Annotated in this window: 48 protein-coding genes, 1 rRNA gene, 2 pseudogenes and 1 riboswitch (1 of these 52 running past the window's edge); of the genes and pseudogenes, 19 read left to right on the forward strand and 32 right to left on the reverse strand. The window is 57.8% G+C overall.

Annotation, left to right across the window (positions count from 1 at the left end; all coding sequences use genetic code 11):
- From ACK5JN_RS14935 to btuB, 3 genes are all read right to left on the reverse strand, one after another.
- Positions 1 to 237 (reverse strand): 16S ribosomal RNA (locus ACK5JN_RS14935); the annotation flags it as partial.
- Positions 238 to 605: 368 nt separating this feature from the next.
- Positions 606 to 1,463: a glutamate racemase gene (gene murI / locus ACK5JN_RS14940; RefSeq protein ID WP_416870898.1), complete on the reverse strand. Its 858-nt coding sequence runs from the start codon at positions 1,461 to 1,463 to the stop codon at positions 606 to 608.
- A complete protein-coding gene (btuB, locus tag ACK5JN_RS14945; protein ID WP_416870899.1) occupies positions 1,408 to 3,264 on the reverse strand; it encodes a TonB-dependent vitamin B12 receptor BtuB in 1,857 nt (618 codons plus the stop codon). The genes murI and btuB overlap by 56 nt, the downstream gene beginning before the upstream one ends.
- Positions 3,265 to 3,329: 65 nt before the next feature.
- Positions 3,330 to 3,517, reverse strand: a riboswitch (cobalamin riboswitch).
- A gap of 114 nt (positions 3,518 to 3,631) precedes the next feature.
- Here btuB and trmA point away from each other — a divergent pair.
- Complete coding sequence (trmA, locus tag ACK5JN_RS14950; RefSeq protein WP_416870900.1) at positions 3,632 to 4,732, forward strand: tRNA (uridine(54)-C5)-methyltransferase TrmA; 1,101 nt, start codon at positions 3,632 to 3,634, stop codon at positions 4,730 to 4,732.
- A gap of 93 nt (positions 4,733 to 4,825) precedes the next feature.
- On the opposite strand, the gene ACK5JN_RS14955 is transcribed toward trmA, so the two are convergent.
- Together ACK5JN_RS14955 and fabR are read right to left on the reverse strand one after the other, a co-directional pair.
- The gene (locus ACK5JN_RS14955; RefSeq protein WP_163448616.1) at positions 4,826 to 5,179 is read right to left on the reverse strand and encodes a YijD family membrane protein; all 354 of its coding nucleotides are present in this window, start codon (positions 5,177 to 5,179) and stop codon (positions 4,826 to 4,828) included.
- Positions 5,180 to 5,194: 15 nt separating this feature from the next.
- Positions 5,195 to 5,830, reverse strand: coding sequence for an HTH-type transcriptional repressor FabR (gene fabR / locus ACK5JN_RS14960; protein ID WP_064540299.1), 636 nt, complete (start codon positions 5,828 to 5,830; stop codon positions 5,195 to 5,197).
- Between the two features lie 197 nt (positions 5,831 to 6,027).
- Here fabR and sthA point away from each other — a divergent pair, with 197 nt between their 5' ends.
- Entirely contained in the window at positions 6,028 to 7,428 is a 1,401-nt protein-coding gene (gene sthA / locus ACK5JN_RS14965; protein WP_416870901.1) for a Si-specific NAD(P)(+) transhydrogenase, read from the forward strand.
- On the opposite strand, the gene oxyR is transcribed toward sthA, so the two are convergent.
- The 4 genes from oxyR to argC form a co-directional block, all read right to left on the reverse strand.
- Positions 7,411 to 8,328, reverse strand: coding sequence for a DNA-binding transcriptional regulator OxyR (oxyR, locus tag ACK5JN_RS14970; RefSeq protein WP_416870902.1), 918 nt, complete (start codon positions 8,326 to 8,328; stop codon positions 7,411 to 7,413). The two genes, sthA and oxyR, sit on opposite strands and share 18 nt — an antisense overlap.
- A 338-nt stretch (positions 8,329 to 8,666) precedes the next feature.
- Positions 8,667 to 10,043, reverse strand: coding sequence for an argininosuccinate lyase (gene argH / locus ACK5JN_RS14975; protein WP_416870903.1), 1,377 nt, complete (start codon positions 10,041 to 10,043; stop codon positions 8,667 to 8,669).
- 196 nt (positions 10,044 to 10,239) lie between these two features.
- Positions 10,240 to 11,016: an acetylglutamate kinase gene (gene argB / locus ACK5JN_RS14980; protein WP_416870904.1), complete on the reverse strand. Its 777-nt coding sequence runs from the start codon at positions 11,014 to 11,016 to the stop codon at positions 10,240 to 10,242.
- A gap of 9 nt (positions 11,017 to 11,025) precedes the next feature.
- Entirely contained in the window at positions 11,026 to 12,030 is a 1,005-nt protein-coding gene (argC, locus tag ACK5JN_RS14985; protein ID WP_416870905.1) for an N-acetyl-gamma-glutamyl-phosphate reductase, read from the reverse strand.
- 153 nt (positions 12,031 to 12,183) lie between these two features.
- On the opposite strand from argC, the gene argE reads away from it, so the two are divergent.
- From argE to ACK5JN_RS15000, 3 genes are all read left to right on the forward strand, one after another.
- Complete coding sequence (argE, locus tag ACK5JN_RS14990; protein WP_416870906.1) at positions 12,184 to 13,335, forward strand: acetylornithine deacetylase; 1,152 nt, start codon at positions 12,184 to 12,186, stop codon at positions 13,333 to 13,335.
- A gap of 301 nt (positions 13,336 to 13,636) precedes the next feature.
- Positions 13,637 to 16,288, forward strand: a complete 2,652-nt coding sequence (gene ppc / locus ACK5JN_RS14995) for a phosphoenolpyruvate carboxylase (protein WP_416870907.1) — start codon at positions 13,637 to 13,639, stop codon at positions 16,286 to 16,288.
- Between the two features lie 100 nt (positions 16,289 to 16,388).
- Entirely contained in the window at positions 16,389 to 17,237 is an 849-nt protein-coding gene (locus ACK5JN_RS15000) for a helix-turn-helix transcriptional regulator (RefSeq protein WP_416870908.1), read from the forward strand.
- Here the strand turns inward: ACK5JN_RS15000 and ACK5JN_RS15005 are convergent.
- From ACK5JN_RS15005 to ACK5JN_RS15015, 3 genes are all read right to left on the reverse strand, one after another.
- Positions 17,224 to 17,580, reverse strand: coding sequence for a PTS fructose-like transporter subunit IIB (locus ACK5JN_RS15005; RefSeq protein ID WP_416870909.1), 357 nt, complete (start codon positions 17,578 to 17,580; stop codon positions 17,224 to 17,226). The two genes, ACK5JN_RS15000 and ACK5JN_RS15005, sit on opposite strands and share 14 nt — an antisense overlap.
- A 91-nt stretch (positions 17,581 to 17,671) precedes the next feature.
- Positions 17,672 to 17,992: a PTS fructose-like transporter subunit IIB gene (locus ACK5JN_RS15010; RefSeq protein WP_163448625.1), complete on the reverse strand. Its 321-nt coding sequence runs from the start codon at positions 17,990 to 17,992 to the stop codon at positions 17,672 to 17,674.
- A 17-nt stretch (positions 17,993 to 18,009) separates the two neighbouring features.
- On the reverse strand, positions 18,010 to 19,089 hold the full coding sequence (locus ACK5JN_RS15015; protein ID WP_416870910.1) for a PTS fructose transporter subunit EIIC: 1,080 nt from the start codon (positions 19,087 to 19,089) through the stop codon (positions 18,010 to 18,012).
- A gap of 312 nt (positions 19,090 to 19,401) precedes the next feature.
- On the opposite strand from ACK5JN_RS15015, the gene ptsP reads away from it, so the two are divergent.
- Both ptsP and fsa read left to right on the forward strand, forming a co-directional pair.
- Positions 19,402 to 21,903: a phosphoenolpyruvate--protein phosphotransferase gene (gene ptsP, locus ACK5JN_RS15020; RefSeq protein WP_416870911.1), complete on the forward strand. Its 2,502-nt coding sequence runs from the start codon at positions 19,402 to 19,404 to the stop codon at positions 21,901 to 21,903.
- Between the two features lie 11 nt (positions 21,904 to 21,914).
- Positions 21,915 to 22,577 carry a fructose-6-phosphate aldolase gene (gene fsa, locus ACK5JN_RS15025; protein ID WP_416870912.1) on the forward strand — a complete coding sequence of 221 codons (663 nt, stop codon included), beginning with the start codon at positions 21,915 to 21,917 and terminating at the stop codon, positions 22,575 to 22,577.
- Positions 22,578 to 22,643: 66 nt separating this feature from the next.
- Here the strand turns inward: fsa and ACK5JN_RS15030 are convergent.
- Positions 22,644 to 23,454, reverse strand: a pseudogene (locus ACK5JN_RS15030) (RNA-guided endonuclease TnpB family protein).
- 131 nt (positions 23,455 to 23,585) lie between these two features.
- Here ACK5JN_RS15030 and gldA point away from each other — a divergent pair.
- Complete coding sequence (gene gldA / locus ACK5JN_RS15035) at positions 23,586 to 24,689, forward strand: bifunctional L-1,2-propanediol dehydrogenase/glycerol dehydrogenase (RefSeq protein WP_416870913.1); 1,104 nt, start codon at positions 23,586 to 23,588, stop codon at positions 24,687 to 24,689.
- Positions 24,690 to 24,885: 196 nt separating this feature from the next.
- Here gldA and katG read toward each other — a convergent pair whose 3' ends face one another.
- From katG to ACK5JN_RS15055, 4 genes are all read right to left on the reverse strand, one after another.
- On the reverse strand, positions 24,886 to 27,060 hold the full coding sequence (gene katG / locus ACK5JN_RS15040) for a catalase/peroxidase HPI (protein ID WP_416870914.1): 2,175 nt from the start codon (positions 27,058 to 27,060) through the stop codon (positions 24,886 to 24,888).
- A gap of 225 nt (positions 27,061 to 27,285) precedes the next feature.
- A complete protein-coding gene (locus tag ACK5JN_RS15045; RefSeq protein ID WP_416870915.1) occupies positions 27,286 to 28,191 on the reverse strand; it encodes a DMT family transporter in 906 nt (301 codons plus the stop codon).
- Positions 28,192 to 28,278: 87 nt separating this feature from the next.
- Complete coding sequence (metF, locus tag ACK5JN_RS15050; RefSeq protein ID WP_416870916.1) at positions 28,279 to 29,166, reverse strand: methylenetetrahydrofolate reductase; 888 nt, start codon at positions 29,164 to 29,166, stop codon at positions 28,279 to 28,281.
- 193 nt (positions 29,167 to 29,359) lie between these two features.
- Positions 29,360 to 30,916: a bifunctional metallophosphatase/5'-nucleotidase gene (locus ACK5JN_RS15055; RefSeq protein WP_416870917.1), complete on the reverse strand. Its 1,557-nt coding sequence runs from the start codon at positions 30,914 to 30,916 to the stop codon at positions 29,360 to 29,362.
- Positions 30,917 to 31,049: 133 nt separating this feature from the next.
- Between ACK5JN_RS15055 and ACK5JN_RS15060 the strand changes: the two are divergent.
- Positions 31,050 to 31,372: pseudogene (locus ACK5JN_RS15060) on the forward strand (cytoplasmic protein); the annotation flags it as partial.
- 162 nt (positions 31,373 to 31,534) lie between these two features.
- Here ACK5JN_RS15060 and ACK5JN_RS15065 read toward each other — a convergent pair.
- A complete protein-coding gene (locus ACK5JN_RS15065; protein WP_416870918.1) occupies positions 31,535 to 32,428 on the reverse strand; it encodes a LysR family transcriptional regulator in 894 nt (297 codons plus the stop codon).
- An 87-nt stretch (positions 32,429 to 32,515) separates the two neighbouring features.
- Here ACK5JN_RS15065 and ACK5JN_RS15070 point away from each other — a divergent pair, with 87 nt between their 5' ends.
- On the forward strand, positions 32,516 to 32,896 hold the full coding sequence (locus ACK5JN_RS15070) for a carboxymuconolactone decarboxylase family protein (protein ID WP_416870919.1): 381 nt from the start codon (positions 32,516 to 32,518) through the stop codon (positions 32,894 to 32,896).
- Here the strand turns inward: ACK5JN_RS15070 and ACK5JN_RS15075 are convergent, their stop codons facing one another.
- Positions 32,897 to 35,329 (reverse strand): bifunctional aspartate kinase/homoserine dehydrogenase II, encoded by a 2,433-nt coding sequence (locus tag ACK5JN_RS15075; protein WP_416870920.1) that lies wholly within the window; start codon positions 35,327 to 35,329, stop codon positions 32,897 to 32,899.
- 2 nt (positions 35,330 to 35,331) lie between these two features.
- Positions 35,332 to 36,492 carry a cystathionine gamma-synthase gene (gene metB / locus ACK5JN_RS15080; protein ID WP_416870921.1) on the reverse strand — a complete coding sequence of 387 codons (1,161 nt, stop codon included), beginning with the start codon at positions 36,490 to 36,492 and terminating at the stop codon, positions 35,332 to 35,334.
- A gap of 259 nt (positions 36,493 to 36,751) precedes the next feature.
- Here metB and metJ point away from each other — a divergent pair, with 259 nt between their 5' ends.
- Positions 36,752 to 37,069: a met regulon transcriptional regulator MetJ gene (metJ, locus tag ACK5JN_RS15085; protein WP_012907792.1), complete on the forward strand. Its 318-nt coding sequence runs from the start codon at positions 36,752 to 36,754 to the stop codon at positions 37,067 to 37,069.
- A gap of 58 nt (positions 37,070 to 37,127) precedes the next feature.
- Here the strand turns inward: metJ and ACK5JN_RS15090 are convergent, their stop codons facing one another.
- Genes ACK5JN_RS15090 through ACK5JN_RS15100 form a run of 3 tightly spaced genes read right to left on the reverse strand, consistent with a single transcriptional unit; the run spans position 37,128 to position 40,782 of the window.
- Positions 37,128 to 38,072, reverse strand: coding sequence for an aminoimidazole riboside kinase (locus ACK5JN_RS15090; RefSeq protein ID WP_416870979.1), 945 nt, complete (start codon positions 38,070 to 38,072; stop codon positions 37,128 to 37,130).
- A 16-nt stretch (positions 38,073 to 38,088) separates the two neighbouring features.
- Positions 38,089 to 39,525 carry a glycoside hydrolase family 32 protein gene (locus tag ACK5JN_RS15095; RefSeq protein WP_416870922.1) on the reverse strand — a complete coding sequence of 479 codons (1,437 nt, stop codon included), beginning with the start codon at positions 39,523 to 39,525 and terminating at the stop codon, positions 38,089 to 38,091.
- A 15-nt stretch (positions 39,526 to 39,540) separates the two neighbouring features.
- Entirely contained in the window at positions 39,541 to 40,782 is a 1,242-nt protein-coding gene (locus ACK5JN_RS15100; protein WP_416870923.1) for an MFS transporter, read from the reverse strand.
- A gap of 232 nt (positions 40,783 to 41,014) precedes the next feature.
- Here ACK5JN_RS15100 and ACK5JN_RS15105 point away from each other — a divergent pair, with 232 nt between their 5' ends.
- The gene (locus ACK5JN_RS15105; RefSeq protein WP_416870924.1) at positions 41,015 to 42,010 is read left to right on the forward strand and encodes a LacI family DNA-binding transcriptional regulator; all 996 of its coding nucleotides are present in this window, start codon (positions 41,015 to 41,017) and stop codon (positions 42,008 to 42,010) included.
- A 43-nt stretch (positions 42,011 to 42,053) separates the two neighbouring features.
- Here ACK5JN_RS15105 and ACK5JN_RS15110 read toward each other — a convergent pair whose 3' ends face one another.
- The 3 genes from ACK5JN_RS15110 to rpmE all read right to left on the reverse strand — a co-directional run bounded on the left by ACK5JN_RS15110 (position 42,054) and on the right by rpmE (position 43,725).
- On the reverse strand, positions 42,054 to 42,230 hold the full coding sequence (locus ACK5JN_RS15110) for a hypothetical protein (RefSeq protein WP_416870925.1): 177 nt from the start codon (positions 42,228 to 42,230) through the stop codon (positions 42,054 to 42,056).
- Between the two features lie 176 nt (positions 42,231 to 42,406).
- Entirely contained in the window at positions 42,407 to 43,087 is a 681-nt protein-coding gene (locus ACK5JN_RS15115) for an oligogalacturonate-specific porin KdgM family protein (protein ID WP_416870926.1), read from the reverse strand.
- 425 nt (positions 43,088 to 43,512) lie between these two features.
- Positions 43,513 to 43,725 (reverse strand): 50S ribosomal protein L31, encoded by a 213-nt coding sequence (gene rpmE, locus ACK5JN_RS15120; protein WP_035892364.1) that lies wholly within the window; start codon positions 43,723 to 43,725, stop codon positions 43,513 to 43,515.
- Between the two features lie 321 nt (positions 43,726 to 44,046).
- Here rpmE and priA point away from each other — a divergent pair, with 321 nt between their 5' ends.
- The 7 genes from priA (at position 44,047) to rraA (ending at position 52,032) form a co-directional block, all read left to right on the forward strand.
- The gene (gene priA, locus ACK5JN_RS15125) at positions 44,047 to 46,242 is read left to right on the forward strand and encodes a primosomal protein N' (protein WP_416870927.1); all 2,196 of its coding nucleotides are present in this window, start codon (positions 44,047 to 44,049) and stop codon (positions 46,240 to 46,242) included.
- Between the two features lie 150 nt (positions 46,243 to 46,392).
- Positions 46,393 to 47,415, forward strand: a complete 1,023-nt coding sequence (gene cytR / locus ACK5JN_RS15130) for a DNA-binding transcriptional regulator CytR (protein WP_416870928.1) — start codon at positions 46,393 to 46,395, stop codon at positions 47,413 to 47,415.
- A gap of 98 nt (positions 47,416 to 47,513) precedes the next feature.
- Positions 47,514 to 48,494 (forward strand): cell division protein FtsN, encoded by a 981-nt coding sequence (ftsN, locus tag ACK5JN_RS15135; RefSeq protein ID WP_416870929.1) that lies wholly within the window; start codon positions 47,514 to 47,516, stop codon positions 48,492 to 48,494.
- Between the two features lie 89 nt (positions 48,495 to 48,583).
- Positions 48,584 to 49,114: an ATP-dependent protease subunit HslV gene (gene hslV / locus ACK5JN_RS15140; protein WP_064540381.1), complete on the forward strand. Its 531-nt coding sequence runs from the start codon at positions 48,584 to 48,586 to the stop codon at positions 49,112 to 49,114.
- A gap of 9 nt (positions 49,115 to 49,123) precedes the next feature.
- Complete coding sequence (hslU, locus tag ACK5JN_RS15145; protein ID WP_065357286.1) at positions 49,124 to 50,458, forward strand: HslU--HslV peptidase ATPase subunit; 1,335 nt, start codon at positions 49,124 to 49,126, stop codon at positions 50,456 to 50,458.
- A gap of 69 nt (positions 50,459 to 50,527) precedes the next feature.
- Positions 50,528 to 51,454, forward strand: coding sequence for a 1,4-dihydroxy-2-naphthoate polyprenyltransferase (gene menA, locus ACK5JN_RS15150; protein ID WP_416870930.1), 927 nt, complete (start codon positions 50,528 to 50,530; stop codon positions 51,452 to 51,454).
- A 92-nt stretch (positions 51,455 to 51,546) separates the two neighbouring features.
- The gene (gene rraA / locus ACK5JN_RS15155) at positions 51,547 to 52,032 is read left to right on the forward strand and encodes a ribonuclease E activity regulator RraA (RefSeq protein ID WP_035892355.1); all 486 of its coding nucleotides are present in this window, start codon (positions 51,547 to 51,549) and stop codon (positions 52,030 to 52,032) included.
- A 46-nt stretch (positions 52,033 to 52,078) separates the two neighbouring features.
- Here the strand turns inward: rraA and ACK5JN_RS15160 are convergent, their stop codons facing one another.
- The 6 genes from ACK5JN_RS15160 to cpxP form a co-directional block, all read right to left on the reverse strand.
- Positions 52,079 to 53,068: an alpha/beta hydrolase gene (locus ACK5JN_RS15160; protein WP_416870931.1), complete on the reverse strand. Its 990-nt coding sequence runs from the start codon at positions 53,066 to 53,068 to the stop codon at positions 52,079 to 52,081.
- Positions 53,061 to 54,239, reverse strand: coding sequence for an MFS transporter (locus ACK5JN_RS15165; RefSeq protein ID WP_416870932.1), 1,179 nt, complete (start codon positions 54,237 to 54,239; stop codon positions 53,061 to 53,063). The genes ACK5JN_RS15160 and ACK5JN_RS15165 overlap by 8 nt, the downstream gene beginning before the upstream one ends.
- 122 nt (positions 54,240 to 54,361) lie before the next feature.
- Positions 54,362 to 55,219, reverse strand: a complete 858-nt coding sequence (locus ACK5JN_RS15170) for an AraC family transcriptional regulator (RefSeq protein WP_416870933.1) — start codon at positions 55,217 to 55,219, stop codon at positions 54,362 to 54,364.
- A gap of 67 nt (positions 55,220 to 55,286) precedes the next feature.
- Complete coding sequence (pfkA, locus tag ACK5JN_RS15175) at positions 55,287 to 56,249, reverse strand: 6-phosphofructokinase (protein ID WP_416870934.1); 963 nt, start codon at positions 56,247 to 56,249, stop codon at positions 55,287 to 55,289.
- Between the two features lie 198 nt (positions 56,250 to 56,447).
- Positions 56,448 to 57,341 carry a CDF family cation-efflux transporter FieF gene (gene fieF / locus ACK5JN_RS15180; protein WP_416870935.1) on the reverse strand — a complete coding sequence of 298 codons (894 nt, stop codon included), beginning with the start codon at positions 57,339 to 57,341 and terminating at the stop codon, positions 56,448 to 56,450.
- Between the two features lie 138 nt (positions 57,342 to 57,479).
- On the reverse strand, positions 57,480 to 57,671 hold the 3' end of the coding sequence (gene cpxP, locus ACK5JN_RS15185; RefSeq protein ID WP_416870936.1) for a cell-envelope stress modulator CpxP. The gene runs 309 nt beyond the window's last position; 192 of the gene's 501 nt are visible here — the last part of the coding sequence; its start codon lies off the right edge, out of view — the gene reads right to left on this strand; its stop codon occupies positions 57,480 to 57,482.

Here is a 57,671-nt window from a genome sequence, read left to right on the forward strand (position 1 = left end):
ATCTGGGCACATCCGATGGCGTGAGGCCCGAAGGTCCCCCACTTTGGTCTTGCGACGTTATGCGGTATTAGCTACCGTTTCCAGTAGTTATCCCCCTCCATCGGGCAGTTTCCCAGACATTACTCACCCGTCCGCCACTCGTCACCCAAGAGCAAGCTCTCTGTGCTACCGTTCGACTTGCATGTGTTAGGCCTGCCGCCAGCGTTCAATCTGAGCCATGATCAAACTCTTCAATTTAAGTTTGATGCTCGTGAATTAAACTTCGTAATGAATTACGTGTTCACTCAGAGACTTGGTATTCATTTTTCGTCTTGCGACGTTAAGAATCCGTATCTTCGAGTGCCCACACAGATTGTCTGATAAATTGTTAAAGAGCAGTGCCGCTTCGCTTTTCTCAGCGGCGCGGGATGTGCATATTACGCTTTCCCGCTTCAGAGTCAAGCGTTTATTTCGCTTTCCTCCGTTGAGATTCTCAGGAGAACCTCGCTGACCCGGCGGCTTGTAATCCGTTGTTCCGTGTCAGTGGAGGCGCATTATAGGGAGTTCTGAGACGTTGACAAGCCCTGTTTTAAAAAAACTTTTCAACCGTCTCTTTTTTGCTCAAATCAGGCTGAAACAGGCAGTTTTTCGAGCGTTTCAAAGCCGTAACGCTGTAAAACGGGTAAAAGTTGCTCAGTTTCTGCCGTCTGGGCCATGCAGTAAGCCAGATTCGGTTCGCTGGATTTTGCATCCGGCGCTTCATGTTCCAGCAGCCAGGCGGTACGCCGCGCAATCGCCGCGCCGGAATCCACCAGCCGCGTTCCTTCCGGCAGCACCTGCAGCAGCTCCTCTTGTAATAGAGGGAAGTGAGTGCAGCCGAGCACGACGGTATCCGGCGGCTCGGGCATCCGCAGCCACGGACGCAGAATACGGCGCAGCTCTTCCAGCGGTACCGCTTCTCCGTGCAGCTTTGCTTCTGCCAGTTCCACCAGCTCAGCTGAGCCCAGCATCTCAATGCGGCATTCATTCGCAAAGCGCGCGATCAGCTCGTGAGTATAAGGACGCTTCACCGTTCCTCGCGTGGCCAGTAGCCCCACAATGCGGTTTGCCGACAGACGCGCCGCCGGTTTAATCGCCGGTACAACGCCGACAACCGGGAAAGCGAATTTATCGCGTAGCGCGGGCAGCGAGACCGTGCTCGCGGTGTTACAGGCGATCACCGCCAGCGCTAACGGGTAACGCTGCTGTACCGCGGTGACAATTTCCAGGACCCGCTCGACGATAAACTCTTCGCTCTTCTCCCCATAGGGAAACGCAACGTTATCGAAAGCGTAGATGTAATGGAGATCCGGCAGAAGATTCCGGATCTCATCATAGACCGACAGCCCACCGACGCCGGAGTCAAAGACCAGTACGGTGGGACGTGGTTCAGAAGGTGTAGCTGCCAGACAAGGTGTATTCCCGTCCTGCAGTTTGGTAGCCATAAACTGTCTCGTAATCTTTATCGAACAGGTTGGCTATTTTACCACGAACTGTCAGGTGTGAGGTGATCGGATACGACAATCCAATATCCCACAGGCTTACGCCGCCCATTTTGACATCGCGCCCATTGTCGTAGTCGTTATCGTAACGCTCACCGAGATACTGATACATGACGTTCCAGCCAAGGTCGGCGATTTGCCCGGTCAGCTCATACTTCACCTGCTGCTTCGCGCGACGGTACAGCACTTTATCCGTCTGGTCATCGCGCGGGTCAACATATTGCAGCGTCAGGTGATGTTCCACCGGGCCGGTGGTGAGGTTTCCCGTCCACTCTATGCCTTTAATGGTGGCCGACTTCACGTTGATATACTGATTGTTTTTATAGTCAATCAGGTTCTGGATTTCGTAACGGTAGGCGGAAAGACGCCAGTCAAGCGGCCCGGTTAAGCCCTCAATACCGGTTTCCCACTGCTTAGACTCTTCCGGTTTCAGATCGGGATTCGCGGCAATGCCCGGCCCATAGGCGGAGGCAAAGCGCGTCGCGCCGTACTGCTGGCCCAGCGAAGGCGCCAGGAAACCCGTGCCGTAGGAGAGCGTCGCACGGTAGCCCTCGACAAATTCCCAGCCCGCGGCGGTCTGCCAGGTACCGTGCCAGCCGAACTGCTCGTCGTGATCCTCACGCCCGGACGCTTCCAGCGTTACCGCGTCAATCTGCTGCTGCCCGGTCAGGTACAGCCCGGTGGTATCACGTTTATAAGTATCCGCCAGGGTGGTACTGCTGGAAGTGAGCTTTTCCTGCTTCCAGTCCACGCCACCGCTAATCGCCCCGTGCCCAACTTCAACGTTATTACCCCACTGGATATAGCGCTGCTCCATATCATCCAGCGTCGCCTCACCCGCGTAGCGACCGAGATCGTTACTGTAGTTGTAGTTTTTCAGACGCTGATAGTTGGCGATCAGCTGAGAGGAATAAATGCCGGAGCTGTAGCGCAGGCCGGTGTCCCAGGATTGATTGTAGCTCTGGCTTTCGTCATTGCCGCCGGCATGGCCGTACGAGCCCTGGTCGTAGTCGCTGTTGGCGGTATAGCCATAGCCGCGGAAGAAGCCGGAGAAATTGTCGTCAAATTTATGCTGCACGCCGCCGAGGAACAATTTGTTGCGGTAGCCGTCGCGATCGCTATCGCCGCTATAAGGGGAGTTAGGTTGAACGTTGAAGCCATTCGTGGTCTGGTAAGCCCCCGCGGCCGTTACCACCGTGTCGCCAAAGCGTTTATTCACCGTGCCGTCGTAAGTTTGATAGCCATCGGTCCCCACGCCGGCGTTAATCTGCGCGCGGTCGTTGTCGCTCATGGTGATGATATTCACCACGCCGCCAATGGCGCCAGAGCCATAAACCGCTGAACGCGGCCCGCGAATATATTCCACGCGCTGCACCAGCGAAACGGGGATCTGGCCGATATCAATGCCGTTAGTGATACCCGCGCGCGCCATCGGCACGCCGTCAATCAGCACCAGAACATGACGGCCTTCAGTGCCGCGCACATAAAGAGAAGCGCTGTTACCCATGCCGCCGGTCTGAGAGATATCGACGCCGGGCAAACGGCGCATCACATCATTGAGATCTTTTGACTGCCAGCGCTGAATGTCATCGCGGGTGACCACGTCGGTCGGCGCCAGCACGGTATTAACAGGTTGCTGGAAGCGGTTGGCGGTAACCACCAGCGTGTCTGAATTGCTGTCCTGCGCCCAGCCGGAAAAAGCCGTGACGGATAACGCCGTCATCAGCGAAGCTTTTTTAATCATTTTTCAAAGCATCCGAAACAGAAAAAGGATGCCGCAGGCTTTATCAGTTGCTCGCGACGATAAAACCTCATGCGACGTCATCCGGCAGGTCTTCGGGCTTGGTGGCTATATAGAGAAACGATGACTTCCCACGGCAAGCCGCAGTGTCTGCATAAAATGCGCTCGTCTCTCACCCTCCTTACCGCTGCGCGTCAGCCCCAGATTTACACTGGGTTCCCTTTTAACTCACAGGACCGGTACGCGAATGCTACATTTAGTTACATATAGATGTCCAGACTGCTATTTACGATTTTCACCTGCATCGACACTGGACATCCCCTGAGCAGGCCCTACAATCCCCGCGTACTTTTATTATTCAGGATGCCTCATGACCCCCGAACACCTCCCAACCGAACAGTACGACGCACAGCTCGCCGAGAAAGTCACTCGCCTGCAAACGATGATGGCGCCGTTTAGCGCACCCGCGCCGGAGGTGTTCCGCTCGCCGGTCAGCCACTACCGGATGCGCGCCGAATTCCGCATCTGGCACGACGGCGATGACCTGTACCACATCATGTTTGACCAGCAGACCAAGAGCCGTATTCGCGTCGACACCTTCCCGGCCGCCAGCGAGCTGATCAACACGCTGATGACCGCGATGCTCGAGGGTGTGCGCGATAACGCCATCCTGCGCCATAAACTGTTTCAGATTGACTACCTCACTACCCTGAGCAATCAGGCGGTGGTGTCGCTGCTGTACCATAAAAAGCTCGACGACGCCTGGCGCGAGCAGGCCGAAGCGCTGCGCGACGCGCTGCGTGCTCGGGGGCTGAACGTGCACCTGATTGGCCGCGCGACGAAAACCAAAATCGCGCTGGATCAGGACTATATCGATGAGCGTCTGCCGGTGGCGGGAAAAGAGATGATCTACCGCCAGGTAGAAAACAGCTTCACCCAGCCGAACGCGGCGATGAATATTCAGATGCTGGAATGGGCGCTGGACGCCACGAACAATTCACAGGGCGACCTGCTGGAACTGTACTGCGGCAACGGTAACTTCTCGCTGGCGCTGGCGCGCAACTTCAACCGCGTGCTGGCTACCGAAATCGCCAAGCCGTCCGTCGCCGCCGCGCAGTACAACATTGCCGCCAACCAGATAGACAACGTGCAGATTATCCGCATGGCGGCGGAAGAATTTACCCAGGCGATGAACGGCGTGCGGGAATTTAACCGCTTGCAGGGCATTGATTTGAAGAGCTATCAGTGCGAGACGATTTTCGTCGATCCGCCGCGTAGCGGGCTGGATAGCGAAACCGAGAAGATGGTGCAGGCGTACCCGAACATTCTCTACATCTCCTGTAACCCGGAGACGCTGTGTCAGAACCTGGAAACGTTGAGCCAGACGCACAAGGTGTCACGCCTCGCGCTGTTCGACCAGTTCCCGTATACCCATCATATGGAATGCGGCGTGCTGTTAACGAAGAAGTAAGACTGAAGGTAGGCCGGATAAGCGTAGCGCCATCCGGCAGTTTCTGAGCAGATTGCCGGATGGCGGCTTTGCCTTATCCGGCCTACGCGATAATTACGATTCCTGCCTGCGGTTACGCAACTTCACGCCAATCCAGAACACCATCGCCACCGACAGCACCGCCGGGAAGAAGTTAGAACCGATATCCGGGTACTCCGCGCGCACCACGGTGCTGTACAGCAGCACGCCCAGGATAAAGCAGCCGGCCGCCAGGCCTGGCAGCCCTACCGGCATCGTACGGTTCTGATAGCGTTGATGCAGACAGTAGACCGTCAGCACCAGCGAGATAATGGGAAAAATGGAGAAAGGTACGATGGAGCTAAACAGGGCTGCAAACGTGCCGTTAATCGATAAACCCGCTAACAGCGCCAGCAGCAGCGTACCCTTTTCTTGACCTGACTGTTTCATTGCTCGTTTACCACCTTATTCGGACTGATGTGTCGTCTTCTCTTGTTCACGGCGATACCAGTAGTACGCGCCTTTGGATATCATCCGTAACTGCAGCACCAGCCGTTCTTCCAGCTGCCGACGCTGCTCAAGGCTAACATCCAGCGCCTCCGCTCCCGCGCTAAATACAATGGTCACCATCGCCTCTGCCTGCGCTTCCGTGAACGCACGAGGCATATGGTTTTCGATTTCCAGATAGTCGGCAAGTTCCGCAATGAAGTGCTGAATTTCACGCGCCACCGCGGCGCGGAAGGCGGCAGACGTCCCGGAACGTTCGCGCAGCAGCAGGCGGAAGGCGTTCGGGTTGTTGCCGATAAACTCCATAAACGTGGAGACGGAGGTGCGGATCACGCTGCCGCCCTTGGCGATACGCTGACGCGCCTGGCGCATCAGCTGGCGCAGCATCAGGCCGCTCTCATCAACCATGGTCAGCCCCAGCTCATCCACATCGCGGAAATGGCGATAAAAGGAGGTTGGCGCAATGCCCGCCTCACGCGCCACTTCACGCAGGCTCAGGCTGGCAAAACTGCGCTCGGCGCTAAGTTGACTGAATGCCGCTTCAACCAGCGAACGCCGGGTTTTTTCTTTTTGTTGCGCTCTAACACCCATCACGATAACTGAATCCTTCCACATGCCGTGCTGGCACTATACCAGAGATTAAAACGGATCGACTTACGCAGCTTTGTTAATGATTGTTTACATGCTATTTATGCTATTTCGTATGAAAAAAGCCCAACGATAATTGGGTTATATCTTCGATGATGTTATGATTCTGTTGCTTTTATGTATAAGAACAGGTAAGCCCTACCATGCCACATTCCTACGATTATGATGCAATAGTAATTGGTTCCGGCCCCGGCGGCGAAGGCGCTGCTATGGGTCTGGTGAAGCAAGGAGCCCGTGTCGCCGTTATTGAGCGTTACCATAATGTCGGCGGCGGCTGTACCCACTGGGGGACTATCCCTTCCAAAGCCCTTCGCCATGCCGTCAGCCGTATTATCGAATTCAACCAGAACCCTCTCTACAGCGACCACAGCCGACTTCTCCGCTCTTCTTTTGCCGACATCCTGAATCATGCCGATAGCGTTATCAATCAGCAAACTCGCATGCGTCAGGGTTTTTATGAGCGCAATCACTGCGAGATGCTGCAGGGCGACGCCCGTTTCATCGATGAGCATACCCTCGCGCTGGAGTGCCCGGACGGTTCGGTTGAAACGCTCACCGCCGACAAGTTCGTGATCGCCTGCGGTTCGCGTCCGTATCGTCCGGCCGACGTTGATTTCACCCACCCGCGCATTTACGACAGCGATTCCATTCTCAGCCTGCACCACGAACCGCGCCACGTGATTATCTACGGCGCCGGGGTCATTGGCTGCGAATACGCGTCTATTTTCCGCGGCATGGATGTAAAAGTTGACCTGATCAACACCCGCGACCGTCTGCTGGCGTTCCTCGACCAGGAGATGTCGGACTCGCTTTCTTATCACTTCTGGAACAGCGGCGTGGTCATTCGCCACAACGAAGAGTACGAGAAGATTGAAGGCGTGGACGACGGCGTGATCATGCACCTGAAGTCCGGCAAAAAACTGAAGGCCGACTGCCTGCTATTCGCCAACGGCCGTACCGGTAACACCGACTCGCTGTCGCTGGAAAACATTGGCCTGCAGGCCGATGGCCGCGGCCAGCTGAAGGTCAATAGCATGTACCAGACCGCGCTGCCGCACGTTTACGCCGTTGGCGACGTGATCGGCTACCCGAGCCTGGCCTCTGCTGCCTACGACCAGGGCCGTATTGCCGCCCAGGCGCTGATCAGAGGCGAAGCCACCGCGCACCTGATTGAAGACATCCCAACCGGCATCTATACCATTCCGGAAATCAGCTCCGTCGGCAAAACCGAGCAGCAGCTGACGGCCATGAAGGTACCGTACGAGGTCGGACGCGCCCAGTTTAAACATCTGGCGCGAGCGCAAATCGTGGGGATGAGCGTGGGGAGTCTGAAGATCCTGTTCCATCGGGAGACGAAAGAGATCCTCGGCATTCACTGCTTTGGCGAGCGCGCGGCCGAGATTATTCATATCGGCCAGGCGATCATGGAGCAGAAAGGCGGCGGTAACACCATCGAGTACTTCGTTAACACCACCTTTAACTACCCAACCATGGCGGAAGCCTATCGGGTTGCGGCGCTGAACGGCTTAAACCGCCTTTTTTAACGCCTTGTCAAAATGGCCGTCCATCGTCTCACGGACGGCCTCTGCCAGCTGCTCATAGCGGCTGCGCAGCGGCGACCCCGGTCGATAGACCAGCCCAACGGTACGGCGTGGCTCCGGCTTGATACACGGCAGATACACGACGCCATCGCGTTTACGCTCCTGCGGCACGGCCAGCGCGGGCAATAACGTAATGCCGCTGCCCGCCGCCACCATATTACGCAGCGTTTCCAGACTGGTCGCGCGGAAATGGGTATCTTCATCCGCACCGGCTTCAAAACAGAAGCCCATCGCCTGATCGCGCAGGCAGTGGCCGTCTTCCAGCATCAGCAGTTTCTCACCGGCCAGATCCGACATCGGCACGCGATCGCGCTCGGCCCACGGGTGATCTTCATAGATCGCCAGCATCATCGGTTCATCAAACAGCGGCACCTCAATAAAGGCTTCGCTCTCTTTCACCAGCGCCAGAATCGCGCAGTCCAGCTTGCCGCTGTCGAGCTGCGCCAGCAGCTGATGGGTTTGCGCTTCGTGCAGGTACATTTCCAGCTTAGGGAACGTCTGGTGCAGCATTGGGATAATGTGGGGCAGCAGGTACGGGCCAACGGTCGGGATCAGGCCGATATGCAACGGGCCGGACATGGTCTCCCCCTGCTGGCTAGCCATCTCCTTGAGCACTTTGACCTCGCGTAGCACGGTACGCGCCTGGTCCACCAGCAGCAGACCGGCCTGGGTAAACAGCACCTTACGGCTGGTACGCTCCAGCAGCATGACGCCCAGTTCATCTTCCAGCTTACGGATCTGCCCGCTCAGGGTCGGCTGGCTGACGTGGCAGGAATCTGCCGCCCGGCGGAAATGCCGGTGTTCAGCTAACGCCACCAGGTATTCAAGATCGCGAATATTCATTATTCATCCTCCATCGCCACGATAGTTCATGGCGATAGATAGAATAGCAATGAATGATTATCCCTATCAAGACTTCTGTTTAATAATACGCCAAAGAAACAGCGCGGCTCCTTGTTTAACCCTTTGAAGTCGCCGCGTAGATTTCTGAGTTTCTCTCAAAACTCGACTAACTAAAGCCAACATGAACGTTTGCGGGCCCCGTGGCCCGCTTTTTTTTTGGCGTAAAAAACCCGGCGTCGCTGCGCTCGGCCGGGCTACATCACGCGTAGGCCGGATAAGGCGAAGCCGCCATCCGGCAATGTGCGCCGATCTGCCTGATGGCGCTACGCTTATCAGGCCTACAACGCGAGGCGCGCCTTCGCGTCGCTAATCGCCTGCGCGACCTGTTTAGGTGAGACGCCGCCTTTTGCCGCACGCTTATCCAGGCACGATTGCAGCGACAGAATCGGGTAAACGTCGTTGCCAATCACCGCGCTGAATTTTTGCAGATCGGCCAGCGGTAGATCTTCCAGCGGCTTGCCCTGGGCAATGGCTTCCACCACCGCTTCGCCGACGATATGGTGCGCTTCACGGAACGGCACGCCTTTCGCGACCAGATAATCCGCCAGTTCGGTGGCGTTGGCGTAGCCCTGCTGCGCCGCTTCCTGACAGCGCGGACGTTTAACCTGAATGCCGTCCAGCACCAGCGCGGCCATATGCAGGCAGTCCAGCCAGGTATCCAGCGCGTCGAACACGCCTTCTTTGTCTTCCTGCATATCTTTGTTGTAGGCCAGCGGCAGACCTTTGAGGGTCATCATCATGCCGGTCAGCGCGCCCTGCACGCGGCCGCATTTCCCGCGGATCAGCTCCAGCGCGTCCGGGTTTTTCTTCTGCGGCATCAGGGAAGAGCCTGACGTCACGCGATCGGACAGCTCCACAAAGCCCGCTTCACCGGTATTGAAGAAGATCAGATCTTCGGCGAAGCGCGACAGGTGCACCATGCCGATAGAAGCGTTGGACAGCAGTTCCAGTACGTGGTCGCGGTCGGAAACGCTGTCCAGGCTGTTGCGGGTCGCGGACGCGAAGCCCAGCCAGCCCGCCAGCTGTTCACGGTCAATTTCATAGGCGGTACCCGCCAGCGCGCCGCAGCCCAGCGGGCTAACGTCCAGACGTTTCAGGGTATCCTGCAGGCGGCTTTCATCGCGCGCCAGCATCTCAACGTAGGCCAGGCACCAGTGCGCAAACGTGACCGGCTGCGCCCGTTGCAGGTGGGTATAGCCCGGCATCACCGCGTCCTGGTTCGCCTGTGCGGTTTCCACCAGCGCGTGTTGCAGCTGACGATTCGCGTCCAGCAGCTCCGCCACGGTGTCTTTGCACCACAGTTTGAGGTCGGTCGCGACCTGGTCGTTACGGCTACGCCCGGTGTGCAGCTTTTTACCCAGTTGGCCGACCTTATCGATCAGCTTGCCTTCCACCCAGCTATGGATGTCTTCGGCATCGCTTTCAAGAATCTGCTGCGGATTCGCGCGAACGTCTTCCAGCAGCACGCCCAGCGCCGCTTCTAGCTGGGATTGCTCGTCCGCCGTCAATACGCCAACCGTCACCAGCGCTTTGGACCAGGCAACGGAGCCAATGATATCCTGCTCCGCCAGGCGATAGTCAAAGCGTAAAGAGTCGTTGAACTGTTTGAACCGCTGATCCGCTGCCTGAGAAAAACGCCCGCCCCAAAGTGCCATAACATGCTTCCTTAAATTCGTTTATTGATGCTGGATATTATTCAGCCTGAAAACAACCCTCACCCCGGCCCTCTCCCTGAGGGAGAGGGGGAAAACCGTCAGTTCCCTCGTCCCTGTGGAGAGAGGGAGAACTATACCGGCTCCGGCCAGTCCCCTCGCCCCTTTGGGGAGAGGGTTAGGGTGAGGGGAAAATCACTTACGCCAGAATACGCGTGCCAATCGGCGTGCCGTTAAACAGCGCCGGCAGCTGCTCGGCATGACGCCAGGAGGCGATATCCACCGGGCGGCCCAGCGTGCGCGCCGCATCCAGCGCTGCGTTCACTTTCACAATCATGCCGTCGGTAATAATCCCCTGCTCGATCAGCTGCTCCGCCTTCGCTGCGGTCATTTCCGCAATACGCTGGCCTTTACCGTCCAGAATACCGCTCACGTCGGAAAGCAGAATCAGATCCGCGCCCAGCGTGGCCGCCAGTGCCGTTGCCGCCTGATCCGCGTTAACGTTCATCAGCTGCCCTTCTGCGGTCACGCCGATGGAGCTCACCACCGGCAGGAATCCACCTTCCAGCAGCATATTGATAAGCTTAGGCGAGCCCGGCTGCGCCAGACCGACGTGGCCCAGCTCTTCGTCCAGTTTGGTGACGTTAACGCTGTCGCCGTCGCCGAGGAACAGGCCCACGGAGGCGATATCATGCTTCTTCGCCCATGCCAGCAGCGTTTTGTTGGCGGTGCCCGCCAGCGCGCCGGTGATGATGTCAATCTGGTCGGCAGGCGTCACGCGCAGGCCGTTTTTCTTTTTCACCGGCAGGTTGAGCTGCTTCATCAGCTCATCCACTACGCAGCCACCGCCGTGGACAATCACCAGCGGGCGTTGATGCGATTCGCGGTAGTTCACCAGCGCGGTAAACAGACGCTCCAGCGCTTCTTCGCTATCCAGCAACACGCCGCCCAGTTTAATAATTAAAGGATTCATCATCGTCACACCTTAAATAAGAGACTGCGTCTCAGCGAAGCCGAAACGAATATTGGCGCACTGCATTGCCTGTGCGGCGGCGCCTTTCAATAGGTTATCTTCGGTCGCCACCACGATCAGGTGCTCGCCCTGAACGGCAAAACCGATATCGCAGAACGGCAGGCCGACCACGTTTTTCAGCGCCGGCACGCCCTTCTCATATAAACGCACCATCGGCTTGTCGGCGTAGGCCTGCTGCAACGCGTCCGCTACCTGCACATGCGTCACACCCGGCTTCAGGTGGCAGGTGATGGTTTCCAGAATCCCGCGCGGGAAGTTGCCCAGATGCGGGGTGAAAATCACCTCGGCGCCAAGATGGCTGGCGATTTCCGGCTGATGACGGTGGGTAAACACACCGTACGGTTGCAGGCTCACTTCGCAGAAGCTGTTGGAGATCGCCGCTTTACGCCCCGCGCCGCTCACGCCACTGGTGGCGTTGATCACCGGCCACTGATTGAGATCGAGCAGATCACCATCAATCAGCGGTTTTAAGGAAAGCTGTGCCGCCGTAGGGTAGCAGCCCGGCACCGCGATCAGCTGCGCCTCTTTCAGCGCCTCGGCGCTCCACTCGGCCAGGCCGTAGACCGCCTGCGCCAGCAGCTGCGGGTGCTGATGGGTGAAACCGTAATATTTTTCATAGAAGGCGCCGTCGTTCACACGGAACGCGCCGGACAGGTCAAACACCACGCAGCCCGCGGCGAGGAACTGCGGCGCCAGATCGTGACTGACTTCGTGGGCGGTGGCGAGGAACACTACGTCAACGCCTGCGCTGAATTCGCTGATATCGGACATCGGCTGCAGCGGCAGATCGACAATCCCTTTTAACTGTGGATGCAAATCGGAGATTAACTTTCCTGCATCATTGCTTTGCGCTGAGACCGTCAAAGCGGTTATGTTCATATGAGGATGGCGATTCACATAGGTCACAAGCTCTGCGCCAGCGTAACCGCTCGCGCCCACAATCAGCGTATTCAACATCGGGGCCGTTTACCTTCTTATGTCTGTTTGCCTGATTAAGCGTCGTCACTTCACCCTACCGTTGGTGGGTTTTCTTACGCCTAATGATAATGTATTTTTATTCACAAATACTGCATGAATATTGATACTATCACGACCCGAGGTGTGTCAACAATGAAAAACAATTTACCACCATTTATCGAGATTTACCGTGCGTTGATCGCCACCCCGTCCATCAGCGCAACCGAGCAAGCGCTCGATCAGAGTAATGCGTCTTTAATCACTCTGCTAGCCGACTGGTTCGCCTCTCTTGGCTTCAACGTCGAGGTGCAGCCGGTCCCGGGCACGCGCAATAAATTCAACCTGCTGGCCAGCACCGGACACGGCGCGGGCGGACTATTGCTTGCCGGTCACACCGATACCGTGCCGTTCGACGACGGCCGCTGGACCCGCGACCCGTTTACCCTCACCGAGCACGACAACAAGCTCTACGGGCTGGGCACCGCCGACATGAAAGGCTTCTTTGCGTTTATTCTCGACGCGCTGCGTGATGTGGACGTGACACAGCTTAAAAAGCCGCTCTATATTCTGGCGACGGCGGACGAAGAGACCAGCATGGCGGGCGCCCGCTACTTCTCAGAATCCACCGATCTGCGCCCGGACTGCGCCATCATCGGCGAGCCGACCTCGCTACAGCCGGTGCGCGCGCATAAAGGCCACATGTCCAACGCCATTCGGGTGATGGGCCAGTCCGGCCACTCCAGCGACCCGGCGCGCGGCGTGAACGCCATTGAAATTATGCATGACGCCATCGGGCGGGTGATGCAACTGCGCGACTCGCTGAAAGAACGCTATCACTACGATGCGTTTACCGTCCCCTACCCGACGCTGAACCTCGGCAGCCTTCACGGCGGCGATGCCTCTAACCGTATTTGCGCCTGCTGCGAGCTGCATATGGATATCCGCCCGCTGCCGGGCATGACGCTGAACGATCTCAACGGCCTGCTGGAGGAAGCGCTGGAGCCGGTGAGCGCGCAGTGGCCGGGCCGCCTGACGGTCAGCGAGCTGCACGCGCCGATTCCGGGCTACGAATGCCCGCCGGACCACCAGCTGGTCGAGGTGCTGGAAAAACTGCTCGGCACCAAAACCGAGGTGGTGAACTACTGTACCGAAGCGCCGTTTATTCAAACCCTGTGCCCGACCATCGTCTTAGGCCCCGGCTCCATTAACCAGGCGCACCAGCCGGATGAGTATCTGGAAACCCGCTTTATCAAACCGACCCGCGAGCTGATTACCCAGGTGGTGCATCACTTCTGCTGGCATTAATGTGTTCTGCCCGGTGGCGCTACGCTTACCGGGCCTACCTCCGCCTGTAGGCCGGATACGCGCAGCGCCATCCGGCATCTCAAACCCGCGATCGCCTTCACATTTTCATAAGCATTTCTTATCTGGCACGAAGCGAATTAACTTTCGTAAATTGTCGCGATTTATTCGTTTGCTGAAGCGATTTCGCAGCAATTGACGTAAGGGGTTTTACGTGGCTTTATAAAAGAGGTGTCTTTATCCCGCCCTTACGTTCCAAAGGCTGGGATATAACAAAATAAAATGAGATGGGGTGTCTGGGTTAATGAACGAACAATATTCCGCGTTGCGTAGTAATGTCAGTATGCTCGGTAAAGTGCTAGGCGATACCATTAAGGATGCGCTTGGCGAGAACATTCTTGACCGTGTAGAAACGATCCGCAAATTGTCCAAGTCCTCACGCGCGGGCAACGAAGCTAACCGCCAGGAGCTGCTCACCACGCTGCAGAACCTGTCCAACGATGAACTGCTGCCGGTCGCCCGCGCGTTCAGCCAGTTCCTGAACCTGGCCAACACCGCCGAGCAGTACCACAGCATTTCGCCGAAAGGCGAAGCGGCAAGCAACCCGGAAGTGATTGCCCGTACCCTGCGTAAACTCAAAGACCAACCCGATCTCAACGAAACTACGATTAAAAAAGCCGTTGAATCGCTGTCGCTGGAACTGGTGCTGACCGCGCACCCGACAGAAATCACCCGTCGTACGCTGATCCACAAGATGGGCGAAATCAACAACTGCCTGAAACAGCTCGATAATAACGATATTGCCGACTACGAACGCAATCAGGTGATGCGCCGTCTGCGCCAGCTGATCGCCCAGTCCTGGCATACCGACGAAATTCGTAAACATCGCCCAAGCCCGGTTGACGAAGCCAAATGGGGCTTTGCGGTGGTGGAAAACAGCCTGTGGGAAGGCGTGCCAAACTACCTGCGCGAGCTGAACGAACAGCTTGAAGCGAATCTGGGCTACCGCCTGCCGGTGGATTTCGTGCCGGTACGCTTCACCTCCTGGATGGGCGGCGACCGCGACGGCAACCCGAACGTCACCGCCGAAATTACCCGCCACGTGCTGCTGCTGAGCCGCTGGAAAGCGACCGATCTGTTCCTGAAAGATATTCAGGTCCTGATTTCTGAACTGTCGATGGTGGAATGCACCGACGAGCTGCGCGAGCTGGTTGGCGAAGCGGGCGCAACCGAACCGTACCGCTATCTGATGAAAAACCTGCGCAGTCAGCTAATGGCCACCCAGGCCTGGCTGGAAGCGCGCCTGAAAGGCCAGCGTCTGCCGAAACCTGCCGGTCTGATTAGCCAGAACGAGCAGCTGTGGGAGCCGCTGTACGCCTGTTATAAATCACTTCAGGCCTGCGGCATGGGCATTATCGCCAACGGCGAGCTGCTCGATACGCTGCGCCGCGTGAAGTGTTTCGGCGTGCCGCTGGTGCGCATTGACGTGCGCCAGGAAAGTACCCGTCATACCGAAGCGCTGGGCGAGCTGACCCGCTACCTGGGCATCGGCGATTACGAAAGCTGGTCAGAAGCCGACAAACAGGCCTTCCTGATCCGCGAACTGAACTCCAAGCGTCCGCTTCTCCCGCGCAGCTGGGAGCCGAGCAACGATACCCGTGAAGTCCTCAACACCTGTAAAGCGATCGTCGACGCACCGGTCGGTTCCGTCGCCGCTTACGTTATCTCAATGGCGAAAACGCCGTCCGACGTGCTGGCGGTACACCTGCTGCTGAAAGAAGCGGGCATTACCTTCGCGCTGCCGGTCGCGCCGCTGTTTGAAACGCTGGACGACCTGAACAACGCCGACGACGTGATGACCCAACTGCTCAGCATTGACTGGTATCGCGGCTTTATCCAGGGCAAACAGATGGTGATGATTGGCTATTCTGACTCCGCGAAAGATGCGGGCGTCATGGCCGCGTCCTGGGCGCAGTACCAGGCGCAGGACGCGCTGATCAAAACCTGTGAAAAAGCCGGCATTGAGCTGACGCTGTTCCACGGCCGTGGCGGTTCTATCGGCCGCGGCGGCGCACCGGCCCACGCAGCGCTGCTTTCTCAGCCTCCGGGCAGCCTGAAAGGCGGCCTGCGCGTGACCGAACAGGGCGAGATGATCCGCTTCAAATACGGTCTGCCGGAAGTGACCGTCAGCAGCCTGTCGCTGTACACCAGCGCCATTCTGGAAGCGAACCTGCTGCCGCCGCCGGAGCCGAAAGAAGAGTGGCGCGGCATCATGGACGAGCTGTCGGATATCTCCTGCGAGATGTATCGCGGCTACGTGCGTGAAAACAAAGATTTCGTGCCGTACTTCCGTTCCGCCACGCCGGAGCAGGAGCTGGGCAAACTGCCGCTGGGTTCGCGTCCGGCTAAACGTCGCCCGACCGGCGGCGTGGAGTCGCTGCGCGCCATCCCGTGGATCTTCGCCTGGACGCAGAACCGTCTGATGCTGCCCGCCTGGCTGGGCGCCGGCGCGGCGCTACAAAAAGTGGTGGAAGACGGTAAGCAGAGCAAGCTGGAAACCATGTGCCGCGACTGGCCGTTCTTCTCTACCCGTCTGGGCATGCTGGAGATGGTCTACGCGAAGGCCGACCTGTGGCTGGCGGAATATTACGACCAGCGCCTGGTGAAACCGGAGCTGTGGGCGCTGGGTACCGAACTGCGCGAGCTGCTGGAAGCCGACATCAAAGTGGTGCTGGATATCGCGAACGACGCGCACCTGATGGCCGACCTGCCGTGGATCGCCGAGTCCATCCAACTGCGTAACATCTACACCGACCCGCTGAACGTGCTCCAGGCTGAACTGCTGCACCGTTCGCGTAAAGCGGAAGAGGAAGGCCAGGAGCCGGATCCTAACGTCGAGCAGGCGCTGATGGTTACCATTGCCGGCGTCGCGGCGGGTATGCGTAACACCGGTTAATTCATCGGGACGCTGACATCCCAAAAGGCCACATTCTTTGTGGCCTTTTTTTATGCCCTCAGTTAAGGTCTCTTTGTTGTTCATCACGACAGGGAGCCTCATGTTTTTCGACATCAACCCACTGCTTTCGCGCATTGCCTCCGGCACCACCCCGCTGCAAAAAATCGGGTTTGCCGGAAATCATACGCCCATTCCCGACATGGCTTTCCAGGTCGATTTCCCGCGCCTGGAGATCCTGCTGGAAGGGCAGCTCGCCGACGCCGGGCTGGGTGATGACGATACGCCCATGCAGGCGCTGGATGCGCTGTACGTCCCCGCGGGCGGCTGGAATTACCCGCACTGGCTGGAACCCGCCACCACGCTGAGCATTCTGTTCGGCAAGCAGCAGCTGGGGTTTAGCGTCCAGCAGTGGGATGGCCTCCGCCTGACGAATCTGGCGAAACAGCACGTCGCCCGTCGCGGGCCGCGCGTCGGCTCGTTCCTACTGCAAACCATGAGCGAAATCCAGATGCAGCCGCAGGAGCAGCAAACCGCGCGGCTGATTGCCACCAGCCTTATCAGCCACTGCGCCGACCTGCTAAGCAGCCAGATCCAGACCGCTTCACGCAGCCAGGCGCTGTTCGACGCCATTCGTGAATATATCGACGCCCACTTCGCCGAACCGCTCACCCGCGAATCGGTGGCGCAGGCGTTCTACATTTCGCCAAACTACCTTTCGCACCTGTTCCAGAAAAGCGGCATTATGGGGTTTAATGAATACCTCAACCACACCCGTCTGGAGCACGCCAGACGGCTGTTGAAGGGCTATGACCTGAAGGTTAAAGAGATCGCCCACGCCTGTGGCTTTGTCGACAGCAACTACTTCTGCCGCCTGTTTCGCAAAAACACCGCGCGCTCGCCGTCAGAGTACCGTCGCCAGTACCACAGCCAGCTGACTACGGCAGAATAATATGCGTATGCTGCGGGGCGGAAAGCAGCTTACGCACCGCGCTCATCACCTTCTGCGGCTCGCGTAGAAAGGCGCTGATACCCGATTGCACATAGCGTCTTTGGATAAAGCGATCGCCGCCGTTCAGCTCAATATCGGTAATCAGCAGCACCGCATCGGCGCGGCGGATGTCCTCTTCCGTGAGCGCGTTTTCAATGCCCAGCGCGCCCTGGGTTTCTATTTTGATGGTCCATTTTTCCTGCTGACAGAGTTTTTCCAGACGTTCCGCCGCCATATAGGTATGGGCCACGCCGCTTACGCAGGCGGTTACCGCCACTAACAATCGTCCGCTCGTTGCCGTCATCGTCCCCTCCTTGCAGAAAACAAACGCTGGCGGGCGCAAAAACTTTTTCGCGCCCGCCAGTCTGTAAGTACCTATAATATCGAGATAATGCTTATGCGCTCTGCGCTAAGTGTGCCTCGATTTTATTCATAATAGCGTCGGCGCGTTTTACTGCATCGCTAATATTGACGCGTACAATGGTTTTCCCGGTGAAGCGCTCTTCAAATTTAATGCCGATGTCTTTGGTCAGAATGACCATATCCGCTGCCGCGACGTCGCTGGCGGTCAGCTCATTTTCCTGACCAATCGACCCCTGCGTTTCTACCTTCACGTTCCAGCCTTTGGATTTGGCCGCGCTTTCCAGCGCTTCCGCGGCCATGTAGGTGTGTGCTACGCCGGAAGGACAGGCCGTTACCGCAATAATATTGGTCATAATCTCTACCTTCTCAATTAGTTAATTTCGAAATCTAAATCCAGGTCATCTTCTTTTTCGACAACCGCTTTCTTGTTCTTACGCGCCACGCTTTTCAGCAGGTTAACGCTGACGGCAGTCACCACCGCACCGACGACAATCGCCAGCAGATAGCCCAGCTTGCCTTCCACCACCGGCAGGACAATCAGACCGCCCCACCCGGCGTAGCACTGCGCTCCCATCAGCGCGGCGGTGACCGCACCGCAAACGGAGCCCAGCATGATGGACGGGATCACGCGCAGCGGGTCGGCGGCGGCGAACGGAATCGCCCCTTCGGTCACGCCCACGCAGCCCATCACCAGCGCCGCCTTTCCGGCTTCGCGCTCTTCATTGTTGAAGTTCTTACGGTTAATCAGCGTCGCCAGCCCCAGGCCCAGCGGCGGCACGCAGATACCGACGGCAGCAATCGCTACCACGGTATAGACACCCTGCGAAACGCAAATCAGCATAAAGGCGTAGGCCACTTTGTTCACCGGGCCGCCCATATCGAACGCCAGCATCAGGCCCATAATCACCGCCAGCACCACGATGCTGCCCTGCTGCATCCCTTGCAGCCAGTGGGTCAGGCTGGTGGTCAGCAGGCCGACCGGTTCGCCCAGCCCCCACATCATCACCCCTGCGGTAATGAAGGTGCCGACGATAGGAATCACGAAGATAGGCATTACCGAGCGCAATACTTTGTGCACCGGGATTTTCTTCAGGTAGTAGACGACGATGCCGCCGATGATCCCGGCGATTAACGCGCCGAAGAAGCCCGCACCAAAACTGTTGCCTACCCACGCGCCGATGGCGCAGGGTGCCAGCGCGGAGCGCTCGGCGATGGAATAGCCGATGTAGGCGGCGAGGAACGGCACCATCAGCGTCAGGCCCGCGACGCCAATATCAAACAGCTTTTTCAGGTTAGGATCGGTGGCCGCGTCCGGTACGGCCCCTTTGCCGTACAGCATGACGGAGACCGCCAGTAAAATACCGCCCGCAACCACAAACGGGATCATGTGCGACACGCCAGTCATCAAATGCTGACGGGTGTTTTTGAGTATGTGCACCAATTCTTTCATCAGTCGCTCCTGGGCTTCTTCGGCCCATGTCCATTAAGGTGTTGTGGCAAACAATAGGCAATTGGCGACGGCACAGACAGTGGATAAAAAGTGCATTTACTGGATTTTTGTAATGTCAGAAGAAAAATGCGAGCGACCTCAAAAGTTCTCGCCATTTCCCTCTTTATAAGCCCTTACGGCAACCTGTGAGATGGCTCGCATTTTCCAGCAGACCATACATTTATCCAGTTTTTGACATAAATGTCAGATAGCAGCGCCAATAACATGCCCCCTATGCTGTTACCCATATCGAATGATTTGGGAGAGAAGGTTATGGCCCTGGTGGTTGAATTTATCTGTGAATTGCCGAATGGCGTGCATGCCCGTCCGGCCAGCCATGTCGAAACGCTGTGCAATACCTTTCGCTGCGATATTGAGTGGCATAACCTGCGCACCGACCGTAAAGGCAACGCCAAAAGCGCGCTGGCGATTATCGGCACCGACACGCTGGCGGGCGATAGCTGCCGGTTACTCATTAACGGCGCTGATGAACAGGCCGCCCACCAACGCCTGTCTGGCTGGCTGAAAGACGAATTTCCGCTGTGCGATGCGCCGCTGGCGCAGGTAGCCAGCGTTGAACAGGATCCGCTGCCGGAATCCCTGACGCGCCTGAACCCGACGCTGTTCCGCGCGCTGCCGGTGTGTAACGGCAGCGCGGGCGGCGTATTAACGCCTCTGGCCGCGCTGGATCTCAATAACCTCGGTCCTCTGCCCGACGCCCAAAGCCCGGAACAGGAGCAATCCGCGCTGGACGGCGGCCTGACGCGACTAGTCAGAACGCTGGAACTACGCCTGCTGGATAGCGACAGCACCGCCAGCGCCATTCTTGAGGCACACCGCTCGCTGGCTACCGACACCTCGCTGCGACAGCATCTGCTGGCGGGCGTCAATCGCGGGCTGAGCTGCGCCCAGGCGATTATCGACAGCACCAACCACTTCTGCGCCGAGTTCGCCCGCTCCAGCAGCAGCTATCTGCAAGAGCGCGCGCTGGACGTTCGCGACGTCGGCTTCCAGCTGTTACAGCACATTTATGGCGAACAGCGCTTCCCGGCACCGGGCCAGCTTACCCAACCGGCAATTTGCATGGCGGAAGAGCTGACGCCAAGCCAGTTCCTCGAACTGGACAAAACCCTGCTGAAAGGCCTGCTGCTGCAAAGCGGCGGCACAACGTCGCATACGGTAATTCTCGCCCGCTCGTTTAACATACCTACCCTCGTTGGCGTGGACATTGACGCCCTGACACCGTGGCATAATCAGGCGATTTATCTCGACGGCAACGCGGGCGCGGTGATTGTCGCGCCAACGGAGGCCGTCAGCCGTTATTACCAGCAGGAGGCGCGCGTCCAGGCCGCCATCCGCGAGCAGCAGAGCGTGTGGCTGAATAAAGAGGCGCGCAGCGCCGACGGTATTCGCCTGGAAGTGGCGGCCAATATTGCCCACTCCGTCGAGGCGCAGGCCGCCTTTGGCAACGGCGCGGAAGCGGTCGGCCTGTTCCGCACCGAAATGCTGTATATGGACCGCGCCAGCGAGCCGGGCGAAAGCGAGCTGTACAATATCTTCTGCCAGGCGCTGGAGTCGGCAAACGGGCGCAGCATTATTATCCGCACCATGGATATCGGCGGCGATAAGCCGGTGGATTACCTCAATATTCCGGCGGAAAACAACCCGTTCCTTGGCTACCGTGCGGTACGTATTTATGAAGAATACGCCTCGCTGTTCACCACCCAGCTACGCGCCATCCTGCGCGCCTCGGCGCACGGCAGCCTGAAAATCATGATTCCGATGATCTCCTCGATGGAAGAGATCCTGTGGGTCAAAGAGAAAGTGGCCGAAGCCAAACAGCAGCTGCGCAGCGAGCACGTGCCGTTTGATGAGCGCATCCCGCTGGGCATCATGCTGGAGGTGCCGTCGGTGATGTTTATCATCGACCAGTGCTGTGAAGAGATCGATTTCTTCAGCATCGGCAGCAACGATCTGACGCAGTACCTGCTGGCGGTTGACCGCGATAACGCCAAAGTCACCCGTCACTACAACAGTCTGAATCCGGCCTTCCTGCGCGCCCTCGACTACGCCGTTCAGGCGGTGCATCGCCAGGGGAAATGGATCGGCCTGTGCGGCGAGCTGGGGGCAAAAGGCTCGGTCCTGCCGCTGCTGGTCGGGCTGGGGCTGGACGAAATCAGCATGAGCGCGCCGTCGATTCCGGCCACCAAAGCGCGCCTGGCCCAGCTCGACAGCCGCGCCTGCCGCCAGTTGCTCAATCAAGCGATGGCCTGCCGCACCTCGCTGGAGGTGGAGCATCTGCTGGCGCAGTTCCGCATGAGCCAGCAGGACGCGCCGCTGATTACCCCGCGCTGCATTTCGCTGGATAACGACTGGCGCAGCAAAGAAGAGGTGCTGAAAGGCATGACCGATAACCTGCTGCTCGCCGGGCGCTGCCGCTATCCGCGTAAGCTCGAGGCCGACCTGTGGGCGCGCGAGGCGGTGTTCTCCACCGGTCTGGGCTTCAGCTTCGCCATCCCGCACAGCAAGTCTGAGCATATCGAACAGTCGACCATCAGCGTCGCACGCCTGCCCGCGCCCGTCGCCTGGGGCGATGAAGAGGCGCAGTTCATCATTATGCTCACGCTCAACAAACACGCCGCGGGCGACCAGCATATGCGCATCTTCTCGCGCCTGGCCCGCCGCATCATGCATGAAGAATTCCGCAACGCGCTGGTTAACGCCGACTCTGCCGACGCTATCGCCAGCCTGCTGCAACACGAACTGGAACTTTAAGAGGAAAGAACATGGAACTGTATCTGGATACCGCCAACGTGCAGGAAGTTGAACGTCTGGCGCGCATCTTCCCGATTGTTGGCGTGACCACCAACCCGAGTATTGTTGCCGCTAGCCGTGAGTCCATCTGGGACGTGCTGCCGCGCCTGAAAAAAGCGATGGGCGACAATGGCACGCTGTTCGCCCAGACCATGAGCCGCACGGCGGAAGGTATGGTTGAGGACGCACGCCGCCTGAACGCGGCCGTTCCCGGTATTGTCGTGAAAGTGCCGGTCACCGCTGAAGGGCTGGCTGCCATCAAGATATTGAAAAAAGAGGGCATCCCCACATTAGGTACCGCCGTGTACAACGCCTCGCAGGGGCTGCTGGCGGCGCTGGCGGGCGCGAAATACGTCGCGCCGTACGTCAACCGCGTGGATGCCCAGGGCGGCGACGGTATTCGCATGGTTCAGGAGTTACAGACTTTGCTGGAACTGCACACGCCGGACAGCAAAGTGCTGGCCGCCAGCTTCAAAACCCCGCGTCAGGCGCTGGACTGTTTATTGGCCGGATGTGAAGCCATCACCCTTCCTTTAGATGTAGCGCAACAAATGCTCGGCACGCCCGCAGTAGAGTCAGCTATAGAGAAGTTCGAGCAAGACTGGAAAAACGCATTTGGTAATCTGAACCTTTGACTGCCCCCGCCCTAAAGGGCGAGGATTCCCACTTCAACGCAACCTACCTTAGCGCCAGTGATGGCGTTAAGGATTTACAGTCGCTCCATGGGCTAACACTGCCAGCCCGGCAGCTTTGATATTACGGGCCGCGTTAACGTCACGATCATGGTCTGCGTCGCATTCAGGACAAGACCATTTACGCACATCAAGAGGCATTTTCTTCATGGTGAAACCGCAGCAGCTACAGCGTTTTGAGGACGGGAAAAACGGGTCAATGGCGACCACTGACCGCCCAGCCCATTCGCCTTTGTACTGGAGCTGGCGCACAAGTTCGCGCCAGCTCGCGTCTGCTATCGCTTTGGACAGCGACGGGTTGCGGATCATGTTCTTCACTTTCAGGGATTCGACGCAGACAACTTGGTTTTCGTTAATCAGTTTGCGGGAGGCCTTGTGCAAGGCATCCATTCGGCAATCGGCAATTTTCGCGTGGATTCGGGCAAATTTTAAGCGGGCTTTGGCGCGGTTTTTCGAGCCTTTGGCCTTTTTGCTTAAACGGCGCTGGAGTAGCGCCAGGCATGCCGCGTATTTAGCAGCATGCCGGGTATGCGGCACGTCCGGCGAAGAAGTTTTTAAATGCGTCCTGTTGGTGGCGTATGGCTTGCTGGAGTGGCACGGCTGAAACATCGCGCAGGAAAGTATATTCCGGCATGGCTTTCAGGGCTGTCAGTCGCTTATCGGCTTGAGGATAGCCAATTTTCTCCTGGCGTTCATAGTACGCATTAGTGCGCCAGCGAAGGATTGAATTGTAGACAAAACGCACGCAACCGAACGTTTGAGTCAATAGCTCAACCTGATCGGGTGTTGGATAGAATCGAAATTTATATGCGCGTTTCATAGGGCTTGCAAAATACGCTGAAACTTGTAAGCCATATTGACGAAGGTCAACGAATGTTACGCAGTTACCGCGCTTATATCCCCGTCCGATTGGGCGAGGCTTTACGCGCATCAACGGTAAGGGAGAAATGTATGGATCGCATTATTCAATCACCAGGTAAGTATATTCAGGGCGCTAACGTTATCACTCGCCTGGGTGATTACTTAAAGCCGATGGCCAACAGCTGGCTGGTCGTGGGCGACAAATTCGTACTGGGATTTGCCGAAGAGACGCTGCGCAAAAGCCTGAGCGAGGCCGGGCTGGCCGTTGAGATTGCGCCGTTCGGCGGCGAGTGTTCGCAGAACGAAGTCAACCGGCTGCAGGACGTGGCGAATAGCGCCAAATGCAGCGCCATTCTGGGTATCGGCGGTGGGAAAACGCTGGATACCGCTAAAGCGCTGGCCCACTTTATGAATCTACCGGTAGCGATTGTCCCGACCATCGCCTCCACCGATGCCCCGTGCAGCGCGCTCTCCGTGCTCTACACCGACGATGGCGAATTTGACCGCTACCTGATGCTGCCGCATAACCCGAACATGGTGATCGTCGACACCAAAATCGTGGCGGGCGCCCCGGCGCGTCTGCTGGCTGCCGGGATTGGCGATGCGCTGGCCACCTGGTTTGAAGCCCGCGCCTGCTCGCGCAGCGGTGCCACCACCATGGCGGGCGGTAAATGCACTCAGGCGGCACTGGCGCTGGCTGAACTGTGCTACAACACGCTGATTGAAGAAGGTGAAAAAGCGATGCTGGCGGCCGAGCAGCACGTGGTCACGCCTGCGCTGGAGCGCGTGATTGAAGCCAATACCTACCTCAGCGGCGTTGGTTTTGAAAGCGGCGGCCTGGCGGCGGCGCACGCCATCCATAACGGCATGACGGCCATCCCGGACGCGCATCACTTCTATCACGGTGAGAAAGTGGCGTTCGGTACGCTGACCCAGCTGGTGCTGGAAAACGCATCGGTAGAAGAAATTGAAACCGTTGCCGCGCTGTGCCACAGCGTTGGTCTACCGATCACTCTGGCGCAGCTGGATATTAAAGACGATATTCCGGCGAAAATGCGCCTGGTGGCGGAAGCGGCCTGCGCGGAAGGGGAAACCATTCACAACATGCCTGGCGGCGCGGATCCTGACCGCGTGTACGCGGCGCTGCTGGTTGCCGACCAGTATGGGCAGCGTTTTCTGCACGAGTGGGAGTAACCCCCTCCCCCTAACCCTCTCCCCACGGGGGAGAGGGGACCGTTTAGTGCGGTTTGTGAATACAGCGTTCAAAATCTGCGCAGACCGCTTTTCTCCCTCGCCCCTTTGGGGAGAGGGCCGGGGTGAGGGGAAATCCCGCACCCTACCAACAAAAATCCCCGCTTTCGCGGGGATTTTTTATACCGTCAAACCCACCTTACAGCAGATCGAAACGGTCCAGGTTCATCACTTTCACCCATGCCGCCACGAAGTCCTTCACGAACTTCTCTTTGGCATCGCTGGAGGCATAAACCTCCGCCAGCGCGCGCAGTACGGCGTTAGAGCCAAACACCAGGTCGGCGCGGGTTGCGGTGTATTTCACCTCACCGCTTGCGCGGTCGCGGCCTTCGAACAGCTCAGACGTTTCGTCCGTGGCCTTCCACTCGGTGCGCATATCCAGCAGATTCACGAAGAAGTCCGTGGTCAGCGCGCCGACGTTGTCGGTCAGCACGCCGTGCTGGCTGCCGTCGAAGTTCGCGCCCAGCACGCGCATACCGCCTACCAGCACCGTCATTTCCGGCGCGGTCAGCGTCAGCAGCTGCGCTTTGTCGATCAGCAGCGATTCGGTGGTCGCTTCACCCGGCGCGGCGCGGTAGTTACGGAAACCATCGGCAATCGGCTTGAGCAGTTCAAACATCTCAATATCCGTCTGATCCTGACGCGCATCAACGCGGCCTGGCGTGAACGGTACGTTGATGCTAACCCCGGCCGCTTTCGCTGCCTGCTCAACGCCTACGACGCCCGCCAGCACGATGATATCGGCCAGCGACGCTTTGTGCGCCGATTTATAGATGCCTTCCAGCACCGGCAGTACGCGCGCCGCGGTGGCGTTAACGTTCCAGCTACGCTGCGGAGCCAGCGCCAGACGTGCGCCGTTGGCACCACCACGCTTGTCGCCGCCGCGGAAGGTGGACGCGGATGCCCAGGCCACCGACACCAGCTCGCTCACAGAAAGACCAGACGCAGCGATTTCTGCCTTCAGGCTGGCAATATCTTCTGCGGTTGGGTTAAAGAACGCATGCGGCAGCGGGTCTTGCCAGATCAGATCTTCTTTCGGCACTTCCGGCCCGATGTAACGCGCTTTCGGCCCCATATCACGGTGGGTCAGCTTGAACCACGCGCGGGCAAAGGCTTCGTTAAACGCCTGCGGGTCGTTGAGGAAACGACGGGAAATTTTCTCGAATTCCGGGTCAAAGCGCAGCGTCAGGTCGGTAACCAGCATCGTCGGCTTACGTTTTTTCGACGGGTCGAACGGATCCGGGATGATTTCCGGCGCGTCTACCGCTTCAAACTGAATAGCGCCAGCCGGGCTGCGGGTCTGTACCCATTCGTATTTGAACAGGTTCTCGAAGAAGTAGTTGCTCCACTGGGTCGGCGTTTGCGTCCAGACCACTTCCAGGCCGGAGGTGATGGCGTCTGCGCCGGAGCCGCTGCCGTGGGTGCTTGCCCAGCCCAGGCCCTGCGATTCAATCGGCGCGGCTTCAGGATCTGGCCCCACATGCGTGGCTTCTCCCGCACCGTGAGTTTTACCGAGCGTATGGCCACCGGCGATCAGCGCCACGGTCTCTTCGTCGTCCATCCCCATGTTGCCAAAGGTGGCGCGAATCGCCGAGGCGGCCGACAGCGGTTCACCGCTGGCGTTTGGCCCTTCCGGGTTGACGTAAATCAGGCCCATTTCGGTCGCTGCCAGCGGGCGTTTTGCCAGCTCTTCCGGGTCGCGGTGCGCCAGCCAGGCTTTTTCATCACCCCAGTTCACGTCCTGATCCGGTTCCCAGACGTCTTCACGCCCGGCACCGAAACCAAAGGTGCGGAAGCCAGAGTTTTCCAGCGCCACGTTACCCGCCAGAATATACAGGTCAGCCCAGGAGATTTTTTGGCCATATTTCTGCTTGATAGGCCACAGCAGACGACGCGCCTTGTCCAGGCTGACGTTATCCGGCCATGAGTTCAGCGGAGCAAAGCGCTGCTGACCACGACCTGCGCCGCCGCGCCCGTCGGTTGAACGGTACGTGCCCGCCCCGTGCCAGGCCATACGGATAAACAGCCCCACATAGCTTCCCCAGTCGGCAGGCCACCAGGATTGCGAATCGGTTAACAGCGCGCGAATGTCTCCCTTCAACGCTGAATAATCTAATTTGCTGAATTCTTTACGATAATCGAAGTCTTCACCCAGCGGGTTGGACCGATTGGAATGCTGATTAAGTAGATCGACACGAAGCTGTTTCGGCCACCAGTCCTTACTACTGGTGCCCGCGCCTGCGCTCTGATCGTGACCACTTCCGTGGTGGAAAGGACATTTACCTGCGTTCTGGATATCGTCTGGCGTGCTCATCACTATGCTCCCTTACAGTATTTATCATTAAGATATACACCCCTGCTGATAAGTTATAGCTGAAATGACCCACGGATTTGATAGTTAATTCCTCTTATTTTTCCCTTGTCAGAGAGGAATTTTTGCGCAGGTCGGCCCCATATTTGCATAGAAAGAGGGGAAGGACTGTGACCGGGTGGGAGAAACCAACAATAACCCACTCAAAATGCAAGGCTTTATTGTGTCTCAGCGGGTACGGTGGGCCTGAGCCGCACGTTTTTTCAGGCTCACCACCGCCAGCGCGAAAACAATCAGCGCGATACCCGCCGTTTCCAGCAGGTCAGGCCTTTCACCCAGTAACCACCAGGAGAACAGCACGCCAAACACCGGCACCGCCAGCGTACTCAGGCTCGCAATGCTGGCCGGCAGGTTGCGCAGCACAAACAGCCACAGGCTCCAGGCCAGCGCCGTCGCCAGAATGGCGCTGTAGCCCAGCGCCCAGAACACGCCCGGCTGCCAGTCGATCGGCCGCTGCGGCACCAGCAGCGCCACCACGCTCATCACCACCGCGGCATACAGCATCTGCCAGCTGGTTAGCGCCAGCAGGTCGAGGCCAGGATGACGCTGATACAGGCGTTTGGCAACGATAGCGCTTGCTCCCCAGCTCATCCCGGAGAGGATGGCCAGCAGCGCGCTTTTCAGCGAAGTGAAGTCCAGCTGCCACGGCTGCATCACCAGACACAGGCCGACCGCCGCCACGCCGATTGCCGCATACTGCAGCCGCCGCATCCGCTCGCCGAGAAACAGCGCCGCCATGATCACCACCCAGAACGGCATGGTATAGGTCAGAATCGCCACCTTCCCGGCCCCGCCGCTCATCAGCGCCCACTGTGCAAGGCCAATCATGCCGCAGGTTTGCAGGAGGGCAATGGCCAGCGTGTAGCCAAACGGCGTGGGGCGTATGCCGCGTCCGCGCAGGAGTAGAACGATAAACAGGAGCAGTGCGCCGGAGATGCAGCGTAGCGCGGTAAAGTCGAAGGCGCCGATGTAGAGCGTCACCTGTTTCATCGCAATCCAGCTGTAGCTCCAGATGAGCGTCAGCACCAGCAGGCCAATAAGCGCCAGCGGATTGCTTTTCCCTTCGGTAGTCATGGTAGGTCCGTAACGGTGATGTGATGACCATTACTATACTGCGCAAAAGCCCTGCATACACAGGGCTTTTCCAGGGAAGGCGGGATATTACGCCGGGCGCACGCCCAGGGTATGGCAGATGGCGTAGCTCATTTCCGCACGGTTCAGGGTGTAGAAGTGGAAATCTTTTACCCCTTCACGGCTGAGGATTTTCACCATGTCCATGGCGATGCTGGCGCCCACCAGCTTGCGGGTTTCCGCGTCGTCGTCCAGCCCTTCAAACATCGTCGACATCCACGCCGGGATGCGCACGTTGGTCATGTCGGCAAACTTTTTCGCCTGCTTGAAGTTGGAGACCGGCAGGATCCCCGGAATGATTTCCACGTCGATACCCGCCGAGACGCAGCGGTCGCGAAAGCGCAGGTAGCTTTCGACGTCGAAGAAGAACTGGGTGATGGCGCGGTTCGCACCGGCATCCACTTTACGTTTCAGGTTCAGCAGGTCGGCCTGGGCGCTTTTCGCTTCCGGATGCACTTCCGGGTAGGCGGCGACGGAAATATCAAAATCGGCGACGTCTTTCAGCAGCGTGACCAGGTCGGCGGCGTACATGTCCGGCTTGCCGCTGCCCGGCGGCAGGTCACCGCGCAGGGCCACAATGTGGCGAATACCGTTGTTCCAGTAATCCTGGGCAATCGCGCGCAGTTCGTCACGGCTGGCGTCGATACAGGTCAGGTGCGGGACGGCTTCCAGACCGGTGCGGTCTTTAATGCCTTTGATGATACTGTGCGTACGGTCACGTTCGCCGGAGTTGGCGCCGTAGGTCACCGACACAAATTTCGGCTTCAGGCTGCTCAGGCGATCGATGGAGTTCCACAGGGTTTGCTCCATTTCACTGGTGCGCGGCGGGAAAAACTCGAAAGAAACGTTAATCTGCCCCTGCACTTCGGCCAGACTCTGATTCAGCGCTTCCCGCTGGTTGGCGTGAAAAAAGCTCATACCTTACCTCTATCAATCGCGTGTCATTATTGTTGTGTTGTAAACATCTATCCGTTTAGACGTCTGGATGTAAAAATGCCGCAAAAGGAGACGGGCGTCAATAGAAAGATCGGCTTAAAAAGTGAGTAATCTTCAGCGAAGATGAAAAAAGCTCATCATACGCTGCGGCGGGTAACCGCCGCAGCGGACCTGCTTAGTGCTTCACATCCTTCACGCGCATGCCGTTCAACAGCTCTTCAGACAGCTGACCGCCAGATTTGAAGTAATCGACTACCGCATTAGAGATATAGTATCCCCCTGACGTATTGCGCGCCTTGCCTTCCGTAAAGGTAGCAAAACCATCGCCGCCATCGGCCAGGAAGCTGTTGGTCGCGATGTGATAAACCGTCGCATCGTCAATCGGCTTACCGTTAAGGGTTAACACCGTCACCCGCTGGCCGACAGGTTTACTGCTGTCATACTGCATCTCCAGGCCTTTGGAGACCTGCAACACGCCGTTGCTTAAGCTCGCGCCGTGCTCCATCAGGCGACGAATCTGCTTGCCCGTCAGATCCATCGTTGCCAGCTCGTTAGGGAACGGGAAGGTGCTGATAACGCCGCCCATTGTGACCTCCCCCGCCGGAATTTCATTACGAATGCCGCCAGAGTTGGTCAGGGCTAATTGGGTATCTTTACCCGCCGCGGCCATCAGCGCGTCCGCCGCCAGGTTGCCCAGAGAGGAAGACTCACCGTAGGCACGGGTCAGCTCTACCGGCGCGCGGACCACCGTTTGCTGCACCACTTTATCGAGCTTTTGATTCCAGCCATCAATCACCTGCTTCGTTTGTGGATCCGGCTGCCACTCATCGGCAAAAATGGTTTTCAGCTCAAAGTTTTTCACCGTAAAGTCATGCGGTTTTTCTTTGTAATCCAGCACCAGTTTGCCCACGTCAATCCCGCCGCTATCGGTGGAGAGAATCAACGTATTCCCCACCTTAATCGGTTCCGGCGTGCCAACGTGAGCATGGCCGGTGATTAAGATATCCAGCCCTTTCACCTGGCTGGCGGTCTGGATATCTTTATCCAGCGCGCGACGCACATCGGTACTCCCCTGGCTGGACTGGCGCGCCGGAGTCCCTTCATGAATCAGCGCCACGGTAAGATCGACCTTCCCTTTTAGCTCATCAATATAACGTTGCAGCCACTTCACCTCATCGCGAGCTTCAATACCTACGCGCGTCGAGGCAGAAACTGTGTCGTCGAAAGCAAACACGCCGTGCAGGCCAATCACGCCAATCTTCACGCCGTCTTTTTCAATAATGGTGTACGGCTTATCCCAGAACATTTTGCTGCTGTTCTGATAGAAAATATTGCCCTGAACAATGGGGAAATTTGCCTGGCTCAGCTGCAGCAGCGTGTTATCCCAGCCGTGATCGAACTCGTGATTCCCCATCGTGACGGCATCAAACGGCATGGTATTCATAATATCGATGATCGCCTTACCCTTGGTCAGGCTGCTGATGTACGGCCCGGTAAAGTAGTCTCCCGCATCAAAAAACCACGTCGCTTTATTTTTGGCCTTCTCCTGCTTCACCAGCGTGGTGATATTTGCCCAGCCGCCAATATCTCTTTTGCCATCGGCAATCCACGGTACTTTGTAAGGCTCTACGTGAGCATGCAGATCGTTGGTGTAGATAATGGTGACATCCTTTGCCGATGCCCAGAACGGCAGGGTAAGCAGAATGCCGGCGGCAATAACCTTTAATTTCATCGTCAATTCCTTTTCGTCATAGGAGGAATCGCTACGTTACGTTCTGAAAGGGTTTTTTATGTGAGAAGCCTCACAACGGGCAGGGATAAGCGCCGGGCAATATCAACAACCTGCTGAAATCGTTGGTGAGCCCATGACCTCGCCGTTCACAATCAATGCCTGCAAACGTTTGGTTGTCGCAATTTAGGCCTGGCGGCGTCGCCGGACTGCTGCTGGCCGGACTATCGGCTTGGCTACCCCGCGCTGCACTGTAAAGCGTGCGGCAGCTATCCTCCCCTGTTCAACGACGGTGAGTTTGCACGCTGGGCTGCGGCGTGCCTGACGCACACCGCTCGCGAGTACGGTTTTTTTTGCCCTTGCTGTTATCAAAAAGAGACCATTCATTACGGGCACAATCCCGGTGGCAGCCAGCGGCTTCAGCACCAGCACTGCAAAAAGGTCTGGACGCCCAAACAGCTGAGGCAGGTGGCCGCGCCAGCGAAATAAGCCTGGCGGCCAGCCACCACTTCCTGCGCTGGTTAATGCAGCAACCGGAATGTCAGCACAGCGCCCGCTATTGCGCGCAGCGCGTAACGCAACTGCTACAAAACCTGGCAGATAACTATAATACTCAGCGAGTTACGCCGTCTGCGCCATAGTAATCAGCCATTCAAAACGCGGCGCATTTTCTGGCGGTATCACCAGCCCGCACCGCAGGCACAGCGCCGCCTCCTCAACGGGCCTGAACACCACGCCCTGACGCTGGATGGCGGCGAACGAGGCGGGAAACAGGCTTACCCCGTCACCCCGGGCGATGCGCGCCAGCAGCACCTCGTGCTCCAGCGGTTCTTCAATCCGAACGGGCGCGTAGCCCGCACGGTGGAAAATCTCACGCGTAAAGTCGAAGAAGGCAGGGTTACGCTCGCGCTTAAACCAGAACAGCGGGCGGCTAGCGAGCGCTTGCAGCGTTAATGACGCCTGCGCCGACTCCGGCCACTGTGCCGGCAAGGCCGCAATCAGCGGCTCCTGGCGATTAAGCGGTATCACGCTTAATCCAGTAGTCTCCAGCGGCAGCGCCACCAGCGCCGCATCAATTTTGCCCCGTCGCAGCTGGCGCACCAGCTCCGGCGAGCCGTGGCGCACGACATTCAGCGTCTCAACCCGCGCCGCCAGCCGCGTTTCCAGCGGGGTAAAAAAATCCTGCTCGAAGGCGGTGGTCAGCCCTAAGCGCAGCGATGCGCCTTCGGCCTGCGACAGTTTGCTCAACGCGGCATAGGCGCTGTCCTGCTGCGCCAGCAGCGGGCGGACAATCGCCAGCACCCGCTGCCCCTCTGGGGTAAGCGTTAACCCTCGGGTATGGCGGACAAACAGCGTGACCCCCAGCCGCTGTTCCAGCTGGCGAATATGGCGGCTCAGCGGCGGCTGCGACATAAACAGTCGCTCTGCCGCGCGGCGCACGTTGTTCTCTTCCGCCACCACCGCGAAGTAGCGCAGCAGGCGGATATCCAGAGAGTGTAAAGGGGATGTTGTCATACCAAAAAGGTATCACGGAATCGGTATTATCCAAACGGATCCACGCGCTCTATCCTCCCCTCATACGCTAAACAACGAGGGCTTATCATGGATTCAGAACGCTATATTACCGGTCAGAAAATGCTGCAACAGGTTGATGGCAAAGGCGGAGACGCCGTCGTGCAGAGCCTGAAAGAGATCGCACCGGACTTCGCCCGCTATCTGCTGGAATTTCCCTTTGGCGATATTTACGCCCGCCCAGGCTTAGATTTGCGCAGCCGGGAAATCGCCACCGTCGCGGCGCTGACCGCCATGGGCAACGCCGCACCGCAGCTGAAAGTGCACATCGCCGCCGCGCTGCACGTGGGCTTAACGCAGGAAGAAATTATTGAAGTGATTATGCAGATGGCGGTTTACGCGGGATTTCCGGCGGCGCTCAACGGCCTGTTCGCCGCAAAAGAGGTTTTTGCGGCGAACGGCAAGCGCTAGTTACAGCAATTGCGCCAGGCGGTTAATGTCCGACTGAATCGCCCCGGCGGTGACGTCACGACCGGCGCCCGGCCCACGGATCACCAGCGGGTTATCGCGATACCAGCGGCTTTCGATGGCAAAGACGTTATCGCACGGTAGCAGCGAGGCCAGCGGATGTTCCTGACGCACCGCCTCCACACCGACGCGCGCCTTGCCGTTGGCGTCGAAACGCGCCACGTAGCGCAGCACCAGCCCCATCTCCTGGGCGGCTTCCAGACGCTGCAGCATCTGTTCGTTCAGCTCATCGCCGTTCTCAAAGAAGTGGTCGATTGAGCCTTCTTCGCAGTGCGCCGGCACCAGCGATTCCACGCGCACCTGATCCGGTTCGATATCGTAACCCGCTTCACGCGCCAGAATCACCAGCTTACGCATCACGTCTTTACCGGAAAGGTCGACGCGCGGGTCCGGCTCGGTCAGCCCCTGCTGCCAGGCCTGATCGACCAGGTCAGTAAACGGCACGGTGCCATCAAATTGCAGGAACAGCCACGAGAGCGTACCGGAGAAGATACCGCTGATGGCCAGAATGCTGTCGCCGCTGTCAATCAGGTCGCGCACGGTATGGTTAACCGGCAGGCCCGCGCCGACGGTGGCGTTATACAGCCAGTGACGGCCCGTTTTCTCGAAGGCGTCGTGGATCTGGCGATATTTGTCGCTGCTGCTGGCCCCGGCCAGCTTGTTGGCGCTAATGACGTGGAAACCGTGGCTGGCGAAATCGAGATACTGATCGGCCAGCTGCGGGCTGGCGGTGACGTCCAGCACCACCAGGTCGTCGTACGGGTGCGCGCGCATCCACAGGAACAGCGACTCTTCGTCCTGTTCAACCGCTTCATCCTCAAAGAAGGCCAGCGCGCGGCTGGCATCCAGCCCTTCATAGCTCAGCAGGCTGCGGCGGCTGTCCACCACGCCGGCCAGTACAAATTCAAAACCGGTACGCGCCGAAAGCGTAGTCTGCTCGCGGGCAAACAATTCCAGCCAGCGGGAACCGATGTTGCCTTTGCCGAACAGCACCAGGCCAATGCGTTTTTCGGCCCGGAAAACAGATTGGTGCAGGCCCTGAATCAGGCTTTCGGTCGGGCCAGCGCGCAGTACGGCAACGAGGCTGATGCCCTCTTCCGACTGCCAGGTAAATTCAACCGGCTGCCCCTTAAGCTGCTGCCAGAAACGGTGGCAGTGCAGCGGGTTACGGGTGACGCCCGCGCCGACCATCGCTACCAGCGCCAGCCCCTGACGCAGGCGCAGTTCGCCCGGCAAACCGGCTTCATCCAGCATTTTCAGCGCGCTATCCACCACTTCAGAGGTGTAGCAGAACTGAAGTAAACGGTGATCCGCATGAACGCCTACCGCCAGCGGGCGAATCTGCACCCGCTTGAGCAGCTGGTCGATCTCTTTATGCGCCAGCTTAAAGTCCTGGCTGGCAGGGACGCGGAATTCAATCAGGCAGACGTCGTCATGACTGGTGACAATGCGCGCGCCGGTACCCGAGGCGAGCACGCGTTCAATACGCGTCGAGCCCTGATCCGGCGTGTAGCTACAGCGCAATTGCAGATCGATATCGCTGCCGGAAACCGGCTGTAGGGTACGGGCGTGCAGCACCGGGGCGGCGAGACGCGCCAGTTCGCTGGCCTCGTCCAGACGCAGCAGCGGCAGCAGGCAGGCATCTTTGACTTTACGCGGGTCGGCGCTGTAGACGCCCGCGACGTCGCTCCAGATGGTGACGCGAGAAACGCCCGCCAGCGCGCCAATCTGCGTGGCGGAGTAGTCGGAACCGTTACGCCCCAGCAGCACGGTTTCGCCCGCATTGTTGCGGCTGATAAAACCGGTCACCACCAGACGTTTACCCGGATGCTGCGCCATCAGCTGTTGCAGCAGCGGGTACGACAGCCCTTCATCCACCTGCGGCTGCGCGCTGCGTTCAGCACGCAGGAACGCGCGGGCGTCCAGCCAGGCGGCGTCCAGACCCTGCAGCTTGAGGACTTCCGCCATCAGGCGCGCCGACCACACTTCGCCGTGGCCGACCACTTCCGCATACACCGCGTCGTTGACGCCGTTATCCAGCAGCCCGGCCAGACGCTCCAGGTCGTGGATAAAATCGGCAATCATGCCGTCGGCAATCTCCGCGGGCAGCAGGCCGCTAATCAGATCGGACTGATAGCGGCGCAGCGTCTGCTGAACCTGATGCGCAGAGAGGCGATCGGTCTGGCTGAGCTTCAGCCAGTTGATCAGCTGGTTGGTGGTGCTACCGGCGGCGGAAACCACCATCATATCGCCCGGCTGAGAGTACTCCGCCATAATGCCGGCAACACGCAGGTAACACTTCACATCCGCCAGACTACTCCCACCAAATTTATGCAGCTGACGCTCTTTCGCCCCTGCCTGCGCAATCACACTCATATTTACCCCTGTGCTGCGATCCGGAATCCATTTTCCAGATCGGCAATTAAGTCTTCGCTATCTTCAATACCGGTTGAGATACGCAGCAGCGTCTCAGAGATCCCCGCGGCGGCGCGCGCTTCCGGCGCCATGCCCGCGTGGGTCATGGTCGCCGCGTGAGAGATCAGGCTCTCTACCCCGCCCAGCGATTCCGCGAGGGTGAACAGCGACAGCCCGCTCAGGAAGCGGCGCAGCGTTTGCTCGTCACCGTCCAGCTCGAAGCTCAGCATCGCGCCAAACCCTTTCTGCTGGCGGGCGGCAATTTCGTGGCCCTGGTTTTCCGGCAGAGAAGGATGATACAGCTTTTTCACCAGCGGTTGGGTTTTCAGGAAGTCAACAATCGCATACGCGTTGCGCTGCGCCACTTCCATACGCGGGGAAAGCGTACGCAGGCCGCGCAGCAGCAGGTAGCTGTCGAACGCGCTGCCGGTGACGCCGATATTATTCGCCCACCACGCCAGTTCGGTGACGGTATCCGGGTCTTTGGCAATCACCACGCCCGCCACCACGTCAGAGTGGCCGTTCAGGTATTTGGTGCAGGAGTGCAGCACCAGATCGGCGCCCAGCGCCAGCGGGTTTTGCAGCGCCGGGCTGAGGAAGGTGTTATCCACCACGCTCACCGCGCCGGCTTCACGCGCCAGCTGGCATATTTTCGCGATATCGACCACGCGCAGCAGCGGGTTGCTCGGGCTTTCGACCAGCACCAGCTTCGGTTTTTCCGCCAGCGCCGCTTTTAAGGCTTCATCATTGCCCTGATCGACAAACAGCACGCGATAGCAGCCGCGTTTCGCCAGGCTATCAAACAGACGGTAGCTGCCGCCATAGCAGTCGTGCGGCGCGACCAACACGTCGCCCGGCTTGAGGAAAACGGTGGTCACCAGGTGAATCGCCGACATGCCCGTATTGGTCAGGACCGCGCCCGCGCCGCCTTCCAGTTCCGCCAGCGCCCGCTGCACCACGTCACGCGTCGGGTTACCGCGACGAGAGTAGTCATGCGCACGCGGTTCGTTAAAACCGGTAAAGTTATAGGTACTGGAAAGATGAATTGGCGGGACAACACAACCATACTGCTCGTCGTCATTTAATCCGCTACGCACTGCGATGGTGGCCTGTTTACGGGTCATGAGGATTCGTTCCTGGCAAGGTCTGTGAAAAGTCAGACCCCAGAGTAAACATTGTTGCCATAGCCGTCAATACATCTAGACATCTAAACCTCTTTGCGTATAGATTGAGCTATTGGCAAATAGCCGTTAAAATTATATGCATTAGCGCACATCTGCGAAGGCGAAGCGCGTGTCAGCGCACGGCCCATACGGTACACTACGCGCGATCATGGCTGTGAACCGGCCTGTTAACTAATGACTAGAGGATTAAAGGTATCTCATGGCTGAATGGAGCGGCGAATATATCAGCCCATACGCTGAGCACGGTAAGAAGAGTGAGCAAGTAAAAAAAATTACGGTTTCCATTCCTCTGAAGGTGTTGAAGATCCTCACCGATGAACGCACGCGTCGTCAGGTGAACAACCTGCGTCACGCCACCAACAGCGAACTGCTGTGTGAAGCGTTCCTGCATGCTTTTACCGGTCAACCGTTGCCTAACGATGAAGACCTGCGAAAAGAGCGCAGCGATGAAATTCCGGAAGCGGCGAAAGAAATTATGCGTGAGCTGGGGATCGACCCGGAGACGTGGGAGTACTGATTGGCTGAAGAAGCCGGGAAACGCCAACGTTTCCCGGCTTTTTTATTGTCAGCGAGCGTTACTTCACCTCATACTCGGGCAAGGGGCGAGCGGCAATAAACTGTGCCACCGCCTCGCGGTCGGGGATCGCCGACAGCGCCCCTTTCTGCGTGGTCGCCAACGCGCCGCAGGCGCTGGCCTGCGCCATCGCGCGATGGAGCTGCGCAATATCATCAGGCATTCCCTGCTGGGCGATACTGGCCAGCAGCCCAGCCATAAAGGCATCGCCCGCCCCCGTCGTATCGACACTCTCAACCACATAGCCGTTAAAATGCACGACGCCGCCCTGATACATCACCATCGCTCCCTGCGCCCCGTAGGTCACAATTTTGAGCTTTGCGGGATACGCCTCAAGCGCGGTAATCGCTTCGCTAAAGCGCTGGGTTTGGGTTAACCAATACCACTCCTCTTCCGAGAGCTTCAGAATATCCGCCTGATGGGCAAACCGCCGTACCGTCTCCAGCATGCTTGCGGGTTCAGGCCACATTTGCTCGCGCAGGTTGACGTCAAAACTCAGCAGGCCATGCTGCTGTTTAATCCGCGCTATCGCCTGCGCCAGCGTATCGCGACAGGCCGGTGCGACCAGCGCCAGCGAGCAAAAGTGCAGGATATCTGCGCCAAACGCCGGCAGCGCCTGCGTCGACAGAAACTGATCGGCGGAGGGGTTGACCAGGAAGGTGAAGTCCCGCTCGCCGTCTTTGCCCAGCGACACCACCACGGTGCTGGTGCGGCGCTGGCTGTCCAGCTCCATCGCCGCCACGTCGACGCCATACTCCCGCAGCGTTTTTTGCATCAGATGGCCGAAAGGATCGTCGCCGACGCGGCCAATAAACCCGCTGCGGCAGCCTAAGCGCGCCGCCCCCGCCGCGACGTTCAGCGGCGCGCCGCCGGGGCAAACCTCGTAGCGCGTCTCCGATAACGGCAGAAGGTCCGCCACCGCATCGCCTAAGGCCCAAATGTTCATCATGTTTCTCCTTCGCTTAGCGATCCAGCGGCCAGTAGCCGCCATTTTTCAGCGTCGCTGTACCGTGGCTGGCAAAGAGCGCCAGCTGACGCTCGCCATCCTGCGGGTAGATCCGGCAGCTCAGGCACGCTTCGCCATCATTGACGAAAACTTCGATGGAGGAGCGGTCGATAAATACCCGCAACGTCAGAGGCGCGTCGGTGGATATCGCCACGCTACGCGCGCCGTCCAGCCCACAGTGCGGATAGCGCCGCTCGAGAACCAGCCGCTGCGCCTGCGCATCAACATATAGCCGCAGCCCTTCACCCAGCGTGAGGCCGTAGCTCTCCGCCGTCGCCCCCTGCGTTTCCCACGTCAGTTCCAGCTCGATGGCTTCAGCATCATCGACAATCGCCGACGTTTGGTTCTTCAGCTGCTGCGCCAGCAGCGGATAGTAGCTGCCGCGCAGCGTCGCGACCTCTTCCGCCGGGACCATTTGCAGACGGTTATCCGCGCCGAGGCGAATTTCGCGCGGTAAAGAGAGCATCCCCGCCCAGCCGTCCTGCTGCTCCGGCGTCGGCGACTCCCACATATCCAGCCAGCCGATGACAATGCGGCGGCCGTCCGGCGCCAGGAAGCTTTGTGGGGCATAAAAATCGTGCCCGTGGTCCAGCTCGACAAATTCGCCGTCGGTCGAAAACGGCTGCCCCGGCTGCCAGTCGCCAATCAGATAGCCGCTCTGGAACAGATTGCGGTTGCGGTAGCCTTCCGCCGCGATGCCCTGCGGCGAGAACATCAGCACCCGTTTGCCGCCGAGGCTGAAGAAATCCGGGCACTCCCACATATAGCCCATTCCTTCCCGCGCCTCGGCCAGCACGCCCTCTTCCTGCCACTGGCGAAGATCGGCGGAGCGGTACAGGCGCACCTGTCCGGTATCGCCCACGCGTGAACCGACAATCAGGTACCAGGTATCGCCTTCACGCCAGACCTTTGGATCGCGGAAGTGATGCAACCCGGTGGGGGTATCAATAATCTGTCCCTGGCGCTCAAAATGAACGCCGTCGCGACTGGTCGCCAGGCACTGCACCTGATAGAGGTTATCGTCGCTGCTCGGATCGCCGTGGAACTTATGCCCGGTATAAATCAGCGCCAGCGTATCGCCGTCGACCACCGCCGAACCGGAGAAGCAGCCGTCTTTATCCTCCGGGCCTTCCGGCGCGAGCGCCACCGGCAGATGCTCCCAGTGCACCAGGTCTTTACTCCGCGCATGGCCCCAGTGCATTGGCCCCCACTGGGTTGAGTAGGGATGGTGCTGGTAAAACGCGTGGTACCAGCCGTTGAACCACACCAGCCCGTTCGGGTCATTCATCCAGCCCGCCCGGGCGGCAAGGTGGTAACGCGGATACCAGCGCGGGTTCAGCGTGGCGCTGCGTTTTTCGAGTTCCTGTTCAGCTTGGGCAATTGAAAACGTCATATTCTTCACTCTTATTCAGACAGCAGAAGATTGTGTCAGCAGCGGATCGGAGGCCGGCTTGCTGGCGCGTAATAGGAAAATGGAAATGAAGGTGGTACAGAACACCAGCGCGCCCATAAACAGATAGGATTCGGCAAAGCCATATTTTTCATAGCTGTAGCCCGCCAGCGGCGACAGTACGGTGGCGATAACCGAGCTGGTGCAGGCGAATCCCACCAGATACAGCGTTGAGGAGAGGCGTTTATCAAAGTTGGCGCTGTTGTATTTAAAGATGGAGACCAGCAGCACCGGCAGCTCTACGCCGTGCAGCAGTTTGGTGATGGATATCAGCAGCGGGCCTTCAACCAGCCCCGATGCCACCATACGCAGGGCCATCACCATACCGGCGAAGATCAGCCCGTTTTTGGCGCCAATGCGGTTTACCAGCCACGGCGCGCAGAACATGCCCGCGGCCTCGAGGAACACCTGGAAGGAGTTCAGGTAGCCGTACATGGCGTTCCCCTCCTGAAGCGTCGGGAACTGAGAGGAGAAATAGACCGGAAACTGCTGATCGTAGACGCCGTAAATGCAGGTCCCAATGACGAAAAACACCAGCGCCCAGAAACGTGGCAGCGTAAGCAGACGCAGCGCGTCCTCCAGCTTAACTTTGCCCTTCTCGCCCTCTGCCGAAAGCGCCTGCGCATCGGCCGGTACCGAGAGCCGCGCCAGCAGGAAGAAAAAGACCAGCCCCGAGCAGCTCGCCACCGCAAAGTTAAGCTGCGGGTTAATATTAAACAGCAGCCCGGCAAAAAAGGTTGCCACGGCCCACCCCAGCGAGCCCCACATTCGCGCTTTGCCAAATTCGAAATGCGTCTGACGAGCCACGCGTTCGGTATACGACTCCAGCACGCCGATCCCGCCGTTGAAGGTCAGCCCAATGTAGAGGCCGCCAAAAAGGCTGCCGATCAAGATGTTGATTTTCAGTAAGTAACCAAAGAGCAGGTACGCCGGACCGGAGAGAATCAGCAGTACGGTGATATACCAGAGCAGGTGTTTACGCAGGCCAAGTTTGTCCTGCACAAACCCATAACAGATTTGCGCAAACAGCGCGGAAACCGACAGGACGGAGAAAATAATCCCCGTATCGCCTGGCTGTAGCCCCACCTCCTGGTGTAGCCAGATAGAGAGCAGCGAACCTGAAGAAGACCAGGTGACAAAAAAGAAAAACAGCAGAGCACTGAGCAGCAGATAACTGTGAGAATCGTGTTCTTTCATCATGGCAATCTCATCGTGGATTAACGCCGCAATGGTAACGTTAACAAAAAACAGAACTCATGCTGTTTCGTCGCGATATCCGATGTTAATCACAAAAGTTAACGTTAACATGGTAGAAATAAGATCGTGATCAACTATTTCCTGGCATAACGGACACGTAGAGTGCGCTAGAATAACGCGCTATCCTTTTACATCAGTAAGTTAGTGGTTCTGTTGCAATCGTGGAGTCTGAAATATGGCATCTTTAAAAGATGTAGCGAAGCTGGCCAACGTCTCGTTGATGACGGTTTCCCGCGCCCTGAACAGCCCGGAGCGGCTCAAGCCGGAAACGCTGGCTCGCGTACAATCCGCTATTGCCCAAACGAACTATGTTCCCGATCTCTCCGCCAAACGTATTCGCGGCGCGCACGATACGCCGAAAACCATCGGCGTGCTGGCGCTGGATACGGTAACGACGCCGTTTTCGGTCGAGATCACGCTGTCGATTGAAGAGACCGCAAGAGCGCACGGCTGGAACAGTTTTGTGGTGAATATGTTTTCTGACGATAGCCCGGAGTCCATCGTCGACCTGCTGCTCTCGCACCGTCCCGGCGGCATTATTTACACCACCATGGGCCTGCGTCAGGTCCCCGTTCCCGCCAAGCTGCTCACCCTGCCGTGCGTGCTGGCAAACTGCGAAAGCCTGAACGACCCGGTCGCCAGCTTTATTCCCGACGACGAACAGGGTCAGTATACCGCGGTGCGGGGCCTGCTGGCGGCAGGCTACACGCGTCCACTGTGCCTGCACTTGCCAGCAAATCATCTGGCGACCGTACGCCGCCGCCAGGGTCTGGAGCGCGCCTGTCGGGAAGCGGGTATCAACCCGGATACGCTGACCCATTACTATATGGAGTACGGCGATGCGCACTATCGCGATATGCCCGCCAACGTGCTGGCGCATATCAAGCAGGGTAAGCCTCAGTTTGATTCGGTGATTTGCGGCAACGATCGCATCGCGTTTATGGTTTATCAGACGCTGCTGGCGCAGGGGCTACGGATCCCCGAGGATGTAGCGGTGCTGGGTTATGACAATATGGTGGGCATTGGCGATCTGTTCCTGCCGCCGCTCTCTACGGTACAGCTGCCGCACTATGAGATTGGCCGCCTCAGCGCGCTGCATATAATTAATGGCGATACGCATCGCGAGACGGTACGCGTAGCCAGCCCGTGGCTGCCCGGAAAATCGATATAAAAAAACCCGCTCACTGAGCGGGTTTTCGAATTTTTTCAGCGCCTTAGAAGCGAGTCACTTCCGGATGCAGCTCAGACATGGAGATCAGGTAGGAAACAAAAACGTTTTTGATTGCAGTCAGCATAGTCACACCTTTACCCGTATTCAGTTTGAGGTCATTTGATGGGCAGATAATAAGCGCATTCGCCGTGCCGCGCAAGATTTTTGTGACACCCATCACAAAAAATCCTGACTAAGATGCGAAAAAATGAAAGGCGGAGGGATCGCTCCCGCCGCCTTTCGCCTCACATGCTCTGTGGTACTGACTGAGAGCGTAAATTTATTTTACGCCCTTTTTAAATAGCCTCTTAGACAATCGCTAAGTAGTAAATAAGGTACTGCCTGCGTAATTAATAATTAGAAGTTATAACCCAGACCAATACGGTAGCGCGTCTGACGGTCGTCGGTAGTGGTGGTATTATATCCTGAAGAGACGTTACCCACTTCCACAAACGGTACCCATGAATTGATGTTATACGCGACGCGGAAGTTATATTCATAATCATCCTTATCGTTATTATAGAGATCTTCGCTATCCGCTACCTTATAAATACCGTTCAGCTCGAACATCCAGTTATCAATGTTATAACCCAGCCAGGCCTCTGGACGATAAACGGTGCGGTCATCACGTCCGTCACCATTACGACGAGCATACTCGGTACGGTAGCGGAAGGCCGTCCACCAGTTATCGTTAATATTATACTGCACGCGAATATATGGCTTGTAGATAGCCATATCGTCGCCCGTCTCAACGGCGATCCCCGGTTGCCAGATAAATCCTTTCCATTCAAATTGATAGCTTGCCGTATACTCTGCGCTGTTGGATTCCATATTGTTTAGCGCATGATTAGATTCTTTGTCATCAGAGCGCGATACCGCTTCGACCGCCACACAAAACCCGGTGGCAAAACGGTTCGACATATAGACACGGTCGTAGTTGCGACCATCGTCGTAGTACTCATGACGATAGTCGACGTAACCGGCATGCGCCGCGCCGGCGAATAATGGCAGCAGTAACAGGGCATATTTTGTTTTCATTGCAATCACTCTTAAAAATATCAGCAAGCGGTCCAGTTTTCTCTGTTTTTACAAACCAGAAAAAAGGATGTTTAGTAGTTTTTTTTGTCACGCTGAAATTTTATTTTGTAATCTATAGCAACACCTTTTTATTACTGCCATGAGAAACTAAAAACTGGCAATAAACTCAAGATAAATGAGATAGAGATCACCAACAAAAATTATTACCAACACAAATAAAAAGCCAAATCAAATATATAAAATCAATTTTATAATAGACAAACCGGTTAATTAAAATGAATATGTCACAACCAGTATTTATTTATCTTATTATTTAAAATATATATTCAGGATGGGAATTTAAATCAAACGATAGATAACCAGCCGGGAACGCTGATTTCGGGCACAAAAAAAGCGCCCTGAGGCGCTTTTTTCTGCCTGGCAACTTATTTGCTGCCTGGGATGCTGAAACGCTTGTTGAAGCGGTCAACACGGCCACCGGTAGCAACATCACGCTGCTTGCCAGTATAGAACGGGTGGCATTTGCCGCACACGTCCAGGTTCAGATCGTGGCCAACGGTAGAGCGGATCTGCATGACGTTACCGCAAGAACAGGTTGCAGTAATTTCTTCGTATTTCGGGTGAATATCTTTTTTCATGGGAAAACCTCGGTTAAGGCCGCGTCGCTCTTCCAGCCCTAACGCCAGACACCACGCGATGTTGATAGTATATATACTGCATCATTCAAGCTGCCTCGGCGTTGGCTGCGTTCGTTCACACCAGTCACTTACTGATGTAAGCTCCTGGGGATTCACTCTCTTGCCGCCTTGATGCAGCTCGAATGATTTTGTCTATATGTTCCTGATGCCAAAATGCACCAAAGGCGGCGAATCATACAGAATTTGACCAGCAGATGCAAACTGATCCGCACCCCTACAATGTGTATACTGTCTCGCCAGATTTCAAGTCAGGAAGAAAACATGCCCGTTGCTCACGTTGCCCTGCCTGTTCCACTGCCCCGCACGTTCGACTACCTGCTGCCTGACAACCTCAGCGCCAAAGCGGGCTGCCGCGTGCGCGTGCCGTTTGGTAAACAAGAGCGCGTGGGAATAGTGGTATCGGTCAACGAAAGCAGCGAACTGCCGCGCGATGAGCTAAAAGCGGTGATCGACGTGCTGGACGGCGAACCGGTGTTCTCAAGCTCGGTATGGCGACTGCTGTTGTGGGCCGCGGAGTATTACCATCATCCCATTGGTGACGTCCTGTTCCACGCGCTGCCGATTATGCTGCGCCAGGGGAAACCCGCCAGCGCCGCGCCGCAGTGGTTCTGGTTTGCCACCGAGCAGGGGCAGGCGGTCGATATTAATAGCCTGAAGCGTTCGCCGAAACAGCAGCAGGCGCTGGCCGCCCTGCGTCAGGGAAAGATCTGGCGTCACCAGGTCGCAGAGCTGGAATTTAATGAAAGCGCGATGCAGGCGCTGCGCACCAAAGGGCTGTGCGAGCTGGGCAGCCTGGCGCCGGAAATTACCGACTGGCGCTCCGCTTATTCCGTCCCCGGCGAACGTCTGCGCCTGAATACCGAGCAGGCCACCGCGGTAGGCGCTATTCACAGCGCCTCCGACGAATTCTCCGCCTGGCTGCTGGAAGGCGTCACCGGCTCGGGTAAAACCGAAGTCTACCTTAGCGTGCTGGAAAACGTGCTAGCTAAAGGCAAGCAGGCGCTGGTGATGGTGCCGGAAATCGGCCTGACGCCGCAGACTATCGCCCGCTTCCGCGAGCGCTTTAACGCGCCGGTGGAGGTGCTGCATTCGGCCCTCAACGACAGCGAACGGCTTGCCGCCTGGCTGAAGGCGAAAAGCGGCGAGGCGGCGATTGTTATCGGGACTCGCTCATCGCTGTTTACGCCGTTTAAAAATCTCGGCGTCATTGTGATTGATGAGGAGCACGACAGCTCGTATAAGCAGCAGGAAGGCTGGCGCTATCACGCTCGCGACCTCGCCGTATGGCGCGCCCACAGCGAGCAAATCCCGATTATCCTCGGCTCGGCCACGCCCGCACTGGAGACCCTGCTCAACGTTCGCCAGCATAAGTACCGCCTGCTGCGCTTAACGCGCCGCGCGGGCAACGCGCGGCCGGCCACTCAGCACGTGCTCGACCTCAAAGGCCAGCAGCTGCAGGCCGGGCTCTCTCCCGCGCTGATTAACCGCATGCGCCAGCATTTGCAGGCCGATAACCAGGTGATTTTATTCCTCAATCGCCGCGGTTTTGCCCCCACGCTGCTGTGCCACGACTGCGGCTGGATTGCCGAATGCCCGCGCTGCGACAGCTACTACACGCTGCACCAGTCACAGCATCACCTGCGCTGCCATCACTGCGACAGCCAGCGGCCGATCCCGCGCCAGTGCCCTTCCTGCGGCTCAACGCATCTGGTTCCGGTGGGGCTAGGCACCGAGCAGTTGGAACAGGTGCTGGCACCGATGTTCCCCGGCGTCCCGCTGTCGCGTATCGACCGCGATACCACCAGCCGTAAAGGGGCGCTGGAGCAGCACCTGGCGGAAGTCCACCGCGGCGGCGCGCGCATTCTGATTGGCACCCAGATGCTGGCAAAAGGGCACCACTTCCCGGACGTTACGCTGGTCGCGCTGCTGGACGTTGACGGCGCGCTTTTCTCCGCCGATTTCCGTTCGGCGGAGCGCTTTGCCCAGCTGTACACCCAGGTTTCCGGTCGCGCCGGGCGCGCGGGTAAGCAGGGCGAAGTGGTGCTGCAAACCCACCATCCCGACCACCCACTGCTGCAAACGCTGCTCTATAAAGGCTATAACGCCTTTGCCGAACAGGCGCTGGCGGAGCGCCAGACCATGCAGCTGCCGCCGTACACCAGCCACGTACTGATTCGTGCGGAAGACCACAACAACCAGCAGGCGCCGGTATTCCTGCAGCAACTGCGTAACCTGATACAGGCCAGCCCGCTCGCGGACGATAAGCTGTGGGTACTCGGCCCGGTCCCGGCGCTGGCCCCCAAGCGCGGCGGCCGCTATCGCTGGCAAATTCTGCTGCAACACCCCTCTCGCGTGCGCCTGCAACACATCGTCACCGGCACGCTGGCGCTCATTAACACGCTCCCGGAATCCCGCAAAGTGAAGTGGGTTCTCGACGTTGACCCGATAGAAGGTTAATTCAGAGTTGCGAGCGGGATCGTGAAATCAAACAATCATCACACTTTTGATGAAAATTCTGTAACAGATCCCCCTAACTATCTGATAAAAGTGTGTCAGATGTCAGGTCACAAAGGACGTGCCTGCGCCAGTAAGTGAGGAGAGAATCAGGTGAAGGCTAAAAAACCGGTTGTTGCCGCAACCATGAAAGACGTTGCCCTACAGGCCAACGTCTCTACGGCAACCGTATCTCGTGCATTGATGAACCCTGAGAAGGTTTCGCAGGCAACACGTAATCGCGTGGAGCAGGCGGCACTGGAGGTCGGGTATCTTCCGCAAATGCAGGGGCGCAACATGAAGCGCAACGAGTCGCGCACCATCCTGGTGATTGTCCCGGATATCTGCGATCCCTTCTTTAGCGAAGTGATCCGCGGGATCGAGGTGACGGCGGCGGCGCAGGGTTATCTGGTGCTGATTGGCGACTGCGCGCATCAGAATCAGCAGGAAAAAACCTTCATCGATTTAATCATCACCAAGCAGATCGACGGCATGCTGCTGCTCGGCTCCCGTCTACCGTTCGACGCCAGTATTGAAGAGCAGCGCAACCTGCCGCCGATGGTGATGGCCAACGAATTTGCGCCGGAGCTGGGCCTGCCGACGGTGCACATCGACAACCTCACCGCCGCCTTTGATGCCGTGAACTACCTTCACGAGCTGGGCCATCAGCGCATTGGCTGTATCGCCGGGCCGGAAGAAATGCCGCTGTGCCACTACCGCCTGCAAGGGTACGTCCAGGCGCTGCGCCGCAGCGGTATTACCGTTGACCCTCACTATATTGCCCGCGGCAACTTCACCTACGAAGCGGGCGCCACCGCACTCGAACAACTTCTGGCGCTGCCGCAGCCGCCGACCGCCGTGTTCTGCCACAGCGATATTATGGCGCTCGGCGCACTCTCCTATGCCAAACGTCACGGCCTGAAAATCCCGGAAGATCTGTCGATTATCGGCTTCGATAACATCTCGCTGGCCGAGTTCTGCGACCCACCGTTAACCACCGTCTCTCAGCCCCGATTTGATATTGGCCGTGAGGCCATGCTGCTGCTGTTGAACCAGCTGAGCGGGCAGTTTGTTGATAGTGGTTCCCGTCTACTCGACTGTGAGCTGATCGTTCGCGGCAGTACCAGCAAAATTTGATGTAAAGCCGGGCGCTTTAGGACTTGCTTGTCTGGTCAAAGCCCCGCCGCTTAAGTAACATGTCGGGCTAACTAACGGAAAAAGACAGCGAAACGATAGTGGCACAACGAGACTATGTACGCCGCGGCCAGCAGGCACCTTCGCGGCGCAAGAACAGCGCTTCACGGAATACACGGAAAAAGCAGAGTAGCTTTCCGGCAGTCTCTCCTGCCATGGTGGCGATTGCTGCTGCGGTAGTGGTCGCTTTTATCGGCGGTTTGTACTTCATCACGCATCATAAAAAAGAAGACGCCGAATCACTGCAAAGCCGCCAGATGACCGGGAACGGCCTGCCGCCGAAGCCGGAAGAACGCTGGCGCTATATTAAAGAGCTGGAAAGTCGCCAGCCGGGCGTACGTGCGCCAACGGAACCGTCCGCGGGCGGCGAAGTGATCAACCCAAACCAGCTGACCGACGAACAGCGCCAGCTGCTGGCCCAAATGCAGGCGGATATGCGTCAGCAGCCCACGCAGCTGACCGAAGTGCCGTGGAACGAGCAGACGCCTGCCCAGCGCCAGCAAACGCTGCAGCGTCAGCGTCTTGCCCAACAGGCGCAGCAGCAGTCACAGCAACAGCAGCAACAGCAACAACAGTGGACGCAAACGCAACCGGTGCAGGCGCCGCAAACCCGCACCACGCAGCCGCGCCAGACACAGACTCAGACTCAGCAGCAGCCGAAGGCCACGGCGTCGAATTCGCCGTATCAGGATCTGATGCAAACGCCTGCCCATACGGCCTCACAGCCTAAAAACCAGGCCGCTGCGCCGGTGACGCATGAAACGACGCCGCCGAAAGCGACCGAGAAAAAAGATGAGCGCCGCTGGATGGTACAGTGCGGTTCCTTCAAGGGTGCCGAACAGGCGGAAACCGTGCGCGCCCAGCTGGCGTTTGAAGGCTTCGACTCGAAGATCACCGTCAACAACGGCTGGAACCGCGTGGTCATCGGCCCGGTGAAAGGCAAGGATAACGCCGACAGCACCATCGCCCGTCTGAAGATGGCCGGTCACGGAAACTGCATTAGGCTCGCTTCCGGGGGTTGAAACCCCCAAAAACCCCCCCATCTATACTTACATTCTGCCCCGTACGCGGTACGGGGCCACTCTATCCGTATTGGTAAAGGGGTCTGCTCGTGACAACAATAGTAAGTGTTCGCCGTAACGGCAACGTCGTCATTGCCGGGGATGGTCAGGCCACGCTGGGCAATACCGTCATGAAAGGCAACGTGAAAAAAGTTCGCCGTCTGTACAACGACAAAGTGATCGCCGGTTTTGCGGGCGGTACTGCGGACGCCTTCACGCTGTTCGAACTGTTTGAACGTAAACTGGAAATGCACCAGGGCCACCTGGTGAAAGCCGCCGTGGAGCTGGCAAAAGACTGGCGTACCGACCGCATGCTGCGCAAGCTGGAAGCGCTGCTGGCCGTGGCCGATGAAACCGCCTCGCTGATCATCACCGGTAACGGTGACGTTATTCAGCCAGAAAATGACCTGATTGCCATCGGCTCTGGCGGCCCATACGCCCAGGCCGCTGCCCGTGCGCTGTTGGAAAACACCGACATGAACGCACGCGATATCGCGGTGAAAGCGTTGGATATTGCAGGTGATATCTGCATCTATACCAACCACAACCACACCATTGAAGAATTACCGTCTAAGGCGTAAGGATCTCCCATGTCTGAAATGACCCCACGCGAAATTGTCAGCGAACTGGACAAACACATCATCGGCCAGGACGCGGCTAAGCGCTCCGTCGCGATTGCCTTACGTAACCGCTGGCGTCGTATGCAGCTCGACGAAGAGCTGCGCCACGAAGTCACGCCGAAAAACATTCTGATGATCGGCCCAACCGGCGTCGGTAAAACCGAAATCGCCCGTCGTCTGGCCAAGCTCGCCAACGCGCCGTTCATCAAAGTTGAAGCCACCAAGTTCACCGAAGTGGGCTATGTGGGTAAAGAAGTGGACTCCATCATCCGCGATCTGACCGATTCGGCGATCAAAATGGTGCGCGTTCAGTCTATCGAGAAAAACCGCTACCGTGCGGAAGAGATGGCGGAAGAGCGTATTCTCGACGTGCTGATCCCGCCGGCGAAAAACAACTGGGGCCAGGCTGAGCAGCAGTCTGAACCGTCCGCCGCGCGCCAGGCGTTCCGCAAGAAGCTGCGCGAAGGCCAGCTGGACGATAAAGAGATTGAAATCGATCTCGCCGCTGCGCCGATGGGCGTAGAAATCATGGCGCCTCCGGGTATGGAAGAGATGACCAGCCAGCTGCAGTCCATGTTCCAGAACCTGGGCGGCCAGAAGCAGAAACCGCGTAAGCTGAAAATCAAAGATGCGATGAAGCTGTTGATTGAAGAAGAAGCGGCGAAGCTGGTCAACCCGGAAGAGCTGAAACAGGACGCGATCGATGCGGTTGAGCAGCACGGCATCGTGTTCATCGACGAAATCGACAAAATCTGTAAGCGCGGCGGTAACTCCTCCGGCCCGGATGTGTCCCGTGAAGGCGTACAGCGCGACCTGCTGCCGCTGGTTGAAGGCTGCACCGTCTCCACCAAGCACGGCATGGTGAAAACCGACCATATCCTGTTTATCGCTTCCGGCGCGTTCCAGGTGGCTAGCCCATCCGATCTGATCCCGGAACTGCAGGGTCGTCTGCCGATTCGCGTTGAGCTGAAAGCCCTGACCACTCAGGACTTCGAGCGCATCCTGACCGAGCCGAACGCCTCCGTAACCGTACAGTACAAAGCGCTGATGGCCACCGAAGGCGTGAATATTGAGTTCACCGAATCCGGTATCAAACGCATTGCTGAAGCGGCATGGCAGGTTAACGAAACCACCGAAAACATCGGTGCGCGTCGTCTGCACACCGTTCTGGAACGTCTGATGGAAGATATCTCCTACGACGCCAGCGATCTCAACGGCCAGAGCATCACAATTGATGCGGAATACGTGAGTAAGCATCTGGATGCATTAGTCGCAGATGAAGATCTGAGCCGTTTTATCCTATAATCGCGGTCACTGCATGTTCATCTTTAATTGATGGGGCTGAAAAGCCCCATTTTTATTGGCTGATTACTAATGACAAATACACCTGTAAGCCGCACTCAGGCCTGGCTGGAAAGCCTGCGTCCTAAAACGTTACCTCTGGCCTGCGCGGCGATTATCGTCGGCACCGCTCTCGCCTGGTGGCAGGGCCACTTCGACGCGGGCGTCGCCGTGCTGTCGCTGATTACCGCCAGCCTGCTGCAAATTCTCTCCAACCTCGCCAACGACTACGGCGATGCGGTGAAAGGCAGCGACAAGCCGGACCGCATCGGGCCGCTGCGCGGGATGCAAAAAGGGGTGATTACCCAGCAGCAGATGAAGCGCGCGCTGATGATTACCGTCGGCCTGATTTGCGTCTCCGGCCTCGCCCTCCTGTTCACCGCGTCGCAGACGGCCGGCGACTTTATCGGTTTCCTGGTGCTGGGACTGCTGGCGATTGTTGCCGCCATCACCTATACCGTCGGCACGCGCCCGTATGGTTACATCGGCCTTGGCGATATTTCGGTGCTCATTTTCTTCGGCTGGCTGAGCGTGATCGGAAGCTGGTATTTACAAACGCACAGCCTGAGCAGCGCGATTATTTTGCCCGCGACCGCCTGCGGCCTGCTGGCCACCGCGGTGCTGAATATCAATAACCTGCGCGATATCGACAGCGACCGCGAAAACGGCAAAAACACGCTGGCGGTGCGCTTAGGGCCGATCAACGCCCGCCGCTATCACGTTTGCCTGCTGATGGGGACGCTGGTATGTCTGGCGCTGTTTAACCTGCTTTCCCTGCACAGCCCATGGGGCTGGCTGTTTATCCTCAGCACGCCGCTGCTGGTGAAACAGGCCCGCTACGTGATGCGCGAACGCTCGCCGCAGGCGATGCCGCCGATGCTGGAACGCACGGTAAAAGGCGCGCTGCTAACTAACCTGTTGTTCGTTATTGGCATTGTGCTCAGCAAGACCTTGGCTTAACTGACAAATATCAATTAACAATTGATGATTTTGCCAACAATGCATAGAGCGCGATATACTAAAATCACTCGCAGCAACTGAGCGTTAATCCTATGAAATACGATACTTCCGAGCTTTGCGACATCTACCAGGAAGATGTCAACGTAGTAGAACCCCTGTTCTCTAACTTTGGCGGGCGGCTGTCGTTCGGTGGGCAAATCATCACCGTGAAATGTTTCGAGGATAACGGGTTGCTGTACGATCTGCTCGAACAGAACGGCCGTGGCCGCATTCTGCTGGTCGACGGCGGCGGTTCCGTTCGCCGCGCGCTGATCGACGCCGACCTCGCCCGTCTGGCCACTCAGAACGAGTGGGAAGGCATCGTGGTGTACGGCGCGGTGCGTCAGGTCGATGATTTAGAAGAGCTGGATATCGGCATCCAGGCCATCGCGGCGATTCCGGTCGGCGCGGCGGGTGAAGGCATCGGCGAAAGCGACGTGCGCGTTAATTTCGGCGGCGTGACCTTCTTCTCCGGCGACCATCTGTATGCCGACAATACCGGCATTATTCTGTCGGAAGATGCGCTGGATATCGAATAAGTTCGATAGCATCGGGGAAGCGTAAGCTTCCCCGATTTTTTTGCCTTTAGCGCTGCACCCACGGCTCACCGCGAATAAACGCCACCGTATCCCTCAGCAGCGTCTCCGTCTGCGCCAGTACCCCCACTTTATCCATAAACGCATGAACCATTCCGCAGTAGCGTACGGATGTCACATCGACGCCCGCACGGCGCGCCTGGTCGGCAAACGCATCAACCTGTAGCCGCAGCGGGTCAAACTCACCACAGCAGAGCAACATCGGTGGCAGCGCCGCCAATAGCGCCGGATCGGCATACAGCGGAGAGATCAAAGGATGACGGCAATCCGTTTTGCCCGCATACCACTGCGCCACCTGCCCCATCGAACCGTAGAACCCGTTGAGATAGCCATCGATCAGCGTTTTATCCGCCGTCGCCGGGTAGCGAGCGGTGTCGATGAGTTCATCGTCCGGGACAAGCGTCGTCGCGGGATAGTAGCCCACCACCCGAGAGAGATAATGCGTGCCTAGCGTAACGTCCAGCAGCGCGGTGGTCAGGCTAAGATTGCCGCCCGCGGAATCCCCGGCCACCACAATACGCTGCGGGTCCACGCCGTACTCATCAGCATGCAGATAAAGCCAACGTAGCGCGGCGTAGCAGTCCAGCAGCGCCGCGGGATAGGGACGCTCCGGGGCCAGCGCATAATCGACGGAAACCACCGTCAGCGCGCCGAGATCGGCCAGCGCCCGGCAAGGGTACTCCACGTTGTCCAGCGACCCGCCGAAGAAGCCGCCGCCGTGCAGAAACAGCACCGCGGGCGTCGGCGCATTATCGTCGTCGCAACGATAGATACGCACGTTAACGTGGCCGTCGATAATCTGGTTGCGGATGGTCATCCTGCGGGTATGGATATCCCGCGCGGGCCAGCCCATGGCATCCCGCAGCGCCAGCAGGTCCGGCGCTTCGTGGCCGGCCCCCTGTGCCATTGCCTGTAATTCGTCCACCGCCTGTGGGTCAAGCGCCCCGGCCTGCGCCGCGTACTGCACATAATCATTCATTCGTCATTGCTCCTTTCATCATCCGCAGCCCCAGCAGATAGCCGCTGTGCACCACGGCGGTGGCGATAAACAGCACGCCGTAAGCCGTTATTGGGAAAAAGATATCGCTGCGCCCGCCCGCCATCTGAATCATGCGGATGACCCACGGGTGCAAAAAGACGCCGAAGTTAATGCCAATCAGCAAAATCGACGAGGTGACTGTCTGCCTATCCGGCGCGCTGACCGCCGCCGCGCAGCTGAAGAAGTAGGGGATCACGAAGGCGAAGACGAAGCCCGCCGCCAGCACGCTAATGGCGGTTGCCACCAGGCTGGTTGAGGACGCCAGCAGCACCAGCGCCGCGCCAATAATCAGCAGCGACAGCGGCAGAATCGCGTGGCCCAGTTTTTTGCTCACCCGGCCGAACAGAATGCCGCCGGGGAAAGAGATCACCGTCGAGAGCGTCAGCAGCAAGCTCGCGCCGGCCGCGTCGCTATAGCCCACGGTGGTCACCACCGTCGCCAACTTGAAAATCAGGATCATATAGCCAGCAAAAATGTAAAACAGGTACAGCGCGTAGCCCGGCACGCGCCAGTCGACACGCCAGCTTCGGCGCTCCGCCGTCGCGCGGGCAACGGTGCGAGTGGCCGGAATATTGAGGCCAAACAGTACGATGGGGATGAGCGTCAGGAAGTAGATAAGGAACACGCTGTGCCAGCCATGGGCGATCAGCTGGCTTATCAACAGCGTCATCAATGCGCTGCCGATAGCGGAGACGGCGTTCTGGTAGCCCAGCAGCGTGGCGCGTTCGTCGCCGTCAAAGTACTGGCAAATCAGGCTATACGAGAGGGAGTTAAACAGCCCGATACCGCAGCCGAGCATAAATCGCGAGAACAGGATGGCGTCATAGCTGCTGCTAAATACCGGTACACAGCCGGCCACCAGCGCCAGTATTAGCCCAGACATCACCGTTTTCTTGTCGCCAAACAGGCGCACAAAAAAGGGCGCGAGAACCACCAGCAGCAAAATACCAAAATTGGTGACCGATACCGTCAGTTCAATATCGGCCAGCGCGTGCTGTGGAAAAGCGCCGAGCATCAGCGGGATCGCCGCCGCGACGGCCGGGCCTGACATGTTGATGAGCGAAATTGACAGGAGCGATGTTTTAAACAGCGCGCGTTTTTGTTGTCCCATAAGCCTTTGCCTCGATGTGAAGTCAGCAGGCTGCAGGATAGGACGGTCGCTTTTTCGGCAACAGGCGATTTTTTGCCGGAAAAACGGTCAAATTATACTTTTCGAAGCTGGCTCACAGATGTTCAGCGCCGCGACTTGCGGTACTGCAGCGGCGTCATGCCGTGCGCCTGTTTGAAGTAGTAGACGAAGGATTTAAAGTTCGGGAAACCGCAGCGTTCAGCGATGGTCTGCATTTGCAGATTGCTATCAAACAGCAGCGCCATGGCGGCGTTGAGGCGTACCGATACCAGATACTCATGAAAGGTGCGACCCACGCTCTGCCGGAAGCTGTGCGCCAGCCAGGTTTCGGAGAGATAAAAGCGCCGCGCGACTTCGGCCATGGCGATCTTCTCGTGGTAATGGCTATCAATCCACTCGGTCACCCGGCTCATTTTTTCGGTAGGGTTAATATTCTGATAGCGATAGCGATTTTGCTGCTGAGCAAAGGCGCGCAGCAGCCAGTACAGCAGCTGATAGGCCAGCGCATTGAGCAGCAAAGTGTGGCCCACATCCTGTTCACCGCGCCGGGTGAGGCTGGCGGCCTGATGCAGCAAATGCTGGAGCCTGCGGTAGGCTTTGCGCTGTAACGGGGTAAACGCAGCGGCGTCGGGGATGTCGAAGGCCAGCGTATCCAGCCCGGGGATGATGGTCAGCAGCTGCTGGCGGGGAAAGAGCACCGTTAACGCCTCGGTGGGGCCCTGCGATTGCGAAACCACCGCATGCACTTCATTGGGATTGACCACCAGAATCTGCCCGGCGCGGGTGGCGTAGGTTTTGCCGTTAATGGTAAACCCGGAAATCGTCCCGCTGACGGTGTAGCTGAGCTCCAGCGACTTATGCCAGTGCGGTGCCACCTGAGACGCGTTGTCGGCGTGCAAAATAAACCGGGCGAGCGTGCCGTTATCCGCGGCGATAATCTCGTGACGATAGGGCCCTGGCATAAGCGATTCCTTTCCGGCAGATAGCAAAATGGGCGCATCAGGCGCCCATTTTGTACGTTAGCCGCTGTTAGTACAGCTGCTTAGCGCATTCCAGCCAGTCACCCTTGAACGGACGCTTCATGTTTTCGATCGCGTCGATGATGTCATGGTGAACCAGTTTTTCGTTCTGAATACCGACGCAGCGGCCGCCGAAGCCCTGCTGCAGCAGTTCAATGGCGTACGCGCCCATACGGGACGCCAGGATACGGTCGTAAGGCACCGGGGAGCCGCCGCGCTGGATGTGGCCCAGTACGGTTGCGCGCGTTTCACGGCCGGTTTCCGCTTCGATGAAGTGCGCCAGCTCGTCGACGTCGCACATATGTTCGGTAATTGCCACGATGGCGTGTTTCTTACCTTTTGCGATGCCCGCTTTGATTTCCGCAACCAGGTCGTCACGCTTGAATTCGATTTCCGGCACCACGATAAACTCGCAGCCGCCAGCGATAGCCGCCGCCAGGGTCAGGTCGCCGCAGTAGCGGCCCATCACTTCCACCACGGAGATACGCTGGTGAGAAGAAGAGGTGTCACGCAGACGGTCAATCGCTTCAACCACGGTGCTCAGCGCGGTGAAGAAACCGATGGTGTAGTCGGTGCCTTTGATATCGTTATCGATGGTGCCCGGCAGGCCGATGCACGGGAAGCCCATTTCAGTCAGACGCATTGCGCCCATGTAGGAACCGTCACCGCCGATCACCACCAGCGCATCAATCCCGCGCTTTTTCAGGTTTTCGATAGCCACGTTGCGGACGTTTTCATCACGGAATTCCGGGAAACGCGCGGAGCCCAGGAAGGTGCCGCCACGGTTAATCATGTCGGAAACGCTGTAACGATCTAGCGGTACCATACGATCTTCATACAGGCCCAGATAGCCGTCATAAACGCCCATGACTTCCAGACCTTCCGTCAACGCCGCGCGCACCACGCCGCGGATAGCGGCGTTCATGCCTGGCGCATCACCGCCACTTGTCAACACACCGATTTTCTTAATCATGACTACCTCTGAACTTAGGAATGCTAAAAATTAATTCTTCTGCCCGAAGCGCTCCCACAACAAGGGGGAGAGAACGACTCTATGTAGAGATAGTATATCAAGCGCTTCTTGCTGAATTGATTCAGGTCAGGCTAAACGGCGGTTATTTATACAAATAATGCCGGTTTAGCTCACGTTTAGTACAACCACTGCGAAAGTTCAAATACCGCTGTTGCCCTGTGGGACTACAGAGCATGGATCCTGGTGAATAATCACGTCGGAACCCGGAAAGCGATGCAAAATCGCCTGCTCCACCTGGTCGGCTACGCGATGCGCCTCGACCAGCGGCAGGTTATCTTCCATTTCCAGATGGATCTGAATAAAGCGGGTCGGCCCTGACTGCCGCGTACGGAGATCGTGAGCACCGCTCACGCCCGGCCAGGCGGTCACGATGTCGATAATTTCCTGACGTTCTTCATCGGGCAGCGCGCGATCCAGCAGCGACTGAACCGCCTCATACCCCATACGTAACGCGCTATATAGAATATAGATGCCAATTCCTAATGCAAACAGCGCATCGGCGCGATGCCAGCCGTACCAGGAAAGGCCGAGCGCGATAAGAATCGCGCCGTTCACCATAACATCAGACTGATAATGAAGCATATCCGCCCGAACGGCCTGGCTTTGGGTTTTTCGTACCACCCAACGCTGAAACGTCACCAAAATTAATGTACTCACCAGTGCGATGACCGTCACGATCACGCCAATGCCGGGCTGGCTCATCGGCGTGGGGCGCGCCAGATGCTGGATCCCGGTCAAAAACAGGAACAGCGCCGAGCCTGAGATAAACATACTCTGCGCCAGCGCCGCCAGCGACTCCGCTTTCCCATGGCCAAACGTGTGTTCTTCATCCGCCGGCTGCAGCGAATAGCGCACTACCAGCAGATTGGTCAGCGAGGCGGCAATATCCACCAGCGAATCCACCAGCGCCGCCAGAATACTGACCGAGCCGGTAAACCACCATGCAAAAATTTTAATCACCAGCAACAGTGACGCCATCACCGTTGCCGCTATCGCCGCGCGGCTGACCAGTCGGCCATAAGATTGATTCATAAACACTCCTGCTTCAGATCTGCGTAGTATAGCGGAATGTCTATGCGATGGGCGGTGACGAATTTAAGACAAAAAAAACCCCCACATCATGTGGGGGAAGACAGGGATGGTGTCTATGGCAAGGAAAAACAGGGTTTGTTACTGGTTGCTACGGGTATTGCTACTAAATAGATTCACTCTCGAACCTTGCTGCATCCGTGCAACGTCACGCAGCTGCGCCATTCGCTGCTGGTGGTTCTCATTTAAAGCCGCTTGCTGCGCTGGCGTCAGCAGGCGATACATCTGGTTGCGAACTTTCGCCATCTCAACCTGGCGGTTCACCTGCTCCTC

The organism is Kluyvera sp., from assembly GCF_047971185.1.
Classification (GTDB): domain Bacteria; phylum Pseudomonadota; class Gammaproteobacteria; order Enterobacterales; family Enterobacteriaceae; genus Kluyvera.

What these genes read in the sequence shown, in the direction of transcription:
- ACK5JN_RS15010 (WP_163448625.1), bottom strand. Translation starts at nt 17,992, where the DNA reads ATGACCAATATTATTGCGGTAACGGCCTGTCCTTCCGGCGTAGCACAC.
- metF (WP_416870916.1), bottom strand. Translation starts at nt 29,166, where the DNA reads ATGAGCTTTTTTCACGCCAACCAGCGGGAAGCGCTGAATCAGAGTCTG.
- ACK5JN_RS15090 (WP_416870979.1), bottom strand. Translation starts at nt 38,072, where the DNA reads ATGAACATTTGGGCCTTAGGCGATGCGGTGGCGGACCTTCTGCCGTTA.
- ACK5JN_RS15160 (WP_416870931.1), bottom strand. Translation starts at nt 53,068, where the DNA reads ATGAATGATTATGTGCAGTACGCGGCGCAGGCCGGGGCGCTTGACCCA.
- ACK5JN_RS15115 (WP_416870926.1), bottom strand. Translation starts at nt 43,087, where the DNA reads ATGAAAACAAAATATGCCCTGTTACTGCTGCCATTATTCGCCGGCGCG.
- ACK5JN_RS15065 (WP_416870918.1), bottom strand. Translation starts at nt 32,428, where the DNA reads ATGACAACATCCCCTTTACACTCTCTGGATATCCGCCTGCTGCGCTAC.
- ACK5JN_RS15045 (WP_416870915.1), bottom strand. Translation starts at nt 28,191, where the DNA reads ATGACTACCGAAGGGAAAAGCAATCCGCTGGCGCTTATTGGCCTGCTG.
- gldA (WP_416870913.1), top strand. Translation starts at nt 23,586, where the DNA reads ATGGATCGCATTATTCAATCACCAGGTAAGTATATTCAGGGCGCTAAC.
- argC (WP_416870905.1), bottom strand. Translation starts at nt 12,030, where the DNA reads ATGTTGAATACGCTGATTGTGGGCGCGAGCGGTTACGCTGGCGCAGAG.
- rraA (WP_035892355.1), top strand. Translation starts at nt 51,547, where the DNA reads ATGAAATACGATACTTCCGAGCTTTGCGACATCTACCAGGAAGATGTC.
- sthA (WP_416870901.1), top strand. Translation starts at nt 6,028, where the DNA reads ATGCCACATTCCTACGATTATGATGCAATAGTAATTGGTTCCGGCCCC.
- ACK5JN_RS15095 (WP_416870922.1), bottom strand. Translation starts at nt 39,525, where the DNA reads ATGACGTTTTCAATTGCCCAAGCTGAACAGGAACTCGAAAAACGCAGC.
- katG (WP_416870914.1), bottom strand. Translation starts at nt 27,060, where the DNA reads ATGAGCACGCCAGACGATATCCAGAACGCAGGTAAATGTCCTTTCCAC.
- metJ (WP_012907792.1), top strand. Translation starts at nt 36,752, where the DNA reads ATGGCTGAATGGAGCGGCGAATATATCAGCCCATACGCTGAGCACGGT.
- fsa (WP_416870912.1), top strand. Translation starts at nt 21,915, where the DNA reads ATGGAACTGTATCTGGATACCGCCAACGTGCAGGAAGTTGAACGTCTG.
- ppc (WP_416870907.1), top strand. Translation starts at nt 13,637, where the DNA reads ATGAACGAACAATATTCCGCGTTGCGTAGTAATGTCAGTATGCTCGGT.
- argE (WP_416870906.1), top strand. Translation starts at nt 12,184, where the DNA reads ATGAAAAACAATTTACCACCATTTATCGAGATTTACCGTGCGTTGATC.
- ACK5JN_RS15005 (WP_416870909.1), bottom strand. Translation starts at nt 17,580, where the DNA reads ATGACGGCAACGAGCGGACGATTGTTAGTGGCGGTAACCGCCTGCGTA.
- ACK5JN_RS14955 (WP_163448616.1), bottom strand. Translation starts at nt 5,179, where the DNA reads ATGAAACAGTCAGGTCAAGAAAAGGGTACGCTGCTGCTGGCGCTGTTA.
- murI (WP_416870898.1), bottom strand. Translation starts at nt 1,463, where the DNA reads ATGGCTACCAAACTGCAGGACGGGAATACACCTTGTCTGGCAGCTACA.
- fieF (WP_416870935.1), bottom strand. Translation starts at nt 57,341, where the DNA reads ATGAATCAATCTTATGGCCGACTGGTCAGCCGCGCGGCGATAGCGGCA.
- priA (WP_416870927.1), top strand. Translation starts at nt 44,047, where the DNA reads ATGCCCGTTGCTCACGTTGCCCTGCCTGTTCCACTGCCCCGCACGTTC.
- ACK5JN_RS15170 (WP_416870933.1), bottom strand. Translation starts at nt 55,219, where the DNA reads ATGCCAGGGCCCTATCGTCACGAGATTATCGCCGCGGATAACGGCACG.
- menA (WP_416870930.1), top strand. Translation starts at nt 50,528, where the DNA reads ATGACAAATACACCTGTAAGCCGCACTCAGGCCTGGCTGGAAAGCCTG.
- ACK5JN_RS15105 (WP_416870924.1), top strand. Translation starts at nt 41,015, where the DNA reads ATGGCATCTTTAAAAGATGTAGCGAAGCTGGCCAACGTCTCGTTGATG.
- ptsP (WP_416870911.1), top strand. Translation starts at nt 19,402, where the DNA reads ATGGCCCTGGTGGTTGAATTTATCTGTGAATTGCCGAATGGCGTGCAT.
- metB (WP_416870921.1), bottom strand. Translation starts at nt 36,492, where the DNA reads ATGACCCGTAAACAGGCCACCATCGCAGTGCGTAGCGGATTAAATGAC.
- ACK5JN_RS15070 (WP_416870919.1), top strand. Translation starts at nt 32,516, where the DNA reads ATGGATTCAGAACGCTATATTACCGGTCAGAAAATGCTGCAACAGGTT.
- oxyR (WP_416870902.1), bottom strand. Translation starts at nt 8,328, where the DNA reads ATGAATATTCGCGATCTTGAATACCTGGTGGCGTTAGCTGAACACCGG.
- pfkA (WP_416870934.1), bottom strand. Translation starts at nt 56,249, where the DNA reads ATGATTAAGAAAATCGGTGTGTTGACAAGTGGCGGTGATGCGCCAGGC.
- trmA (WP_416870900.1), top strand. Translation starts at nt 3,632, where the DNA reads ATGACCCCCGAACACCTCCCAACCGAACAGTACGACGCACAGCTCGCC.
- btuB (WP_416870899.1), bottom strand. Translation starts at nt 3,264, where the DNA reads ATGATTAAAAAAGCTTCGCTGATGACGGCGTTATCCGTCACGGCTTTT.
- hslU (WP_065357286.1), top strand. Translation starts at nt 49,124, where the DNA reads ATGTCTGAAATGACCCCACGCGAAATTGTCAGCGAACTGGACAAACAC.
- ACK5JN_RS15000 (WP_416870908.1), top strand. Translation starts at nt 16,389, where the DNA reads ATGTTTTTCGACATCAACCCACTGCTTTCGCGCATTGCCTCCGGCACC.
- argB (WP_416870904.1), bottom strand. Translation starts at nt 11,016, where the DNA reads ATGATGAATCCTTTAATTATTAAACTGGGCGGCGTGTTGCTGGATAGC.
- rpmE (WP_035892364.1), bottom strand. Translation starts at nt 43,725, where the DNA reads ATGAAAAAAGATATTCACCCGAAATACGAAGAAATTACTGCAACCTGT.
- ACK5JN_RS15055 (WP_416870917.1), bottom strand. Translation starts at nt 30,916, where the DNA reads ATGAAATTAAAGGTTATTGCCGCCGGCATTCTGCTTACCCTGCCGTTC.
- ACK5JN_RS15100 (WP_416870923.1), bottom strand. Translation starts at nt 40,782, where the DNA reads ATGATGAAAGAACACGATTCTCACAGTTATCTGCTGCTCAGTGCTCTG.
- argH (WP_416870903.1), bottom strand. Translation starts at nt 10,043, where the DNA reads ATGGCACTTTGGGGCGGGCGTTTTTCTCAGGCAGCGGATCAGCGGTTC.
- ACK5JN_RS15015 (WP_416870910.1), bottom strand. Translation starts at nt 19,089, where the DNA reads ATGAAAGAATTGGTGCACATACTCAAAAACACCCGTCAGCATTTGATG.
- ACK5JN_RS15165 (WP_416870932.1), bottom strand. Translation starts at nt 54,239, where the DNA reads ATGGGACAACAAAAACGCGCGCTGTTTAAAACATCGCTCCTGTCAATT.
- ACK5JN_RS15075 (WP_416870920.1), bottom strand. Translation starts at nt 35,329, where the DNA reads ATGAGTGTGATTGCGCAGGCAGGGGCGAAAGAGCGTCAGCTGCATAAA.